Genomic DNA, 57,671 nt, shown 5'->3' on the forward strand with positions numbered 1-57,671 from the left:
GGCGGGGTGTCGATGGAGAAGACCTCGTCCCGCGTCTTCGAGCGGTCGAAGGCGTATACGCCCGACTCGTCCCATCGCCGTGACCACGTGTCTTCGAGCCCGTCGAGGACGGGCCTGTCGGGGACGCCTGTGCGGCGGTGGATGAAGGCCATGCAGGGGGATGCTAGCCAGGGAGGGGGCCCGGGGCCTCCCTGTTTTCCGGCCGCCGCTCCCCCCGCCCGCGCGGCGAGGGGAGCGTGAGGCGCGCGTCAGGCGGTGATGAGGGCGGGGTCGCTGATGCCCGTCGCGCCGGTCTCCACATGGCCCGCGAAGCGCCGCAGGAAGCCCGAGTCGGCGTCGGACCGCACCGTCAGGTCGTACCAGCGCCTGGTGCGGCGCAGGTCGACGGTGTGGCGGACGGTGGCGCCCGCCTTGACCCTGACGGCCTGGGCGGCGCCGCCGTAGGCGTTGGCCAGCTTGAGGTGCACGTCGGTGCTGCCGTCGTTCGTGAAGGTCAGCTCGATGTCGCCCGTGGCGCCGTCGTGGCGGGCGATGACCTCGGGGCCCGCCTTCTTGTTCGGTCCCCTGAAGGTGCGCAGGAACCCGTTGGGCCCGTAGACGGAGAGGTCGTACGAGCCGTTCGAGTACGCCGAGTTCCAGGTGTCGGAGAGCTTCTTGCCCGCCTCCGTGGTGTACGTCCAGGGGCCGTCGGCGCGGTTCCCCGAGCGGACGTGGAAGCAGACGCCCGCCTCGTCGCCACCGGCGAAGGTCAGCGTGTACGTCCTCGCGGCGACGTCGGCGGCCCCGTCCACCAGCGGGACGTACGGCAGGGCGCGGGCGGGCCGCGAGCCGCGCTCCTGCCGGGGCAGCGCCGGATCGGCGGGCGCCTTGGGCACGTAGTCCGGGTGGCGGTCGTTGTCCGGCGGCTCATACGCCGCGGTGTCGGGGAGCCGTGCCGGGTCGGTGTCCCTGCCCGCGAAGTCGAACGCGGAGGTCAGGTCGCCGCAGACGGCGCGGCGCCACGGCGAGATCTGGGGCTCCTCCACGCCGAAGCGGCGCTCCATGAACCGGATGATCGACGTGTGGTCGAAGACCTCGGAGTTCACGAAGCCGCCGGTGCTCCACGGCGAGACGACGATCATCGGCACGCGCTGGCCGAGGCCGTAGTGCCCTGCCGCGTAGGAGGCGTTGCCCGGGAAGTAGTCGAGGGTGGTGTCGACGGTGGACTTGCCCTGGCCGGCGTCCTTCGGGACGTACGGCGGCACGATGTGGTCGAAGTAGCCGTCGTTCTCGTCGTAGGTGACGAACAGCGCCGTCCTCGCCCACACCTCGGGGTCGGCGGTGAGGGCGTCGAGGACCTGGGAGATGTACCAGGCGCCGTAGTTGACGGGCCAGTTGGGGTGCTCGGTGAACGCCTCGGGACAGGCGATGTAGGAGACCTGCGGCAGCGTGCCGGCCTCGACGTCCGCCTTGAGGATGTCGAAGTAGCCGTCGCCCGCCTTGGCATTGGTGCCGGTGCGGGCCTTGTCGTACAGCGGGTCGCCGGGCTCGGCGTCGCGGTACCTGTTGAAGTACAGCAGGGAGTTGTCGCCGTAGTTGCCCCGGTAGGCGTCCTCGATCCAGCCCCAGCGGCCGCCGGCGTCCAGGCCGTCGCCGATGTCCTGGTACACCTTCCAGGAGACGCCCGCCGCCTCCAGGCGCTCGGCGTACGTCGTCCAGTCGTACCCCGCTTCCTGGTTGCCGAGGACGGGGCCGCCGCCTTTGCCGTCGTTGCCGACGTGGCCCGTGAGCATGTAGTAGCGGTTGGGGTCGGTGGCCCCGATGAAGGAGCAGTGGTAGTCGTCGCAGACCGTGAAGGCGTCGGCGAGCGCGTAGTGGAAGGGGATGTCGTCCCGCTCCAGGTACGCCATCGTCCGCTCGGACTTCGCCGGGATCCACTGGTCGTACCTGCCGTCGTTGAACGCCTTGTGGCCGCCCGCCCAGTCGTGGTCGAGGCCCGCGATGAACTGCATCCCGAGGTTCTCGGCGTCCGGGTGGAACGGCAGGACCTCCTTGGCGCCGTTCGGCTGGTTCCACACGGGCCTGCCGTTGGGGAGCGTCACGGGGCGCGGGTCGCCGAAGCCGCGTACGCCCTTCAGCGTCCCGAAGTAGTGGTCGAAGGAACGGTTCTCCTGCATCAGGACCACGACGTGCTCGACGTCCTCGATGGTGCCGGTGACGCGCCTCGCGGGCAGCGAGGCGGCGCGCGCGATGCTCTGGTCGAGCATGGCGTAGACCGCGGTGCCGCCGGCGAACCGCAGGAAGCGGCGCCGATTGAGTTCAGGCATGGATGATCCGACCTCGTGATCTGTGGGGGGACGCGAGCGGGTGAAGTGTGCCAAGAGGAGCAAGCGTTGCGGAAGGGGCGGTGACGGGCGTGTGAAAAGGGGGCCGAGTGCCGCCGCCGTGGGCACAAGGCCCTGGCGCGGGTCGTTCCGGGGCGCCGCGCCGGACGCTTCTTTCACGGCACCCTCACATCCGGGGGTGCGAGGCCGGGCCCCAGGGGTAGGTGCTGGAGGCAACCATGCGGGACGATGCGGTCCGGCCCGGCCCACCGCCAAGGAGCATCCATGTCCGTACGCGTCCACGGCCTCTGCGCCCCCGGCTTCGAACCCGTCCGCGAGGAGTTCGCCAGGAACTTCGCCGAGCGCGGCGACCTGGGGGCGGCCGTCGCCGTCTTTGTCGACGGCGAGTTCGTCGTCGACCTGTGGGGCGGCGACGCGGACCGCGCGGGCACCCGCCCCTGGGAGCGCGACACGCTGGTGAACACCTACTCCATGACGAAGGGCCTGACGGCGCTCTGCGCCCATCTCCTCGTCGAGCGCGGCGACCTCGACCTGGACGCCCCCGTCGCCCGCTACTGGCCGGAGTTCGCCCGGGCGGGCAAGGACGGCATCTTGGTGCGCTGGCTGCTGAGCCACCGCAGCGGGCTGATCGCGCCGGGTGAGCCGATGCCGTCCGACGCCGTGTACGACTGGGAGAAGGTCACCGAGGCGCTGGCGGCCACCGAGCCGTGGTGGCGCCCCGGCGCCGCGCAGGGCTACCACGCGGTGACCTTCGGCTTCCTGGTCGGTGAGGTCGTGCGGCGGGTCAGCGGGCTCTCGCCCGGCGCGTTCCTGCGCGCGGAGGTGACCGGGCCGCTCGGCGCCGACGTCTGGCTCGGCACCCCGGACGACGAGCACGGGCGGTGCGCGGACATGGCCCGCCCCGAGGGGGCGGCGCCGGGCGGCACCGTCTTCGGCGACGCCCCGAAGCCGCCGGTCGGCGGGCTCGACGAGCATCCGATGGCGCCGGTCACGCTGGCCCTGCGGTACCTGCCGCTCGGCGACGTGAACGGCCCCGCCTACCGCCGCGCGGAGATCCCGTCCGCCAACGCCCACGCCACCGCCCGCGGCATGGCCGCCGTCTACGCCGAGCTGGCGTGCGGACGGCTGCTGACCGCCGCGTCGGTGGACCGGCTGCGCACCTCGCAGAGCACCGAGGGGGAACCGGACCTGGTGCTCGCCGCGGGCAGCCCGTTCGGCGCGGCCTGGCCGTGGGGCCTCGGCTACATGCTCAACCCGTACGGGCAGGCCGGCCCCAACCCCCGCGCGTTCGGGCACGGCGGCGCGGGCGGCTCGTACGCCTTCGCCGACCCGGAGAACCGCGTGGCGTACGCGTACGTGATGAACCGCATGGGCGCGGGCACCTCCGGCGAGGACCTGCGCAGCCACCACCTGGTGGACGCGCTCTACAAGGCGCTGCGGGAAGGGAGCGAGGGGGCCGCGGGGTTGTGAGGTGCAGTCGTCCGGTCCGGTCCGGACCGAGTGAGGGAGCCCTCGTATGTACAAGGCCTACGCGTACACGGAGCACGGCGGACCCGAGGTGGAGACCTTCCTCGACCTGCCCGTGCCGGAGCCCGGCCCCGGGCAGTTGCTCGTCGCGGTGCGGGCGGCGGGAGTGAACCCCGTCGACTGGAAGCTGCGGGCGGGCAAGCGCAGGCCGGGGCAGGGGCCGCTGACGGGCCCCGAGGTCCTGGGCAGTGAGGTCGCCGGAGTGGTGGAGCGGGTCGGCGCCGGGGTGACGGGGTTCGCGCCGGGCGACGCGGTGTTCGGCAACCCGATCGCCGGTGCGGGCGGATACGCCGAGTACACGCTGCTCCCCACCGGCACCGCCGCGCACAAGCCCGACGCCGTCCCCTTCACGGACGCGGCCGCGCTGCCGGTCGCGGCGGCCACGGCGTACGACGGGCTGCGCCAGCTCGCGCTGCCCGCCGGGGCGACGCTGCTGATCACGGGGGTGGGCGGCGGGGTCGGCGTGGCGGCGGCGCAGCTCGCGCGCCATTTCGGGCTGCGGGTGGTGGGCACCGCGAGCGCGGCCAAGAAGGAGTTCGTGGAGTCGCTCGGCGCGGTCCATGTGGCGCGCGGGCCCCGGCTGGCCGAGCGGGTCCGCGAGGCGGCGACCGGCGGCCGTGTCGACGCCGTCTTCGACCTGGTGGGCGGCGACACGCTCGCGGAGGTCGCTGACCTGCTCGCCGACCGCCGCGGGCGGCTGATCACGGCCGCCGCCAAGGAGACGGTCGCGGAGCTGGGCGGCGCCCCGGTGGCGCGGGCCAGGAACGCGGCGGTCCTCGCCGAGGTGGCCCGGCTCGCCGAGACCGGCGTCCTGCGCCCGCACGTGACAGCGACGTACCCCCTGGACCGCGCGGACGAGGCGCTGCGCGCGGTGGAGGACGGCCATGCCCGCGGCAAGACCGTCATCGAGGTGACGGGCTGAGGGGAAGGGCGCCACGCCCCCGCCCGCTAGACCTGCCGCGGGTCCACCATCTGGAGCTCCAGCGCCGGGGACGGCTTCGCGAGGCCGGGGCCGCCCGCCTCGGCCCAGGCGAGTATGCCGTCCAGCGACTCCTCGTCCGTGACGAAGCCGATCCAGGCCGCCCGGCCGCCCCTCCTGCGGCCCTCGTGGGACGGCTGGACGACGACGATGTTGGCCTGGCCGCACGGGCCGAGGCAGTCGCTCGTGCGGACCGTGAAGCGGCCCCGCGAGGCCGCCGCAGCCGAGCGCAGCCGCTCCAGCTGCCAGGCGTGGTCGATGCCGGGGTTCTTGCGGGCGTCGCCGCAGCAGCAGCCCCGGCACACGACGAGCGTGCAGGGGCGGCGGGCGGCGGCGCCGATGGAGACGACGGGACTCATCCCGCGATCATCGCAGGCCGCGCCCGCACCCCGTGGACCAGGTGCGCGCCCCTCGGTGCCGGGGTCGTGGCGCCGGCTTCAGCCGCGCAGATAGGCGAGCCCCGGATGCGCCTCCCGGTAGCCCTCGACCAGCCGGCGTGCCACCGCCACCGAGTCCACCAGGGGGTGCAGCGCGAACGCCTTGACGGCCGTGGCGCGTGACCCGCTGTCCGCCGCGGCGAGCACTTCGCGCTCCACCGCCTTGACCGAGCAGACCAGGCCCGTGGCGTGGCCCGGCAGGGGGCCGACCGCCATGGGGTGGGCGCCGTTGGCGTCGACCGAGCAGGGCGCCTCGATGACGGCGTCCGCGTCCAGGGCGGCCAGCGTGGCGCCGTTGCGCACGTTGAGGATCAGCGTGGCCCGCTCGTCGCGCGCGATGGCCCGCATCAGCGCGAGGGCGACCTTCTCGTAGCCGCCGGACTCCAGGTCCTCCTCGGCCCGCTCCCCCGCGCCCGCCGCTTCCCTGTTCTCGGCCATGTACGTCGCCTCGCGCTCGGCGCGGGTGGCGTCCCACGTCTTCAGCGCGGGTGCTCCGGGGTGCCCCAACGCCTCGTAGAAGCGGGCCTGCTGATCGCGGAGGAAGGCGCCGCGGGTCTGCTCGGCCGCCTGGTAGGCGGCGACGGCCTCGCGGTTGAAGTAGTAGTAGTGCAGGTATTCGTTGGGGATCGCGCCGAGCGAGCGGAGCCAGTCGACGCCGAACAGCCTGCCCTCCTCGAAGGAACCGAGGAGTTCCGGGTCGGCGAGCAGCCGCGGCAGTTCGTCACGGCCCGCGATGCGCAGCCCGCGCAGCCAGCCGAGGTGGTTGAGCCCCACGTAGTCGATGAACGCCTCGTCGGGGTCGCCGCCGAGCACCCGCGCGACCCTGCGGCCGAGGCCGACGGGCGAGTCGCAGATGCCGATGACGCGGTTCCCGAGGTGCCGGGACATGGCCTCGGTGACGAGCCCCGCCGGATTGGTGAAGTTGATGACCCACGCGTCGGGCGCGAGCCGGGCCACGCGACGCGCGATGTCCACCGCGACGGGCACGGTCCGCAGCCCGTACGCGATGCCGCCCGCGCCCACCGTCTCCTGCCCGAGGACGCCTTCGGCCAGGGCGACCCGCTCGTCGGCCGCGCGTCCCTCCAGGCCGCCGACGCGGATCGCGGAGAACACGAAGTCGGCGCCGCGCAGCGCCTCGTCGAGGTCGGTGGTCGCGGTGACGGCGGGGGCGCCGGGAACACCCGCGGCCTGCTCGGCGAGGACGCGGGCGACGGCGTCGAGCCGCCCCGCGTCCAGGTCGTGCAGGACGACGTCGGTGACGCGGCCCTCGGCACGGTCGCCCAGGAGCGCCCCGTACACGAGCGGCACGCGGAACCCCCCTCCGCCCAGGATGGTGAGCTGCACGTCTGAACCGCCTTCCGTCGGACCGTTATCGCCGGGGCTCACGTTACGTACGATGGCGCCGCATCGTCCCGACCCCCCACGGAGGTAGCGTCCCGATGACTCTTTGGAAGGCATCAACCGCCCTGTTCGGCGCCGTCACGCTCGCGGTGGTGACGGGCGGCGCCGCGTCCGCCGCCCCCGCGTCCCCCGGTGGCTGGCAGGAGACCGGCGCCGCGCGGGTCAGCTCGCTCACCGGCAGCCAGGGCCTGGCGAGCAGAGCGGACGGCGGGCTCCTCTACAGAGGGCTCGCCTCGATCCCCCTCGACCTGCGCGTCAAGGGCTGGAACCACATAGGCGACCCGGACATCGCCGAGGGCCACACCTTCGACGCCTACCAGGGCGGTGACAACGCGAAGTCGAAGATGTACGCCGTCACCACGCCCGGCGGCGAGCGCCACCTGTACGAGCATCCGCTCGACGCGGGCGAGAAGCTGAACAACTCCTTCGCGGCCGTCTCCCCCGACTCCCAGTGGCTGGTCTCCGGGGAGTGGGGCGACCAGAACCGCCTCCAGGTCTTCCCCGCGCCGCTGCTCAACTCCTCGACCCCGCCCACCGGCGGCGCCCTCGCCCAGGCCGGGCAGATCTCGCTCGACAAGCCGGTGCGGGACATCCAGGGCTGCGACTTCGCCTCGGCGACCCGGCTGGTGTGCGCGTCCAACGACGCCTCGAAACAGCTCTTCCCCGAGGACAGGCCCGTGCTCCAGATCGACCTGGACCGCGCGCTCGACGGCAGGCCCGTGACCGGCCGCGTCTCCAGCCTCTTCGCCTCGCCGCAGCGCAGCGTCTGCTCCGGGTCGTTCGAGACGGAGGGTGTGGACTACGACTCCGCGCGCCGGACGCTGCGCGTGGAAGTGGTGCCGCCCGCGCCCTGCCTGGTGACGACGACGGTCTACTCGTACCGGGCGACGACGGGCTGAGCGACGGCGGTTGACGACGGCCGGACGCCGGGCGGTCCGCCTGGCGGACGGCACGTGTGGGGCGCCGCCGATGCGGGGAAGGTCGTGATCATGACACAGCACGACCAGCAGGTGACCACCGCCGACCCCGCCCCGCGGCGCCCCGTCAGGCAGCTCCTCGCCGCCTCGGTCGGCAACGCGGTGGAGTGGTACGACTGGTACGCGTACACCTTCCTCGCCACGTACATCGCCGACCAGGTCTTCCCCAAAGGCTCGGGGAACTCCCTGGTGCCGCTGCTCTCCACCTTCGCCGTCTTCGCGGTCGGCTTCTTCATGCGGCCCGTCGGCGGCCTGCTCATGGGCGCGGTCGCCGACCGGCGCGGCAGGCGTGCCGCGCTGACCGTCACCATCCTGCTGATGGGCGGCAGCAGCCTGCTGGTCGGCCTGACCCCGACGTACGCCTCCGCGGGCGTGTTCGCCCCGGTGGTGCTCGTCCTCGCGCGGCTGCTGCAAGGGCTCTCCGTGGGCGGGGAGTTCGCCGCCTCGACGACGTTCCTCGTGGAGTCGGCGGGCCCCGGCCGGCGCGGCCTCTTCTCCAGCTTCCAGTACGTCTCCACCACCGCGGGCCAGCTCGCCGCCTCCGGTGTCGCCGCCCTCCTCGTCGCCACGCTCTCCGAGGGGCAGATGGACGGCTGGGGCTGGCGGCTGCCGTTCGTCGCCGGCGCGCTGCTCAGCCTGGTGGGCTTCTGGATCCGGCAGGGCGCCCACGAGACGCACCCGGTGCCCGGCGGCGAGACCGAGCGGCCGGGCCTGTTCGACGCGCTGCGGCACCACCCGCGCCAGTCGCTGCTGATCTGCGGCATCACCGCGGGCGGCACCCTCGCCTACTACACGTGGACCTCGTACCTGCCGACGTACGCCGAGCTGAACACCGGCATCAGCAAGAGCCAGGCGCTGCTCGCGGGCACCCTGTCGCTCGCGTTCTTCGCCCTGCTGCAACCGGTCGGCGGGCTGCTCTCCGACCGGTTCGGGCGGCGTCCGCCGCTGCTGTTCTTCGGCGTCGGCTTCGCGGTCCTGAGCGTGCCGCTGCTCTCGCTCCTGAACGGGTCGTTCGCCTCGCTGCTGCTGGTGCAGTGCGCGGGGATGGTGCTGCTGACCGGCTTCACGTCGATCTCGGCCGCGGTGAACGCCGAGGTCTTCCCCGCGCGGGTGCGGGCCGCCGGGATCGGCTTCCCGTACTCGCTCACCGTCGCGTTGTTCGGCGGCACGGCCCCGTACGTGGGGACCCTGTTCAAGGAGATCGGGTCTCCGGGGCTGTTCCCCTGGTACGTGGCCGTGCTCTGCGTGGTGTCCTCCGCGGTGTATCTGCGGTTGCCGGAGACCGCGCACAAGGGACTTGAGCGGTAGCGCCCCGTCCGCGGGTCCGTCGTGGCTGATCGCGCGGTTCCCCGCGCCCCTCAGCCCGACCGAGGCACCTCGGTGATCGAACGGCCCGCCCACTCCGGCGCCGGTTCCGCGCGGGCCGTCAGGTGGGCGCGGATCTCGTCGGGGAACGGGACCGCGCGGCCCGCGTTCTGGTCGACGTGGAGGGCGAGCAGCTCCGTGGTCGCCACGGGGGCGGCGTCCGGAGCGGGTTCGGCCCCGGCGCCCTCGACCACGTACATCTCGTGCGTGAAGCGCGCCTTCTTCGCGTCCGCGCCCAGGACGCGCGTGCGGACGGCGAGGTGCGCGCCCTCGGGGACGTCGCTGAGGTACCGGACGTGTGCCTCGACCGTGTAGAGCGAGCAGCCCGTGGACTCGCGGTAGCCCGCGTGCAGGCCGGTCTCGATCATCATGGTGTCGGTCGCGTAGCCGAAGACGAGGACGTAGAAGGCCTCACTCATGTGGCCGTTGTAGTCGATCCACTCGGCGCGGACGTCGCGGTGGAGCAGCGGCAGCGGCTGGATCCCGGGGTGCGGCTCGGGGTGGCTCACTTCGCCTCCTCGCGCCGGTGCGGCAGCCGGCCCGTGGCGCGCAGGACGTCGATGACTCCCTGGTCGCGCTCGGCGACCAGGTCCGCGATGGTGCGTCCCGCCGCCTCCTCGTCGCAGCCGGCGACCACGGCGTCGTACAGCTTCTTGTCGAGTTCGGGTGCTTCCAGGCGTGTCCAGGGGGACTTCAGGGACGGGCCGAAGTGGTCGAGCATGTGCGCCATGCCGCCCTCGCCGCCCGCGAGCGCGAAGGTGAGCATGGGGCCCATGAACGCCCAGCGCAGGCCGGGGCCCTCGGTGATGGAGTCGTCGATCTCCTGGACGGTGGCCTCGCCGTTGGCGACCATGTGCAGCGCCTCGCGCCACAGAGCCTCCTGGAGCCGGTTGGCGATGAAGCCCGGCACCTCGCTCTTCATGGTGATCACGGACTTGCCCGCGGCCTCGTAGAAGCGGGACGCCCACGCGACGGCGTCGGCGTCGGTCCGCTCGCCGCCGACGACCTCGACGAGCGGGATGAGGTAGGGCGGGTTGAAGGGGTGGCCGACGACGAGGCGTCCGGGGGTGGCCGCCCCGGTCTGCATGTCGGTCATCGGGTAGCCGGAGGTGGAGGAGGCGATGACGGTCCCGGCCGGGGTGGCGGCGTCCAGCTTCGCGAGCAGGTCGCGCTTGAGCTCCAGCTTCTCGGGGGCGCTCTCCTGCACGAACTCGGCGTCGGCGACAGCCTCTTCGAGCGTGGCGGTGACGGTGAGACGGTCCTGGGAGGCGCCTTCGGCCAGGCCGAGCCGGGTGAGCGCGGGCCAGGCCGCCTCGACGAGCCGGCGAAGGCGCGGTTCGGCGTCGGGCGCGGGGTCCCAGGCGGTGACGTCGTAGCCGCGCGCCAGGAAGTGCGCGACCCAGCCGCCGCCGATGACGCCGGCGCCGACGCAGGCGACGCGGCGGACATCCTGTGGGGTGGTGGTCATGGTGGGGGTCCTGTCCATTCGGTCGATGGGGGCGCGGGAACGTGCGTGGCCGGCCACGGCCGGCCCGCGGGTCAGGGGTCAGGCGCGGGGCTTGAGGCCGAGCTTCGCCCGCGCCTCGTCCGGTGTCGCCACCCGGGAGCCCAGGTTCTCGGTGATCCGCACCGCACGCTCGACGAGCTGCGCGTTGGTGGCCTTGTTGCCCTTGCCGAGGTAGAGGTTGTCCTCGAGGCCGACCCGGACCTGGCCGCCGAGCAGGATGGACTGGGCGACCCACGGCATCTGCATGCGGCCGAGCGCGAAGCTGGCCCACTGGGCGCCCTCGGGGAGCATGTTGACCATGGACTGCAGGACGCCGGGGTCGGCGGGCGCGCCCCACGGGACGCCCATGCAGAGCTGGAAGACGGTGGGGTCGTCGAGCAGTCCCTCGGCGAGGAGCTGCTTGGCGAACCAGAGCTGCCCGGTGTCGAAGATCTCCAACTCGGGCCGGACGCCCAGCTCCTGGATGCGCTTGGCGCCCTGGCGGAGCATGTCGGGGGTGGAGACGTAGAGGTTGCTGCCGTCCCCGAAGTTGAGCGAGCCGCAGTCGAGCGTGCAGATGTCCGGCAGCAGGTCCTCGACGTGCGGGAGCCGGTCGAGTCCGCTGACGAGGTCCGTGCCCGGCAGGTGCTTGAGCGGCTCGTCCGGGTCGATGACGAGGTCGCCGCCCATGCCCGCCGTCAGGTTGATGACGACGTCGGCGCCGGTCTCCTTGATGCGCTCGACGACCTCGCGGTACAGCCGGGGGTCGCGGGACGGGGCGCCGCTCTCGGGGTCGCGGACGTGGATGTGCACGACGGCGGCGCCCGCCTCGGCGGCCTCCACGGCGGAGGTGGCTATCTGCTCGGGTGTGACGGGGACGTGGGGGCTCTTGCGGACGGTGTCACCGGCGCCGGTCAGGGCACAGGTGATGATCACGTTGTCGTTCACGGGCATGCGGAACTCTCCCTGGGGGTGGGGGGTTGGGGGGGACGTGGGCGTACGAGAGTCAGTGCGCGGTGAGCGTGGCGTCGACGTAGGCGGTGAGTGCCGCGTGCATGGCGTCGGGTCCCGTGCCCGGCGCGTCGGGGCCGGAGGCGAGGACCTGGGTGGCGAGGCCGTCGATCAGCGCGGTCAGGCGCAGCGCGGCCGCCTCGGGGTCGGCGGGGCTGAAAACGCCCTCGGCGATGCCGCGCCGCAGGACGTCGGCGACGGTGGCGCGCCACTGCCGGTAGTAGTCGGCGTGCAGCCGGCCCACGGCGGTGGAGCGGGCGGCCTCCGCCCAGAGGTCCAGCCAGACGCTCCACTGCCAGCGCTGCTGCGGGGTGCGGGGGATCTGCAGTTCGATGAGCTGGCGCAGTTCGTCGGCGGTGTCGGCGGCGTCCGCGAGGCGGGCGGCCCGGCGCGCGGTGTCCTCGTCCATGCACCAGCGCACCGCGGCTTCGAGGAGGTCGTCGCGGCCGGGGAAGTGGTAGTGGATGGCGGCGGTGCTGGTGGCGCAGGCCTCGGCGATGTCCTGCACACGTACGGCGTGGAAGCCGTGCTCGGCGATGAGCCGCACCGTCTCGCGCACGATCTGCAGGGGCCTGCCGCCCTCCGGGGAGGGCCCTTGGGCGCGCTGTCGCCGGGCCGGGGGCGCGGCGGCCGGCGTGCCGAGGAGCCAGCCCGCGTCGACCCCGCCGATGGCGGCGACGCGGGACAGCTCGGCCGCGGTGAAGCGGCGGGCGCCGCCCAGCGAGCGGGACAGCTTGGAGGGGTCCATGACGATCCGGCGCGCGAACTCCCGCTGGCTCACGCCGGCGTCGGCGATCACCTTGCGCACGCGCTCGGGGACGGCGTCCCGCTGCTCTGACTGCATGGTGGGCAACCGTACAGACGCGTTGCGGCGAGCACAACATGGCGGTATGTGTTCCTGGTGCGCCATGGGGCCTGACCAGGCCTGTGATGCCGATGTTGCGATACTGACTGACGCCTCAGTCAGTACGTTGTTCGGCGAGGCGGCCGATGAGCGGGGCGGTGGGCGCCGCCGGCACCTGGCCGGCCGCCGTCGGCACCGCGAGGTGGAAGGGGCACTCCGTGCTGCGGGGCGGCGGGGCGTCGCGCAGCACCTCCTCCAGGCGGGCGCGCAGCTCCCGCGCCGACTCCGGGTCGTCCTGCGGGAGCCCGACGAGTCCGCTCAGCGGCAGGATCTCCGCGTAGGCGCGGCCCGAGAGCTTCGCGGCGCGCAGGGCGTGCGCCCAGCGGATGCGGGCGAGCACCGGGTCGCCGCGCTCGGCCGCGAGCCGCCCGAGCAGGGCGAGTTCATGGGCGACGCACTCGGGGCGGTGTCCCTCCTGGTAGGCGGAGACGGCCGTCAGGTGCAGCCGCTCGGCGTTGTCGAGGTCGCCGTGCGCGCCCGCGACGAGGGCCCGCAGCGTCGCCGTCTTGGCCAGGAGGTAGGCCTCGCCGGTGTCCTCGGCGTACGCCTCCATGCTCTGCGCGAAGGCCTCAGCCGCCGCCATGTCCCGGTCGCCGGCGGCCGCGTAGCCGAGCAGGGCCTTGACCCAGGCGGCCTCGTGCTCCGAGCCGATGAGCAGCAGCTCCTGGTGGGCGTCCCGCCAGGAGCGCAGGGCGGCGGCGCGGTGGCCTAGGCGCTCCTCGGCCATGCCCGTCATGATCCGCGCGGTGGCCGCCGAGTGCGGGTCGACGCCGGTCAGGAGTTCCCTGGCGGTGACGGCGGCGGTCAGCGCGGGCTTCGCGCGGCCCTCGGCGACGAGGAGTTCGCTGTGGAAGAGCTGCCAGACGCCGGTCTCCCAGCCGTGCCGGTAGGGGTCGAGGGCGGCCGCGGTGCGGTCGGCCACCGCGCGCGCCTCGGTCAGCCGCTCCTGACGCACGTGCACGGTCAGCGCGAGGGCTCCCACGAACGCCACCACGGCCGCCTCCCCCGCCGCCTCCGCCGCGGGCACCGCGCGGCGCAGCAGCTCCTCGTCGCCGCTGTCCTGCCGGATGTTGACCCCGAGCCAGCCGCACCAGGCGAGGGTCTCGGCGTACCAGGGGGCCTGCGGTCCCGTGGTGTCCAGGGCGCGGGCGAGCCGTTCCCTGCCCTCGGCCTGGCGGCCCGCCGCGGTCCAGTACAGGGCGAGCCTGGTGGCGATGCGGGAGGCGAGCAGGGCGTCGGAGGCGTGGCCGTCGCGGGGGACGACGCCGCCCGCCGGGGACCCGGCCCGCGGGCGGGCATCGATGCCGGGGGCGTCCCCGGCGGCGGTCACGGCTCCGTGCCCGCCGGCCGCCTCCGCGCCCTGGAGCCAGTCGAGGCAGGCGGTGACCTCCGGGGTCGCCGCGCTCATCTCCGTGTAGGCCTCGCGGAAGCCGCCGGTGCGCATGCGGTGGGCGGTGCGCTCGGCGAGGGCGGCGACCCACTCGGCGTGCCGGCGCAGGACCGTGTGTTCCTCGCCGTGCTCGGCGAGGGCGTCGCGGGCGTACTGGCGTACGGAGACGAGCGTCCGGTAGGTGGGGCGGTCCGCCGACGGCGTGAAGACCAGCAGGGACTTGCCGGCGAGGGAGGCGAGCGTCGCGGACGCGCCGGGGCCCGCGACCGCCTCCGCCGCATCGGCGGTGAACCCGGTGGCGAAGACGGACACCGCCCGCAGGACGGCCCGCTCGTCGGGGGTGAGGAGCCGGTAACTCCAGTCGACGGCCGCGCGGAGCGTGGTGTGGCGGGCGTCGGCCGACCACAGGCGGGTGTCCAGCGTCCCGCGCCGGGCGCGGAGCTGGCCCGCGATGGCGCCCAGCGGCGCGGTCGCCGCCTTGGCCGCGACGAGTTCGATGCCGAGCGGCATGTGGTCCACGGCCGCGCAGACCTCGCCGATCTCGTGGTCGAGCGCCGCGTCGGCGGCCCCGGGCGAGAGCCGGCGCAGCCGAGTGCGGAACAGCCGGGCGGCGTCGTCGTGACGCATCGGGAGCAGGGCGTACGGGGTCTCGCCCGCGACGCCCAGGTGCTCCCTGCTGGTCGCGAGGACGCGCAGCCGGGGGCAGCCTGCGAGGAGGCCGGCGGCCACCTCGCCCGCGTCGGCGAGGACGTGCTCGCAGTTGTCGAGCAGCAGCAGGGGGCGTCCCGCCCGCTCGACGGCGTCGCGCACCCGCCGCAGAGCGGCGCGGGGCCCGAGCCCTCCGGCGGCGACCCCGACGGCGTCGGCGACCGCCGCGGTCACGCCGCCCGGGGCGCAGGGCACCAGGTCGACCCGCCACACCTCGGCGCCCGCCCGCTCCTCGCGCGCCGCCACGGCGAGGGCCAGCCTCGTCTTGCCGAGCCCCGCCGCGCCCACGACGGTCACGAGACCGGGCGCGTCCAAGAGGGCGGGCAGCTCCCGCAGTTCCTCGCCTCGGCCGACGAAGTGCTCCTCGGGCGCTGCGTCGGGCACGGTCGCGGGCGCGGAGGACCGCGGGGGCACGGGCCGCGGCTGGGCCACCGCTTCCGGCGCGGCGCGGACGGAGGCGGAGCCGAGGACCTCGCGTTGCGCGGCCCGCAGTTCGGGGCCGGGCTCGATGCCGAGCCGCTCGCGGAGGTCGGCGCGGGCGACCCGGTAGACCTCAAGGGCCTCGGCCTGGCGGCCGCTGGCGTGCAGGGCCCTGATGAGCAGGGCGCGCACCCGCTCCCTGTCGGGCTCCTCGTGCACCGCGGCGCGCAGTTCCTCGACGAGGGCGGGCGGATCGGTCTCGGCGCCGGGCGCGGCCGTGTGCGCGGCGACGTCGAGTTCGGCCTCGGCCCGCTGTTCCAGCGCGGTCAGGCGCAGCGCTTCGAGGCGGGCCCGCTCCTGCTGGACGAAGGGCAGCGCGGGCAGCCCGGCGAGCGGCGGCCCGGGGTGCCTGCGCAGCAGCTCGCGCAGGGCGGCGGCCCGCCGGTCGGGGCCGCCGCTGCCGCGCGCGGCGGCGAGCTCCGCCTCGAAGCGCCGTACGTCGAAGGTGTGCCCCGTCAGGTCGAGGCGGTAGCCGGCGGGGCCGGTGACGATGAGGCCGGGTGCGTGCGGGTGCAGGGCGCGGCGCAGTTTGGCGACGGCGGTGTGCAGGGCCGCCGTGGGGTCCTTGGCGCGTGTCCCGGTCCACAGCTCGGCGAGAATGCGTCCACCGCTCACGGCGGACGGCGCGTACAGCAACAGCAGGGCCAGGAGTGCCCGTTGAAGCGCTCCCGGGATCGGCACGAGCCGCCCGGATTCGTCGCGTACCGCAAGCTCACCCAGTAACTCGAACTCCATGGCCGCCATCGGATCACGCCGTGCGGCGGGGTGCCACCGGTTCTTTGGACAGCCTGTCCGCCGTCCGCGCCGCGGGGACATCGGGCGGACAGGTTTTGGACAGGGCCGCACGTGATCCTTGGGGGCGTGATGAGGAGGCCTTCGTGCTGAGGCTGGCGTTTCAGACCCTGCGCACGCGACGTGCGCTCTTCGCGGGTTCGCTCGCCGCGGTCACGCTCGCCCTCGTCCTGCTGACGGCGTCGGGCGTGCTGCTGGAGTCCGCGCTGCGCGGCGAGGGCGAGGCGAACCGCTTCGACGGCGCCTCGCTCGTGGTCACCGGTGACCGGGACGAGGGCCTGGACGGCAAGGACCACTCCCCCGGCTTCGGCGACGTGGAGGCGCCGCTGGTGCCCAGGCCGCCGCTGCCCGGTTCGCTCCGGGAGCGCGTCGAGAAGGTCGACGGTGTCCGCGAGGCGGTGTCCGACCTGGCCTTCTCCGCTCAGATCAGCGGTGAGGACGGGCGGCTCGTGCGACCCGCCGTCGGGAACCGTTCGCTCGGCCACGGCTGGGACAGCGCACGGCTGACGCCCTTCCGGCTGCGGGAGGGCACGCCCCCGAAGGGCCCGGGGGACGTGGTGGTCGACGCCGCCGCGGCGGCGCGTGGCCGGATTCATGTCGGGGACCGGGTGCGGGTGTACACGAGCGCGGAGGGGCGCGGCGCCTACCGGGTGAGCGGTGTCGCGGCGCCGCCGCGCGCGGCGCTGACGAAGGATCAGGTGGCGCTCTTCTTCGACGCGGCGACGGCGGGGCGGCTCGCGCCGCCGGGCGGTGACGTGCACGCCATCGCCGTGACCACCGACGCCGGGGCGGACCCGGAGGCGGTGGCTTCCCGGGTGCGGAGCGCGGTCGGCGAGGGGCCGGGCGTGCGGGTGCTGACCGACACGGCGCGGGCCGAGATCTCCGCGAGTGACGTCCTCTTCCTCGACACGCTGGTGTTCGTGGTGAGCATGGGCTCCCTCGCCGTCTTCGTGGCGCTGTTCGTCATGGCGAGCGGTTTCGCCTTCGCGGTGCTCCAGCGGCACCGCGAGATCGCGCTGCTCCGGGTGATCGGCGCGACGCCCCGCCAGGTCAAGCGGATGCTGGGCTGGGAGACGCTGTGCGTGGCGGTGGTCGGGGCGGCCGTCGCGGTGCCGCTCGGCGCGCTGCTCGCCGAACCGCTGGCCCGCGGCCTGGTGGACCTCGGCATCGCGCCGGACGAGCTTGAGGTGCGGGTGTCGTGGCCGCCGCTGGCCGGGGCGGCTGCCGTCGGCGTGCTGATCACACGGCTGGCGGTGGTGGCGGCGGCGCGGCGGGCGGCCAGGGTGCGGCCCGAGGAGGCGCTGCGCGAGGCCGAACTGGCCGACCGGCGGTTGCCGTTGTCCCGTGTCCTGACGGGGCTCGCGTTCCTGCTGTTCACCGGGTGCTTCCTGTTCTTCGGCATCGCGATGGGCGGCGTGCAGGGCTCCGGACTGGCCTTCGGCGGGGTCCTGACGCTGCTGATCGCGGCGGCCGTGCTCGGGCCCGCTCTCGTACGCCCTCTGGTGCCGCTCGCGGGCATCCTGCTGCGGCTGGTGTTCCGGCGCACGGGGCGGCTCGCGCTCGCCAACAGCGCGGCGGGGCCGCGCCGGGTCGCCGCCGCCGCGGTGCCGCTGATCCTCATGATCGGCTTTCCGGTGTCGGCGCTGTTCATGCAGACCTCGCAGCAGTCGACGGCCAAGGAGTGGGCGGCCGAGCGGCTGGTGGCCGACGACGTCCTGGTGCCGCACGACGCGACGGGGCTGCCGCCCGCCGTGGCCGAGGACGCCGCCCGGCTGCCCGGGGTCTCGAAGGTGTCGGCGACCAGCAGCGCCTGGGTGCGGGTCCAGGTCCGCACCGACGAGGCGGAGAGCGTCAACGCACGCGCCCTCGCCGCCGATCCGGCCCTGCCCGACCTGCTCGACCTGCATGTGCGCGAGGGCGGTCTGAAGGGCCTGGTGGCGGGGTCCGCCGTCGCGGTGAGCCAGGAGCAGGCCAAGGAGTACGGCTGGCGCGTCGGCGACCGGGTGCGGATGCGGCTGCCCGACGGCACCCTGACGAAGCTGCGGGTCGGGGCGCGCTACGACCGCTCCCTCGGCTTCGCCGACCTGATCGTGCCCAGCCGGGTGCTGCGCGCCCACACCCCCGACCCGCTGCTCGACGCCGTGTACGTCGAGCGGGCGTCCGGCGCCGAAGGGCGGAAGGTCGGCGAGGAGCTGGCCGGGCTGACCCGTGACTGGCCGATGGCGCGCGGCGCCGACCGTGACGCGGTGCGGGCAGCCGGGGCCGAGGACGCCGCGTCGCAGACCTGGCCCGCGTACGTCTTCTCGGCGCTGATCGCGGTGTTCACCGCGCTCGCCCTGGCCAACACCCTGGTGATGGCGACCCTGGTGCGCACCGGTGAGTTCGCGGTGCTGCGGCTCGCGGGCGCCACGCGCAGGGACGTGCTGACGCTGGTCGCCGGGGAGAGCGCGGTGGTGGCGGTCTGCGGGCTGCTGCTGGGCGGTGGCGTCGCCGCCGTCGTGCTCGCCGCCACCAGTGTGGCGCTGAGCGGCGGCGTCGACCTCGCGGGGCCCCCGCTGTTCCTTGCCGGCGCCGGCGCCGGCGCCGTCCTGCTGACGCTGGTGGCCGCGCTGATACCGGCCGCGCGGCTGCTCCGTGACCGAACCCCGTGAACGTACCCACTCCGGAGGACATCCCCATGACCCTGCCCGATCAGGAGGCACGACGGTCCGCGCCGCTCACGCGCTCCGCCCTGCGCCTGAACCAAGTGACCCGGTCCTACGGACACGGCAACGGCACCGTGCACGCGCTGCGCTCGGTCTCCGTCTCCCTGCCCGCCGGGTCCTTCACCTCGGTGATGGGCCCTTCCGGTTCCGGCAAGAGCACCCTGCTGCGGTGTGCGGCCGGGCTCGACCGGCCCACCTCCGGCCAGGTGTTCCTCGGGGACACCGACATCAGCGGGATGCGGGAGCGGAAGCTGACGATCCTGCGCAGGGAGCGGATCGGGTTCGTCTTCCAGTCGTTCAACCTGGTGCCCTCGCTGACCGCGCGGGAGAACATCCTGCTGCCGTTCCGGCTCGCCGGGCGGCGCCCCGACCGCGACTGGATGCGGGACGTGATCGCGCGGACCGGCCTCACCGACCGGTTGCGGCACCGGCCGGCCGAGCTCTCCGGCGGTCAGCAGCAGCGCGTCGCGGTGGCGCGCGCCCTGGTCACCCGGCCCGAAGTGATCTTCGCGGACGAGCCGACCGGCGCCCTCGACCTGAGTTCGGGGCAGGAGGTCCTCAAGCTGCTGCGCGAGGTCGTCGACACCACCGGCCAGACGCTGGTGATGGTCACACACGACCCGCAGGCCGCGTCCTACGCCGACCAGGTCCTCTTCCTCGCCGACGGCACGGTCGTCGACGCCATGGACCGGCCGAGCGCGCAGCGCGTCTCCGAGCGCATGTCGCGGCTGGGGTCCTGACGTGCTCAGGCTCGCCCTCACGGGCATCCGCCAGCACCGGTACGGGTTCATCGGCGCGCTCTGCGCCGCCGCGATGGCCGCCATGCTGATCGCCGCCTGCGGAATCCTGGTGGAATCGGGGCTGCGGTCGACGCCGGAGGAGGACCGGTTCGGCGCCACCACGGCGGTGGTGCGGATGGACCCGGACGTCGTGATCCGCACCGGCTCGGGACAGAACGTCGACCACGAGAGCTACCCCCTCGACCAGCCGCCCCGCCTGACCGAGCGCCAGGTGCGGCAGGTGCGGGAGGTGCCGGGGGTGCGGCGCGTCGTGACGGACACGCCCTTCTACGCCCAGGCCCTCACCAAGGACGGCACCGCCCAGCCCGGGCCCGACGACGGCGTGACCGAGGGGCACGCGTGGGAGGCCGCCGCGCTGACGCCGTTCACCCTGACCTCGGGCAAGGCGCCGGGCCCCGACGAGGTGGTCCTCGACGCGGGCACCGCAGCGCGCGGCGGCCACCGCGTCGGCGGCGAGGTGCGGGTCGTCACCGCCCAGGGCGCCGCGGCCTACCGGATCTCCGGGATCGCCGCGCCGCGCGGGCGCGACGGACTGCCCGACCAGGCCTCGCTGTTCTTCGCCGCCGAGACGGCGCAGCGGCTCGCCGACACCGGAGGGAAGGCCGCCTACGCGGGGGTGTTCGCCGGCGGGATCTCCGCCGACGCGGTGGAACGGCGGGTCCGCGAGGCCCTGGACGTGCCGCATCTGGACGTGCTCACGGGTGACGCGCGCGCCAAGGCGGGGGCGCCCGAGACCACCGAGGAACTCGCCGCGACGACGCTGCTGTTCGGGCCCATGGCGGGCATCGGCGGTTTCCTCGCGGTGTTCGTGCTCGGCGGCACCATCGCGCTCGGGGTGCTGCAACGCACCCAGGAGATCGCCCTGCTGCGCGCAGTCGGCTCGACGTCCTGGCAGGTCAGGCGGATGGTGGCCGCGGAGACCCTGCTCGCGGCGGCGGCCGGTCTGCTGCCCGGCTTCCTGCTCGCCGTACCCCTGTCGGGGCTGATCCTGGACCGCCTGCGCGAGGGCGGCACCGCCCCCGACGCGTACGAGCTCCATCTCGGCCCCCTGCCGTTCCTGCTCGCGGCGGCGGCCACCCTGCTGCTCGCGCTGGTCGCGGCGCTCGCGGCGGCCGGGCGGATCTCGCGGATCAGGCCCGCCGACGCCCTGCGCGAGGCGGTGTCCCCGCGCAGGCCGGTCACCGTCACCCGGGTCCTGCTCGCGCTGCTCCCGCTCGGCGGCGGCATCGCGCTGTTCTTCGCCACGCAACACATCGGCGGCGAGGTCGGGGTCGCCTTCCAGTATCTGATCGTGCTGCTCCTGATGGGCGCCGCCGCGCTCCTCGGGCCGCTCCTCGCCCGGCTGCTCGAACCGCCGCTCGGCGCGCTGGTGTCGGCGCTCGGCGGGGTGACGGGGTGGCTGGCGCACGCCAACTCCCGTTTCTCGGTGCGCCGGGTGGCCTCCATGGCCTCGGCGCTGATGCTCACCGTGGCGATGGCCTGCACGGTGCTGCTGGTCACCGGCTCGCTGAACCGCATCACCGCCGAGCAGACCGAGCGCCGTACGCGGGCCGACCTGGTGCTGCTGCCGCAGGACTCGCCGGGGCTGCCGGGCGACGTGGCCGAGGCGGCGCGCGGCCTGGACGGGGCGGAGGCCGTGGCGGCCACCCGTTCCACCACGGTGATCTCCGACGTCCTCGGCACCCCGGACGTCCTCGGCGCCCAGGCCCTGGACCCCGCGGCGGCCGGCAAGGTGATGGACCTCGGGCTGCGCGAGGGCTCGCTGCGCAGCCTGGAGCGGGACGGCACCGCGGCCGTGAGCCGCACCTATGCCGATCAGCGCGGCTTCGAGGTCGGGGACCGCTTCCGGGGCTGGCTGGGTGACGGCACGAAGGTCACGCTGACCGTCGGCGCCGTCTTCGACCGGCCGCTGGGGCTCGGCGACATCCTGCTGTCCGAGAGCTATCTGCGCCCGCACCTGCACGAGGACCTCGCCGACTCGGTCCTGGTGCGCGCCGCGCCCGGCCAGGACGAGCGGCTGCGCGCCGCGGCCGCCGCCCTGGTGAAGGACCATCCGACGGTCGAGGTGACCGGCGTCGGCGAGTACGCCGACGGTCTGCGCACCTCTCTCGCGCGCAACACCACGGGCACCTATCTCGTGCTGTCCGTCCTGGTGCTCTTCACCGCGGTGTCGATGATCAACGGGCTGCTCATGGGGACGGCCGAGCGCGCCAAGGAGGTCTCGCTGCTGCGGCTGCTCGGCGCGGGCCGCCGGCACATCACCGCCATGCTGTACCTGGAGACGCTGATCGCCGTGCTCATCGGGGCCGCGACCGGGACGGCCATCGCCGTCACGGGGCTCGCGGGGGCGAACGGGGCCCTGACCGGCTCCACCGATTTCAGCATTCCACCGCTCGGTTACTCCCTCATCCTCGCGGGAGTTGCCGCGTTGGCGCTGATTTCCACCGCTCTGCCGGCGGCACTGGCGCTGCGCAATCGCCCCGACGGGGTGCTTCCTTCCGTCTGAATAGCTGGTTGAGAACCGGTAGAACCGGTTCTCAACCAGCTTCAAAGACGAACGAAAGTACGAGACTCCATACTCGAAGCAGAACGGCACGGAAGCCGAAAGAACGTGTCAACGGAGGGGGATTCCGGTGCACCTCATGGAGATCTTGCGATATCGCCCGGTGCCCGCGGCTGCGGTGTTCTTCGGGATCACGCGCAGGTGCCCTCTCCACTGCAAGCACTGTTCGACCAGTTCCCTGCTTGACAGCGAGGAATACCCCGAACAGCTCTTCCGCGGCTTCGCCGAGACCTTCACCGCGGAGAACCGGCCTGAATTCGTCCTCATGTCGGGCGGCGAAGCGCTCCTGCGCCCCCGCCTCGTGCAGGACATCGCGGAACTCTCCCGCGCGGTCGGCGCGCGCAGCCACGTCCTGTCCGGCCTGTACTTCGCCGAGCACGGACGCATTCCGCGGCCGGTCAAGCGGGCCATCGACGCGGTGGACCACTTCTCGGCGAGCCTGGACGTCTTCCACGAGGAGGAGGTTCCGCGGGCCGCGGTCTTCCGTGTCCTGAAAGAACTCATGGACGAAGGCAAGCAGGTCAGCCTCCAGCTGACCGGCACCGGCCCCGGTGATCCCTATCTGGCCGATCTGACCGCCGAGGTCCGCAGGGTCTTCGACGACCGGGTGCCGATGCTGGTCGCCCCCGTCAGCCCGCACGGCCGCGCGGACGCCTGGCTCAAGCAGGCGCCGCTGCCGCGCGGCGAGGTCACGCCGGCGCCCTGCGCCGTCTCCGCCTGGCCGGTGATCGGCTTCAACGGGCAGGTCACCGCCTGCGGCAACCAGGACGTGATGGACGGCAAGGTGCCGCTGCCGCCCCACCTCTACCTCGGCCACATCGCCAAGGACGACTGGCCGACGATCAAGGCACGGGCCATCGGCAACCCCATGGTGCGGGCGATCCGGGCGACCGGACCCGAGTACCTGGCGGAGCGGCACGGCTCGAAGGGCGGCTGCGGCGCCGAGGGCTACTGCCAGACCTGCTGGGTGCTCTCCAAGGACCCGGCGATCCCGCGCCGCGTGCGCGAACTGGCCCTGGAACCCACCACCCGCCTCGTCGAGGAACGCACCGAGGAGATGCTCGTCGGTGCGGGCGCGGTCTCCTTCGCCCAGCAGTACGGCATCACCGAGTACGCCGAACTCGTCACCCTGGGCCTCGAAGAGGCCACCGCGGGCGCCGGTGCCCAGCAGACCGCCGGGAGCACGCCGTGACCGCGCTCACGCACCGGGACATCCTCGCCATCCGCCGGGACCGCGGCTCGTCGGTCCTGCTGTTCCTCACCGACCGCTGCCCCGTGGGCTGCGCCCACTGCTCGGTGGACTCGCGCCCCGACAGCCCCCGCATCACCGACTTCGCCCTGCTCGAATCCCTGGTCGACGAGCTGGCGTCCATGCCGGAGCTCACCATGGTGGGCATCTCCGGGGGCGAGCCGTTCGTCGAGCGGCGCGGGCTCACGCTGGCCGTGCGCCGGCTGTCCGAGGCGGGCAAGCGGGTGGTCATCTACACCAGCGGCTTCTGGGCGGCCTCGCCGCGCGCCCCGGAGTGGATCGACCGCCTGCTGCCCCTGACCACCGCCGTCTATCTGAGCACCGACGCCCACCACGTGAACGGGCAGGGCCCGGAGCGGTTCGTGAACGCCGCGCGGGTCATCGCCGGCACCGGCGTGCCCATCGTCGTGCAGTGCATCGACGAGGGCGACAACCTGGCCGCCACGCGTGCCTCGCTCACCGAGGCGCTGGGCCCCGGCTGGCCCGAGCGGGCCGAGCTGATCCCCACCCACGGGCTGCCGCACGGCAGGGGCTCGGCGCACTACGCCTGGCAGCGGCGCACGGCGGGGCGTGACTTCGGCCCCTGTGACGTGGTGGACGCCACCGTCGTGCGCTACGACGGGCGCGTCACCGCCTGCTGCAACGAGTCCGTGATCATGGGCGCGGGCCCGGCCGCCCTGCGTCGCGACGCCACCGACGGCCCGGCCGTGGGCCGCGCGGTGCGGGAGTTCCACGACGACGACTTCTTCCGCGCCATCGGCTCGGTCGGCCCCGGCGCCCTCACGGCGCTCCCGCTCCACCGCGACCTGGCGGACCGCGAGTTCTCCTCGATCTGCGGGCTCTGCTGGGCGATGACCAAGCGGCGCACCGGCGGGAACAGGCACGACGCGCTGCTCGCCGCCCTCGCCGGCCTCACCGAATGAACCCCTGACACCGGGACCTCGCACGTCCCTCCCGGACCGTCACCACGGACCTCGCGCACCGCGAGACTAGGAGATGTTCCATGACCACCCGGCACAGCCGTGTGCTCCTCGCGAAAATCGGGCTGCTGCTGCCCCGCCTCGCCGCGACCTCGCGGGAGCTGTGGGATTCACCGCGGCTCCGCGACCTTTATCCCGAGTATCTCTGCATGCTGCACACCGCGATCCGTTCGACGGTGCCCCTGATGGAATGCGCTCTCGAAGAGGCCGGAAAGCGGGCGGGCGACCCCGCCGCCGATGCCCTCGCCACCTATCTGACCCGGCACATTCGTGAGGAACAGGGACACGACGAATGGCTGAGGCAGGACCTCGACGCGCTCGGATTCGACCCCCGGGAACCGCTCCAGCGGGTACCGGACGCGGCCGTCGCCAATTTGGTGGGCGCGCAGTACTACTGGATACGCCATTACCACCCGGCCTGCCTGCTCGGGCACGTCGCGGTCCTGGAGGGAAATCCGCCCTCGCCCGGACTCGTCGACGAGCTGATGCGCCGCACCGGATATCCGCGCGCCGGATTCCGCACCCTGGAGCGCCATGCCGCGCTCGACGTGAAACACCGTGACGAACTTCTGCGCACCATCGACGGAATGCCGCTGACGCACGACCTGGCCACCGCCGTCGGCCTCAGCGCGCTGCACTCCGTCGATGCCGCCGACGCCGCCCTGCGTGCGGTGCTGGCCTCCCGCCGGGCTCCGGCCCTGGCGGCCACCCGAGCGTGAGGGGACGCCCATTCCCCTCACAACCGGTGGTCCGCCGACCGACGGACCACCAGTCAACCAAGGAGGAACGCCATGTCGTTCGACGCTCTCAAGGAACTCGCCGCCGCCGGTCACAACTTCAAGGGCGCCAACCCGCAGCAGCTCGACGCGATCGCCTCCCTCAGCCAGGAGGAAGTCGCGCTGCTCAACTCCGTCAAGTCGCGTCTCGACGCCGCGGAGGACGTCGTGTCGCACAGCAACAGCCCGCTGAGCGGCGCCTTCGTCTGGTAGTGCCGCGCCCGACGGACCACCCGCCGTACGCCGGCTGAACACGATGAGGGCCCAGGTGCTTTCCCGCCTGGGCCCTGCGGCGCGACCACGAGAGGTACGCACACAGGGGGGGAAGGATTCAACCGTGTTGCAGTTCAACGTGCTCGGGCCGCTCGCCGCGGTCACGGGGTCGGGGCAGCTCGCGCTGGGGCCGTTCAAGCAGCAGGTGCTGCTCGCGGTGCTGCTGTGCAGGCCGGACTCGGTGGTCCCGGTGGACCGCCTGGTGGACGCCCTGTGGAGCGAGGACCCGCCCCGCAGCGCGGGCAAGAACCTCCAGGTGTACGTGCACCACCTGCGCCGGGCGCTGGCGCACGAGGGGCACGAGGTGGACGCCAGGCTGCTGCACCAGCGGCCCGGCTACCGGCTCGCGGTGGACCCGCGGTCCATCGACATGGTCCGCTTCGAGCAGGGCATCGACATGGCCAGGCGGGCCGCCGCGGAGAGCGACGCGGTCCGCGTCGACCAGCTGATCCGCGAGGCCATGTCGCTCTGGCGCGGCAGGCCGTTCGGCGGCATGGAGGGCGTGGCGCCGCTGGACGCGGAGGCGGCCCGCCTGGACGAGCGGCGCCTGACGGGCCTGGAGGTGTGGTTCACCGCCCGGCTCCGGCTCGGCCTGCACCACGAGGTGCTCGACGAGGTGGAGCCGCTGCTCGCCGAACACCCCTTCCGTGAACAGTTCCGGGCCCAGCACATGAGGGCGCTGTGCGGCGTCGGCCGGCAGAACGACGCCCTGATCGCGTACGACGAGACGCGGCGCCTGTTCTCGCTGGAGCTCGGCCTCGAACCGGGAGCGGTGCTCCAGCAGTTGCAGCGGGAGATCCTGGAGGGTGGTCCCGCGGCGGCCGGCGGCCCCGCGGCCGTCATGGTCCCCCGGCAGGGCGCGACCGCCGTCCGCGAGCCCGAGCCGATGGCCCCGGCCGTGCAACTGCCGCCGGGACTGCCGGACTTCACCGGGCGCACACGCGAACTGGACGCGCTGCTCCCCGAGGTCGAGGCCCACGCGGGGCCGACGGCGTCCTGGCGGGTGACGGTGGTGACGGGACCGCCCGGCGTGGGGAAGTCGACGCTCGCCGTCGCGGCGGGGCACGCGGCGGCCGAGGCGTACCCGGGCGGCGTCCACCACGTCGACCTCCTCGACGGGCGGGGGCTGCCCCGCACCCCGGCCGAGGCGCTGGCCGACCTCCTCCAGCAGCTGGGCGAGCCCGCGGAGCTGCTGCCGCCCGACCTGCCGGGCCTGGTGCGGCGCTACCGGGCGCGGTTCGTGCTGCGGGTGCCCGCCCTGCTGATCCTGGACAACGCTGTCTGCGAGGCCCAGGTGAGACCGCTGCTGCCGAGCGCCCCGCCGGTCCACACCGTGGTGACGAGCTGCTCGCGTCTGGCGGGCCTGGACGGCTCGGAAGTGCTCGAACTGGGGCCGTTCGGCGAGCACGACGCGCTTGAGCTGCTGCGCCGCATCACCGGCGCCGACGTCGTGGACGCCGAGCCCGAGGCGGCCCGGCGCATCGCCCGGTTCTGCGGCGGGCTCCCGCTCGCCCTGCGCATCGCGGGGGCCCGCCTCGCGCCGCGCAGGTTCTGGCCGCTGACCAAGCTCGCCGACCATGTGGAGTCCTCCTGCGGCCTGGACTGGTTCACGGTCGGGGACGTCGACCTCCGCCGCAGTCTGCGGCGCGGCTACGACAGCCTCACCGGCGAGGACTGGAGCAGGCTGCAACTGCTCGACCTGGGACGGGACTTCACCTTCATGGACGCCTGGCTGCGCCTCGGCGGCGAGCCCGCGGACGCCGCGCAGACACTGAACCGGCTGTGCGACGCGCACGCGCTGACCTCGGTGCGGCCCCTGGGCCCGGACGGCACATGCCTGTTCCGGCTCGGAGCCTTCGTGCCCGACCTCGCGCGGGAGCAGGCGCCGCCGCCGCGCGAGGCGGTCCCCCTGGGCTGTCCGGTCACGGCCGTCTGTGCAGGACCTCCGTCAGATCGCTGACGATCCGCAGGGCGATCTCCCGACGGCCGCCGTCCAGCGCGCTGATCTCCCCGGCCAGCGCCTGGGCGGCGGCCTCCGCGGGCCCCGCGGGACCCGCCCCGACAGGCCGGGCGCGGCGGGCACGCTGCACGAGGACCAGGGCGAGGGACGCCTGGTCGGCGAAGAGCGCGAGGAGTTCCATCGCGGCCAGCGGGGTGCGCGGCTCCGTGCTGCGGTCCAGGACTTCGAGGACCCCGAGCGGTTCGTCGCCGCACAGCAGCGGCGCCGCCATGAGCGCCTTCGGCACGTAGCTGGTGGACTCGGCGAAGTCGCGCGCGAAGTGGGCGTCGCTGTCCACGTCGTGCACCTCGACGGGCTGGCGCGACTGCAGGACCCACCCCGCGATCCCCCGCTCCGCCGGGAAGCGGCGGCCCACGAGGGCGCCCTCGCCCTCTCCCGCCACGGCCTCGAAGACCAGCTCCCCGCTGTCCTGGTCGAGCAGGGCGATGGAGCCGGCCCGCGCGTCGAAGATCGCCACCGCCGTGCGCACCACGGATCGCAGCAGCGCGTGGTGGCCCTCGTCCTCCCCCGTGCCGGTGTGTGCCGCCGGCGGCCCGCTGTGGTTCATCTACTGGCTCCTGACGTTGGCCGAGGCGAGAAACAGCGCCTGCTTGACCTGGAACGCGGTCATGCCGCGGTGCTTGCCGACGATGCGGGCGCAGAGCCCCGCCACGTGCGGGGTGGCGAAGCTGTTGCCCGTGCAGCGCCGGGTGCCGCCGCCGGGCCAGGCCGCGGGGACCTGCACGCCGCGCGCGAAGAACTCCACCGGCGGGCGCGGGTTGTAGAGCAGCAGCCCGGGGTCGTCGGCGTCGTGGCTGCCCACGGAGATCACGGAGGAGAACCGCCACGGGAAGCTCTCCACCGGCATGTTGTGCGCGGAGGCGACGAACAGGCTGCGGCCGAAGTAGGCCTGGTCGGCCAGGTCGTGGAGGATCGGCGCGAACGCCCTGCGGGTCGTGGACAGGCTCATGTTGATGACGTCGTAGCCCCGCTCGACGGCCCAGCGCACCCCGGCGATCAGCACGTCGCCCGAGCCGCGGAAGCCGGAGCCGAGGACCTGCACGCTGTCGAGCTCGCACTGCGGCGCGAGGCCGCGGATGATCGACGCGCAGGCCGTGCCGTGGCCGGTGGAGTCACCGCCCGCGACCCGCACGACCTCGTGCCCCGTGCCGCTCTCCCGCTCCCCTTCCGCTCCTTGGCCCGCCGCGGCCTCCCGGACGAGGTACGAGGCGTTGACGGGGCCGACCAGAGGATGGGCGGTCTCCACGCCGGAGTCGATCACGCAGACCCGCACGCCCCGGCCGCTCGCGCCGCCCCACGCCCACTCGGCGCCGTCGTCCCGCTCCCCCGCGGCCCCGGCGCCCGCCCAGTCGGTGCGGACCTCGATGGCGTCGCGGTCGCGGCCCAGCAGATGCCAGGTCAGCCCGTCGGGCGCGGCGGTCACCGCAGGCCGTCCCGGAGTGCGCGGGCCCTGCGGGCCCCCACCAGGTGTCCCTTGGCGGTGAAGTGCCGCTCGGCCTCGCGCGCCGCGAGCCCGGCCTCGGGGCGGCGCCCGAGCAGCAGGGCGCAGTGCGCGCGGTCCAGTTCGGCGGTGGCCCGGCAGGCCGGCGAGTCCGTCTGCGCGGCGGCGCCCAGGGCGGTGGTGAGGTGCGCGTCGGCCGCCGCCGCGTCACCGCCGGCGGCGGCGAGGCGGGCCCGCATGCCGTACACCTCGCAGGCCGCGGCCGGCATGACGGTCACCCCGTCGTGCTCCAGCACGTCGAGCAGGGCGCGCACGGCGTCGGCCGGGGCTCCCCCGGCGAGCAGGACGCGGGCCAGGTCGCGGACGGCGGTGGCGTGCAGCTGGGGGTCGCCGAGGCGCTCCATACCGTCGGCGGCCTCCCGCAGCAGCCGCTCGGCCTCGTTCCAGCGCCCGGCGAGTTCCTCGACGCCGGCCCGGAAGAGCGTGACGGCGGGCACCGCGAAGTGGTGCCCGAGGTCGGTCAGGGTGCGCAGCGCGTCGTCCAGGAGGCCGCGGGCCTCGTCGGACTCGCCGCGCATGGCGAGCAGCACGGCCATCGGGCACCCCACGGTGGCTCGTCCCACGAGGCGTCCGGCGAGGTGGTCGCCGCGGAAGGCCCGGCAGCTGTCCAGCGCCGACTCGACCGGCTCGGGGCCGAGCCAGAGCGAGACGGCGAGGGCGCCGAGGATGCCCGCGCGCTCCAGTTCGGCGCCGGCCCGCACCGATTCGCGCAGCGCCCGCTCCAGGTGGGCCGCAGCCTCCCGGTGGCGGCTTCGGCTCTGCCGCTCCTGGCCCATGGCGAGGAAGGCGCGGGCGAGGCCCAGCGCGTCGTCGGCCTCGGTGAAGACGGGGACCGCGGCGCGCGCCGCGTCCAGGAGTGCCCCGAAGCCCTCCGTGCCCGGTTCCAGATAGCCGAGCTGGAGGCGGACCCTGGCGGCGGTCCTGCCGTCGCCCGCCCGCTCCGCCTCGACGAGCAGCGCGCGCAGCTCGGCCACGGCCTCCTCCGCGTGGCCCGCGGCGAGCCGCGCCTCGGCCAGGGAGGTCCGTACGGCGAGCGCGGCGGGCAGGTCGCCGGTGAGCGCGAGGGCCCTGCGCAGCAGCCCGACCGCCCAGTTGATGTCGCCGTGCGCGAGCGCCTCGGTCCCCGCCCTGCCGAGGTGCGCGGCGGCTGACTCCGCGGTGCGCGCGACCTCCGGGTCGCCGGGGTCGAGTTCGGCGCGCAGCCGCGAGGCGTGTTCGAGGTGGGTGCCGATGGTGTGGTGGTCGTCGGGGCCGCGGCGCTCCACGTGGGCGGCGAAGCGCTCGTGGCCCTGGGCGCGCAGGAGTTTGGACATCCCGGTGTAGACCTCGTCGCGTATCAGCTGGCCCGCCGGACGCCAGCGGGGCTCGCCGGCGGGGCCGGGGTCCGCGGGTTCCAGGAGGCGTCGCCGCGCGAGGTCGCGGACGATCGGCCCCGCGCCCCGTGCGCCGGGTCCCGCGAGCGCCGCGAGGTCGTCGGCGGTGAACTCCCCGCCGATCACCGCGGCGTGTTCGAGCACGGCCCGCTCCTCGGGGGCGAGCCGGTCGAGGCGGGCGGCGATGATGGCGCGTACCGACAGCGGCACGTCGTCGGGGTCGGCGCCCTCGGCGACCATCTCCACGATCTGCTCGACGAAGAGGGGGTTGCCCTCGGAGCGGCTGACGAGCCGGTCCACGGCCGGTCCGGGCAGGGGCGGCGGCGCGAGGTGCGCCAGCACGTCCCCGCCCGCGCGGCCGCGGTCGCTGAGCCGCAGCACCAGCTCCCGGCAGTCGTCGCCGCCGAGCGGGGGCACGACGAGCGCCGTCGCGTTGAGCTTGCCGCTGCCCCAGCTCGGGCGCTGTTCGAGGAGTTCGGGGCGGGCGAGGCCGAGGAGCAGGACGGGGGCGTCCTGGACCCAGTCGGCGATGTGGTCGAGCGCGGCGAGCAGGTCCTCGTGCGCCCACTGGAGGTCGTCGATGATGAGGACGAGCGGGTGTTCGCCGCCGAGGGCGGTGCACAGCCGCTGCAGTGCCCAGCAGGTCTCGTCGAAGGAGGTGCCCGAGCGTCCGGTGCCGGCGAGCCGGGCCAGGGCCGTGGCGGCGGCGGTGTCGGGGCCCGCGGCGCCGAGCAGTTCCGCGAGGCGTTCGGCCGGCGCGTCGCCGAGGAGCCGCCGCAGCAGGTCGGCGAGGGGCGCGAGCGAGCCCTCGCTGCCGTACGGGGGGCAGCCGGTGCGCGCCACCGTCGCTCCGTCGTCCCCCGCCACGGCGGCGAAGTCGCGGGCGAGCCTGCTCTTGCCGACGCCCGGGTCCCCGTACAGCGTCACCAGATGGCAGGCGCGGTCCCGGCGGACGCGGGCGAACGCCAGCGTGAGCTGGGCGAGTTCGTCGTGGCGGTCCACCAGGGCGACGCCGGGGCCGCGGGACGCGCCGTGTTCCAGGGGGCCCGCCGCCAGCAGGCGCCAGGCGGGCACCGGGTCGCGCTTGCCCTTCACGGTCAGCGGCGGCACCGGCACGGTCTCGGCGACCTGGGCGATCAGCCGGTGGGTGTCGGCGCCGATGAGGATCTGCCCGGTGGGCGCGTGCTGTTCCAGCCTGGCCGCCACGTTGACGACCTCGCCGGAGACCAGGGCGTGGCCCGCGTCGGCGGCGCCGGAGGTGACGACCTCGCCGGTGTGGATGCCGATGCGCACGGCGACCGGCACGCCGTGCGCGCCCCGCGCGCCCTCGGCGAACGTCTCGACCGCGGTGAGGATGTCGAGCGCGGCGCGGGCCGCCCGCAGCGCGTCGTCCTCGCGCAGCGCCGGGATGCCGAAGACGGCCATCACGGCGTCGCCGATGTACTTCTCCACGGTGCCGCCGTGGCGTTCCAGGCAGTCGCTGAGCAGGGCGTAGTAGCGGAGCATGAGATGGCGCAGCGCCTCGGCGTCCAGGCGCTCGCTGAGCGCGGTCGAACCGACCATGTCGCAGAAGACGATGGTGACGGTCTTGCGGCTCTGGGCGGTTCGCTCACGCACCCTCGTTCTCCCTCCCCCTTCACGCCCGGCCCTTCCGTCCCCGTGCGGACGGTCAGAACAGGACGCCCCCGATGATCGGTTCCACGCTGTGCGCCTCGACCTCGGGCGCCCGCTCCTGGATCCGGGCCTGTACGTCGATCAGGGTCCGCAGCTCCTCGTCGGACAGCTCCGACAGGGCCTCGCGCCGCTTGTCGGGGAGGTGGTCGACGGGGAAGCCGGCGTCGCGCAGCAGCTCCAGGTTCCTGTCCGGTTCCGTCTCCGGAGCCTTCGCCCTGTCCTTCTCCCTGTCCTTCTCCGGGTCCCCGGCGAGTTCGTCGCGTCCCTCACGCTCGCCACGCTCCACCTTCTGGCCCCTCCCGTAGATCCACACCACCAGGCCCACGACGCAGAGCGCCACTCCCGCCGTGCGGAAGACGAAGCCGACGCTGAACCAGCCCGCGAGCAGCGCGCCCAGGGGCGGTGCCGCGAGCTGGAGCAGGACGGGGAAGGCGTTCGCGGTGGACGTGACGCGGCCGATGAGTTCCTGCGGTGTCTCCCGGTGCAGCACGTAGGGGAAGACGACCATGATCCCGGCCGCCGCGAAGCCGATGCCGAACGCGACGGCCATCCACAGCGGGGCGAGGCCGTCGGTCCCCGCGCCCAGCCCGATCCCGATGCCGCCGACGAGCGCGCCCACGGTGATCTGCGCGAGGCCGAGCAGGACGAAGGGGCGTACCCGCATGCCCCACTGGCTGATGGCCAGCGTGCCGAGCACGGCGCCGAGTCCGACGGCCGCGACCACGTATCCGAGGTCCTGTTCGTCGACGGAGAGTTCGCGCATGGCCAGCGGGGAGAGCGTGTCGAAGGCGAGGACGAGGAAGAGCGTCGCCGCCATGCTGCCGATCACGGCGATCAGCGCGGGCGTACGGACGATGAACGCCACGCCCTCGACGGTCTCGGCCCACAGCCTGCCCCGCCCGCGCCGCTCGGCCGCCCGGCCGGGCTCCTCCTCGTCACCGGTCCGCCGCGGCAGCCGCACGGCGCAGAGCAGCAGGCCGGAGAGGACGAAGGTGGCGGCGTCCGCCACGAAGGCGGCACGCACCCCCCAGACGGCGACGATCAGACCGCTCAGCGCGGGGCCCGCCACCTTCGCCGCCTGGTTGGCGAAGACGGTCAGGGACATCGCGGACAGCATGTCCCGCTCGGGCACCACCGACCGCAGGGTGCTCTGGTAGGCCGGGTTGAACACCGCCGAGAACGCCACCTTGAGCACCACGAGGGTGAGCAGGGCAGGCAGCCCCGGCGCCGCGAGGTAGCCGAGCACCAGGGCGGCGCGCGCCACGTCGCAGCCGATCAGGACGGCCTTGCGGTCGCGCGCCCGGTCCGCGAGCGCGCCGGCGACGGGGGCGAGCAGCACCAGCGGCACGGCCGTCGCGACGCTGACGGCGGCGAGCGCGCCCGCGCCCTGGTCCCAGACGTAGGTCACCAGGACGATCAGGGCGAGGTAGTCGAGCCAGTCGCCCACGCAGGAGACGACCTGGCTGGCGAACAGGGTGCGGAAGCGCCGGTGCCGCAGCGCCGTCGCCATCGCGGGCGGCTTCGCCATCACAGGACCCCTTTCCGGAGGCCGTACGCGTCGACGAGCCCTTCGAAGACCCGCATCACGGACCGCACCGTGTGCAGCGCGGAACTGCTCACGGCGGTCACCAGGCGTTCGCCCAGCGGAAGCGCGTCGAGGAGCGCGCGCAGCTCCGCGCCGTGGCCGACGTCGGCCGCCGCGTGCCGCGCGAGGGTGCGGAACGCGCCGCGCGGGTGGCCGGTGCGCGCGCTGAGCACGGCGGCGACGTCGGGCCGGGGCGGGCTGCCTTCGAGGACCGCCTGGTAGCCGAGGAGGCAGACGGGGTGGAGCCGGTGGATCCAGAAGTACTGCTCCCCGCAGAGCCCGGCGACCGCCGCGGGCGGCACGCCGCGCCAGGCCCGTGCGGGGTCGTGGCCGAGGGCGGCGAGGTCCTCGCAGACCCAGGTGTCGTGCCCCGTCTCCTCCTCGATGTGCCGCTCCCAGTAGGGGATCAGCGCGGCGGCCACCGGGTCGCCGTCCTCGCGCACCAGCTCGCCGCAGCGGGACCTGGCGGTCTCCATGAGCGGTACGGACGCCCTGATGATCTGGTGGGTCAGGACGAGGAACTCCGGGTAGATGCGGGCGGGTTCGGGCACCGCCCAGATCCGTTCGAGCGTGGCGCGCAGGCCGGGCATGAGCAGCCCGACGGCGGTCTCGACGCGCGTCCCCGCCCCGGTCACGCCGCACCTCCGGCGCGGCCGGGCCCGGCCGGGGCGGTGGGCGCCGGGGCGCCGAGGCGGGCCAGTTCGCGGTAGCCGTCGACGCCGTGCCCGGCGAGGAAGCCGTCCGCCCCGCCGTCCTCGACGAGCCTGCCGATCTCGTGCTCGAGGACGCGGGCGCCCGTGCGCCGCAGCCGGGCTCGGGCCGCGCGGGCCGCGTCCGGGCCGCCGAGCGCGCTCACGCAGGTACCGCAGTACCCGGCGTCCCCCTCACCGGAGGGGGCCGCGTTTCGGGGCGCACCGGCCAGGGTGTCGGCGAGGTGGACCGGGCCGAGGGTCCTGATGCCGCGCAGCAGCGGGCGTTCGACGAGGCGGCGGCGGATCGTGGGCCAGTCGTCGTCGGCGACGTGACCGAGGCGCAGATGGCCCGGGAGCCGTCCGCCGAGGCCGTCGACGACGCTCTGGTTGCAGCAGGCGACGACCGTCCCGTCGAAGGCCACCACGGGCCAGGCCGCCATCGCGCAGGGCGCCGCGCCGCGCGGCACGGCGGTGGGCCCCGCCTCCGGCAGCCACGCGGCGGCGCGGCCCGCGGCACGCACCTGGGCCACCAGGACCGGCACCCGGTCGCCGAAGGCGCGGCGGATCTCCCCGGTGGCCTCGGCCAGGTACGGGTCGTCCGGGCCGCGCCCGGTGAGCTGCACGCTCACGTCCTTGCCCGCCTCGTGGAGGGCGCGCAGGACGTCCAGGACGCGGGCGCGTGGCACCTCGGCCTCGTGGAAGACGTCGAGGCTGGCCGAGACGTGGTCGACGGCGGCCAGCGCGGCGGCGATCGGCGGCGGGACACGGCCGCCGCCGTCCGCGTCACGCGCGAAGAACATGCCGGTCTGGAGCTGGCTGCGGACGCCCGCCGCGCGTGCCGTCTCGGCGAGCGTCGTGACCAGGCGCGGCCTGAGCAGCGGTTCACCGCCGGTGAGCAGCAGGAAGTCGGGGCGGTCGGCGGGGCGGAAGGTCTCGGCGAAGGCGGTGAGCGGCGCCGCGTCGAGCTGTTCGGAGTCCGTCGCTGAGGCGGTGGAGCAGTGGGCGCAGGACAGCGGGCACCGCCGGGTCAGCGTCATGAGGAGGGCGGCGGCGGGCCGGGGGCGCGCCGCGAGCAGGTCCAGCAGGTGCATGGGTCCGCCTCCTCCCGGGGCCCGGCCGCCGGGCCGGCGGTCCGGCCGGACGCGGCGTCCTGCCCCGAGCTTCACGGACGCGGCTTGTCCACCGGTATGTCCGCGCTTGCGGAACCCTTGCGCGCGGCCGGACCCACACCACCTGGCGGACGCCCCCGAAAGGCCCGGCCCCGTCGCCGCTACCGCTCCCGCTCCTCCCCTTCGGGCGCCGGCAGGATCTGCCGCAGATGCGGGTCGGGGTGGAAGCCCCTGCGCCACTCGCGGGGGTAGCCGACCGACGCCTCCACGTGGCGCACCCCGTCGTGCCAGGTGGTGCGGGGGATGTGCAGATGGCCGTAGACGACGGCCGCGGCGTCGTACTTCACGGGCCAGTCCGCGCTCAGTTCGGTGCCGCACCACAGGGCGAACTCGGGGTAGCGCAGGATGCGGGTGGGTTCGCGCACCAGCGGCCAGTGGTTGATGAGGATCGTCGGCAGTCCCGGCGTCCGCTCGGCGAGCCGCTCCTCGGTGAGCTTGACCCGCGCGCGGGACCAGTCGTCGCGGGAGGCGTGGGGATCGGGGTGCAGGAAGTACTCGTCGGTGCAGACGACGCCCGCCTCGTGGGCCGCCGCGAGGGCCGCCTCCTTGGTGGTGGTGCCCTGGGGGCGGAAGGAGTAGTCGTAGAGCAGGAACAGCGGCGCGACGGTGACGGGGCCGCCCGCGCCGCGCCACACCGGGTAGGGGTCCTCGGGGGTCAGCACGCCCATGGACCGGCAGAGCGCGACGAGGTGCTCGTACCGTGCCTCGCCGCGCAGTTGGACCGGGTCGTCCTTGGGGGTCCACAGCTCGTGGTTGCCGGGCGCCCACACCACCTTGGCGAACCGCCCGGCGAGCGTGCGCAGCGCCCACTCGATGTCGGCCATGCGCTCGGCGACGTCTCCGGCGACGATCAGCCAGTCCTGGTCGGTCGTCGGCCGGATCGTCTCGACGTACTTCCTGTTCTCCGCGTAGGCCACGTGCAGGTCGCTGACCGCCAACAGCTTCGGAGTGCTCTCGGATGCCATCACCGTGTGAGGCTAACCGAGTCACCGCCTCAGTGGTGATCACCCTCCCCCCGGTGGATCGCCAGGTACTCCCGCGGGGTGGCCTTGGGCACCTGCGCCTTGGGCCCGTACATGGCGCGGGAGAGGCGGGAGCGCAACCGCAGGGAACGGGGGACCTTGCGGACCACTCCGTTGTCGTCGACCAGCGGGCCGATCTCCAGGGGCCGCTGCTGTTCGTGCGCGGTCAGCCGGTACAGCTCGCCCTGCGGCAGCGGCTCGTGCACCTCCACGTACTCGCCGTGCGGCAGCCGCTTGACGGTGCCGCTCTCGCGGCCGTGCAGCACCTTGTCGCGGTCCCTGTGCTGGAGGCCCAGGCAGACGCGGTGGGTGACGAGGTAGGCGACGACGGGGACGACGAAGAAGCCGATCCGCACGAACCAGGTGATGACGTTGATGGAGAGGTGGAAGTGCGTGGCCCACAGGTCGTTGCCGCCGCCGATCATCAGCACGCCGAACAGGGACAGCCAGGCGACGCCGAGCCCGGTGCGCACGGGGGCGTTGCGCGGCCGGTCGAGGATGTGGTGTTCCCGTTTGTCGCCCTTCACCCAAGCCTCGATGAACGGGTAGGCGCCGATCGCGGCGAGGATCAGCGGGAAGAGCGCGAAGGGGATGAACACGCCCGGTTCGAGGGTGTGCCCCCAGGCGTTGATCTCCCAGCCGGGCATCACGCGGATCAGCCCCTCGGAGAAGCCGAGGTACCAGTCGGGCTGGGCGCCGGTCGAGACGTGGTCCGGGCGGTAGGGGCCGATCGCCCAGACCGGGTTGATGGAGGCGACCGCGCCCATGACGGCGAGCACACCGAAGACCAGGAAGAAGAAGCCGCCGGCCTTGGCGATGTAGACGGGCAGGAACGGCGCTCCCACCACGTTCTTCTCGGTCTTGCCGGGTCCGGCGAACTGGGTGTGCTTGTGGTGGAAGACCAGGATCAGGTGGGCGACGACGAGCCCCAGCATGATGCCGGGCAGCAGCAGGATGTGGATCGGGTAGAGCCGCGCGATGATGTCGGTGCCCGGGAACTCCCCGCCGAAGAGGAAGAACGAGAGGTACGTGCCCACGACGGGGAGGGAGAGGATGGCGCCCTGCGCGAAGCGGAGGCCGGTGCCGGACAGCATGTCGTCGGGCAGAGAGTAGCCGGTCAGGCCGGTGATGATGCCGAGGAACAGCAGCGTCCAGCCGAACAGCCAGTTGACCTCGCGGGGCTTGCGGAACGCGCCGGTGAAGAACACCCGCATCATGTGCGCGAGCATGGCGGCGACGAAGACGAGCGCCGCCCAGTGGTGGATCTGCCGGATCAGCAGACCGCCGCGCACCTCCGTGCTGATGTCGACCGTGGACTCGTACGCCCGGGAGACCTGGAGGCCCTTGAGCGGCACGTAGGGGCCGTCGTAGGTGACCTCGGCCATGCTGGGCTCGAAGAAGAGGGTCAGATAGGCGCCGGTGAGGATCAGGATCAGGAAGCTGTAGAGGCAGATCTCGCCGAACATGAACGACCAGTGGTCGGGGAAGATCTTGCGCATCTGGGTCTTGGCGAGGGTGTGGATGCCGAGCCGTCCGTCCGCCCAGTCCGCGACGCGCTCCCCCCGGCCCGGTGGGACGGGCCGTCCACGTGATCCGGCTCGCTCGATGCGTCCGCTCATGCGACTCCCTTTCAGGCGGCTACCAGCGCAGGTCGCATGTATGACGGTTCCAACGGGTCCGGATGTGACATCGGGCGGACGGATCAGGCCACTTCACCCACGGACGAAGCGCTCGCTCCGCTCCCCGCGGAGCCTGCCCGCCGGCACCTTCCGCCCGTACGCGACGAGCAGCAGGTCCTGCGCCGCGCCGCGCACCGGGGTGCCACCGCCGTGGGACCAGTCGAGGTCGTCGGCGCACAGCCGGACGCCGGTGAGGTCGACGCCGAAGAACTTCAGACTCCTGGTGTCGACGGCCGCCAGGAGGACGCGTACGCGGTCGAGCGGGACGGCGCGCTCGACGCCGAGGGCGGCGGTGACGTCGAGGCCGTGCACCACGTCGTGGCCGAGGGCGGCGGTGTGGCCGCCGACCGGGGGCGTCCAGGGGTGGTGCGCGTTGTCCCTGAGCAGGGCGGTGAGTTCGGCGGTGGAGAACCTGGCGGCGTCCGCGCGGGCGCAGCGGTCGGTCATGCGGTGCAGGCTGCCACGGGCCTTGAGGAGTTCGGCGAGCGTCCTGGGCAGGGAGTGGCGGAAGCCGAGGGACATATGGGCGACGACCTCGCGCACGCGCCAGCCCGCGCAGAGCGAGGGGGCGTCCCACTGCTCGGCCGTCAACTCGTCGAAGGTGTCGGCGAGTTCGCGGCGCTCGTCGGCGATCGCGGCCCGGATGTCCGTCTCGTTCTGCGTCGTCTTCCCCATGCCTCCAGGGTGATCAAGGCGCTGCCACAAGTCCAAGAGCGGGTCCTTCTCGCCACTAGCATCGCCGGTTATGGAACTCCGGCAGTTGCGGTACTTCGTCGCCGTGGTCGAGGAGGCCGGCTTCACGCGGGCCGCCGCCCGGCTGCATCTGGCGCAGCCCGGCGTGAGCGCGCAGGTGCGGCAGCTCGAACGCGAACTGGGGCACCGCCTCCTGGACCGCTCGCGCGGGGCGGTGACCCTCACGGAGGTGGGCCGCGCCGTGCTGCCCTACGCGCGGGCCGCGCTCGCGGCGGCCGAGGGCGCGCGGCGGACGGCGGAGGAATTCACGGGGCTGCTGCGCGGGCAGGTCACGCTCGGCCTGGTGTCGGGGGCGGCCACCGAGGAGTTCGACGTGGTGTCCGTCGTCGCCGACTTCCACGACGAGCACCCCCGGGTGGAGATCTCCCTGACCGAGGACACCTCCGACCGGATGCTCGCGGCGCTGCGGCGCGGCGAGCTCGACATCGCGCTGCTCGGCCTGGCGTCGGACGAGGTGCCGGCGGGCGTGAGCCTGGCCGTCGTGGTGGACGAGCCGCTGGTGGCCGCCGTGGCCCCCGGTGATCCGCTGCTCCGTCCCGAGGGCCGCGTCCATGTGCCCCTGGCCGAGCTCGCGGAGCGTCCGCTGATCAGCCTGCCGCGCGGCACGGGGCTGCGCGGGGTGCTCGAACGGGCCTGCGCGGAGGCGGGCTTCAGGCCGCGCGTCGCCTTCGAGGCGGCGGCGCCCGCGCTCCTGACCCGGCTCGCCGTGCGCGGTCTCGGCGTGGCCGTGCTGCCCGCCCTGCCCGACGAGGTGGCCGCCTCGCTCGGCCTGCGGACCCTGGTGATCACCGACCCCCGGCCGCGCGGCCGGATCGCCCTCGCGTGGCGCGCGGACGGGCCCGCGGGACCGGCGGCCCGGGTGCTGCTGGGCCGGTTGCGCGCGGCGTTCACGGGGCCGGCGTGAGCCGGTGCAGCCGGAGGGCGAGCTGGAGCTCCAGGGTGCGGGCCGGGCTGTTCCAGTCGTCGCCGAGGAGCCGCGCCACCCGCTCCAGGCGTTGCACGACGGTGTTGACGTGGACGTGGAGGGCGGTCTTGGCACGGGTGAGGCTGCGGTCCGCGGCGAAGTACGCCTCCAGGGTGCGCGTCAGTTCCGTACCGCGTTCGGCGTCGTAGTCGAGGACGGGGCCGAGCGTCGTGCGGACGTAGCCGCCGAGGTCGGCGCTCTCGCCGATGAGCAGCCCGACGAAGCCGAGGTCGGCGAGGGCCGCGCCGTGCCCGGTGTGGCCGAGGGCGCGCAGCGCGGAGAGGCAGCGCAGGGCCTCCGCGTGGGCGGCGGGCAGCCCGGCGGGCTCGGCGGGGCCCGCCGAGCCGACCGTGACGGGGGCGCCGACGGCCTGCCCCAGCTCGGTGGCGAGCGCCCTGGCCCGGTCGCCCGGGCCCCCGGTGGGCGTCACGACGACCACGTGCTCGTGGTGGAGCCCGGCGAGGCCGCTGTGCGCGCGGGCGGTGCGGTGGGCGGCGGCGAGGAGCCGCTGCCGCGAGGCGCTCTCGGCGTGGGCGACGAACACCGCGTGCGGGGCGGTGAGTGCGACGCCGAGGCGGCGGGCGCGGCTCGCGAGGCTGACCGGGTCGCCGGTGGGTGAGAGCAGGTCGCCCAGGAGTTCGCCGCGCACCCGGTCCTCCGCCTCGGCCACGGAGCGGCGCAGGAGCAGGAGCAGCGCGGTGACGACGCTCGCCCGCTCGAAGAGCCGCCGGTCGGCGTCGGCGAGTTCGGCGCGGCCCGTCAGGGCGATGCTGCCGAGGAGTTCGGGCCCGGCGAGGACCGCGCAGACCCAGGTGCCGTCCTGCGGGACCGCGCGTCCGCTGGCCCGTGACGCGGCGACCGCGGCGGCGGGCGGGGGCAGCGGTCCGGCTCCGGTGCGGGCCAGTTCGGTGCCGTCCGCGTCGTGGATGAGGACGCCGCCGTCGAGGAGGGCGGCGATGCCGTCGGCCACGTCGTCCGCGTCGCCGCCGCGCAGCACGAGGTCGGTCAGCTGGTCGTGGGCCTGCTCGGCGCGGCGCATGGCCCGGCTGTGGGCGCGGATGGTCTCGGTGGCGGCGTTGAGGTCGACGAGCGCGGCCCTGGTCTCCTGGAGGAGGCGGGCCCCGTCGATGGCGATGGCGGCGTGGTCGGCGAGCGAGGAGAGCAGCACGATCTCCTCGGTGGCGAACTCGCGGGCGGCGCGGTCGGCGGCGTAGAGCACGCCGATCACGCGGGCGCCGAGCCGCAGCGGCACGCCGAGGATGGCCCGCAGCCCCTCCTGCGCGACGGCGCTGTCGATGGCGTCGGTGTGGTGGAAGCGGGGGTCCGCCTGGTAGTCGCCCGTGACGTAGGGGCGGGCGGTCTGGGCGACGAGGCCGCCGAGTCCCTCGCCCATGCCGAGCCTGAGCTGCTGGAAGGCGGCGGCCACGCTGCCGTCGGTGACCCGCATGTAGGTGTCGCCGGCCGCCTCGTCGTTCAGCGAGAGATACGTGACGTCCGTGCCGAGGAGCAGTTTGGCGCGGCGCACGATGGCGCGCAGGACGGCGTCGGGGTCGCGCAGCGCGGCCAGGTCGCTCGCGGTGTCGAACAGCGCGGTGAGTTCGGCCTCGCGGCGGCGGTGCGCGCCCAGGGTGCGGTGGATGCGCAGCGCCACGTCGGTGGCCTCGTCGAGTGCGGCGAGGTCCTCGGCGCCTGCGCCCGCCTCGCGGGCCCGTGCGGCGGGGCGGGCGAAGTCCTCGGCGCCCGCGCCCCGGTCGAGCAGGTCGAGCAGGCCGCGCAGCCCTGACCGGAGGTCGGTGTGGTCGGCGTCCTCGGTGGTGGGGAGCATGGGGCGATGGTCTCCCGGCGGGGTGGGCGCGGTCGATGGCCTGCCCCGAAAAGGCGGAGCGGGGGCAGGCCGTGGCGGCGCCGGCGGGTGGGGTCAGCCGCCGAGCGGCACGGAGCCCTCGCGCCGCGGCGCGGGCAGCGGGGCCGGTCCTGCCGTCTCGTCCGCGGCGAGGTCGCGCCCCCTGGTCTCCCGGGCGAACTTCACGGTGACGGCGGTGACGAGGGCCGCGAAGGACATGTAGACGGCGACGGGCAGCGCGGAGTCGTGGTCCTTGAGCAGCTCCACGGCGATGATCGGGGCCAGGGCGCCGCCGATGATGGAGGCGAGCTGGGAGCCCATCGAGGCGCCGGAGTAGCGGACCTTGGTGTCGAACAGCTCGGAGATGAACGCGGCCTGCGGCCCGTACATCGCGCCGTGGAAGAGCAGTCCGACGGTGACCGCGAGCGCGATGACGGGGAACGACTCGGTGTCGAGCAGCGCGAAGAAGGCGAAGGCCCACAGCGCCATCCCGACCGCCCCGATCAGGGTGACCGGCCGGCGGCCGAGCCGGTCGGAGAGGGCGCCCCACAGCGGGATGGTGACGAAGTGCACCGCCGACCCGATGAGCACGGCGTTGAGCGCGTCGCTCTTGGGGAGCTCCAGGTGCACGGTGACGTAGACGAGGACGAAGGCCGTGAGGATGTAGTACGAGATGTTCTCGCCGAACCGGGTGCCGATGGCGGTGAGGACCTCGCGCCAGCTCTTGCGGAACACCTCGACCACCGGCGGCTTCTCCTGCGCCCCGGCCGCGGCGGCGGCCTCCGCCTCCCGCCGTGCCGCGAGGAAGACCGGCGACTCGGTGACGGAGATGCGGATCCACAGGCCGACCATCACCAGGACCCCGGAGAGCAGGAAGGGCACGCGCCAGCCCCAGGCGAGGAATGCCTCGTCGGACTGGACGGCGGCGAGCAGCGCGAGCACGCCGGTGGCGAGGAGGTTGCCGCCGGGCGCCCCGGCCTGCGGCCAGGAGGCCCAGAAGCCGCGGCGCGCGTCGCCGCCGTGCTCGGAGACCAGGAGCACCGCGCCGCCCCACTCGCCGCCGAGGGCGAAGCCTTGCACGAGGCGGAGCACGGTCAGCAGGACGGGGGCGCCGACGCCGATGCTCGCGTGGGTGGGGAGGAGTCCCATCGCGAAGGTGGCGCCGCCCATCATCAGCAGGCTGATCACCAGGAGCTTCTTGCGTCCCACGCGGTCGCCGTAGTGCCCGAAGACGATGCCGCCGAGCGGCCGGGCCGCGAAGCCGACCGCGTAGGTGAGGAAGGAGAGCAGCGTGCCGACCAGGGGGTCGCTGGAGGGGAAGAAGAGGGTGTTGAAGACCAGTGCGGCGGCCGAGCCGTAGAGGAAGAAGTCGTACCACTCGATGGTGGTGCCGACGAGGCTGGCCGCCACGATGCGGCCGATGCCGGCGCGGGCCGGCGGAGCGGTTGCTTGGGAGGCCATGTGCACCACTTCCAGGAGTTCTGCGGGGACGCTTCCGTACCGGCACAAGGTAGGAAACCGCAGATCAGTGGCGTATATGGCGGAGCCCCATGGTTCCGGCGCCCCTGATGTGACCGGCCACCATGCGCGAGGTGGATTCGGACAGAAGTTACCTTTTGGTATGGCGTGACTTCCCGCACGGGCGGCAGTAGAACTCGTTGCGATTCAGCCACGAGCAAGGAAGGGCACATGAACGAAAAAGCCAAGCACACGACCGCTTCTGGCAACTTATCGCGCAGAAGATTTCTTGCAGGAACAGGTTCTGTTCTCGGTGCCGTCGCGCTCTCCGCGCAGGCCTACCCGGCGCGCGCCCTCGACGCCGCCGCCCGCGTCCCCGCGCTGGTGATCGGCACCGGGTACGGCGGCTCCGTCGCCGCCCTGCGGCTCGCCGAGGCGGGCGTCGACGTGCACATGGTCGAGATGGGCATGGCCTGGGACACCCCCGGCCCCGACGGCAAGATCTTCGCCAACACCACCACCCCCGACGCGCGTTCCTACTGGCTGCGGACCAGGACCAAGCAGCCGCTGAGCAACTTCCTCGGCTTCCCGCTCGACAAGGACGTCCCCCGGCACACCGGCATCCTGGACGCCGAGGAGTTCGGCGGCATCACCGTCTACCAGGGGCGGGGCGTGGGCGGCGGCTCACTGGTCAACGGCGGCATGGCCGTGACGCCGAGGCGCGAGAACTTCGCCGCCGTGCTGCCGACGGTCGACGCGGGCGAGATGTACGGGACCTATTACCCGCGGGCCAACGCGGGCCTCGGGGCCGCCACCGTCGACCCGGAATGGTTCGAGACGGCCGACTGCTACCAGTACGCCCGGGTCGGCCGCCGGCACGCCCGGCGCTCGGGCTTCCCCTTCGTCTTCGTGCCCGACGTCTACGACTGGGACTACATGAAGCGGGAGCAGGCGGGCACCGCCACCAGGTCGGCGCTCGCGGGAGAGATCCTCTACGGCAACAACCACGGCAAGAAGTCCCTTCAGCAGACCTACCTCGCCCGCGCGAAGGCGACGGGACGGGTCACCATCACCCCGCTGCACCGGGTCACCTCGGTGGCCCCGGCCGCGGGCGGCGGCTACACCGTCACCATGGACCGGCTCAGCACCAGTGGTGACACCGTCGCCACCAAGGAGCTGACGGCCGACAAGGTGTTCTTCGCGGCGGGCAGCGTCGGCACCAGCAAGCTCCTGGTGAAGCTGCGGGCGAACGGCGCGCTGTCACGGCTCGACGGCGAGGTGGGCGCGGGCTGGGGCGACAACGGCAACGTCATGTGCGGGCGCGCCAACCACCTCTGGGACCCGACCGGCGCCCTCCAGTCGGCCATCCCCACCGCCGGCATCGACAACTGGGCCCAGGGCGGTGCGTTCGCCGAGGTGGCGCCGCTGCCCACCGGGATCGAGACGTACGCCTCGTTCTACCTGTCCATCACGAAGAACCCGCACCGCGCCCGGTTCACCTGGAACGCGGCGGCGGGCAGGGCGGAGCTGAACTGGCGGACCGCCTGGAAGCAGCCGTCGATCGACGCCGCCAAGACGATCTTCGACAAGATCAACGCCAAGGAGGGGACCATCTACCGGACCGACCTCTTCGGCGCCTACAAGATCTGGGGCGACCACCTCACGTACCACCCGCTGGGCGGCGCGGTCCTCGGCAGGGCCACGGACAACTACGGTCGCCTGAAGGGGTACACGGGTCTCTACGTCATCGACGGCGCGCTGATCCCGGGCAACACCAGCGTCAACCCGTTCGTCACCATCACCGCGCTCGCCGAACGCAACATCGAGAAGATCATCGACACCGACCTGTGAGACACCCCCTCACCGCTGGGGCAGGGCGCAGGCGGTGTCGAGGCCGAGCACATGGTTGAGCCGGCCGAACGCCAGCCACGACCCGATGCTCATGCTCAGCTCCACGATCTCCGCCTGGCTGTAGTGCGCGGTCATCCGTGACCAGAACTCCTCGTCGAGGCCGTGGTGGTCCAGGGCGTACCGCTCGGCGTACTCCGCGGCCAGCCTCGTGCGGTCGTCGAAGGCGTCGGTGGTGCGCCACCGGGTGACGGCGTCGGCGAAGCCCTCCTCGACCTTCCGCCCGTCGCGTTCGGTGCGCCAGTCCAGGCAGAAGGCGCAGCCGTTGATCTGCGCCACGCGCAGCCGGGCCGCCTCGAACTCGCGCAGGCCGAGGGTCGTGTGGGCGTACACGGCCAGGGAGAAGTCCGACGCGGCCCGGCCGATGCCGGGGACCATCTCGCCCCACACGTAGGCGATCGTGTCCTGCCCCTCGGGGATGTCGATGTGCATGGCGTCACTTCCTTCCGAGCCTGCCGGCTGCCGGGCGCAGCGGGACGTCGAGCGCGTCGTAGAGGCCGGGGCCGGCGTCCACCAGCCAGTCGACGGCGTTCACCAGGCGGCCGACGGCGGTGGCGTTGCCGCCCGCCGAGCTGTTGCCGTCCTCGTCGGCGGCCTCGACCGTGACCTCGATGCGGGGACGGCCCTCGATGATCACCCGGTGGGCGCCGTCGCCGCCGCCGGGCGGCGTGGGCCAGTCCGGCGCACACGAGGCGTGGACGCGGGTGACGTGTTCGATGACGATGCGGGGTGCGCCGCCCACGAGGCCGCGCACCTCGAAGCGGACGGCTCCCTGGGTGCCCGCGGCGAACTCCCCCATCGCGCGCGTGCGCACCGTCGCGTCGAGGGCGCGCCGGTCGACGCCCTCGTCGATCCCGTCGAGCGTGACGCCGAGCGCTCTGGCCATCAGCCGTATCTGGCCGCCCCACACCATCGTGGGGACCGAGGGCGCGAGCATCGGCGGCTCGTACGCCATCGGCTGCCCCATGCCGATCAGATGGCGTACGGACTCCTCCTGGTCGTACGTGGTGTAGTCGAAGATCTCCTGGCAGCGGACGGCGTCCACGGTCGAGCCGAGGCCGCTGACCAGCAGCGGCAGCACGTCGTTGCCCCACCCCGGGTCCACCCCGGAGGCGAAGAGCGAGCCGCCGCCCTCGGCGACGGCCGCGAGGACCGGGTCGCGGAACTCCGGCGGAGCGCCGCGCCAGTCGTAGAGCGGATACAGCGAGGGCGTCACGACGACGGCGCCCGCCCGTACCGCGCGCACGACGTCGGCGAGCGCGTCGTCGGGGCGCAGGTCGCCGGAGGCCGCGTACACCACCGCGCGCGGCCCGGCGGCGAGCACCGCGTCGACGTCGTCGGTGGCGGCGACGCCCAACGGGCCGGTCAGGTGCGCCAGTTCGGCCGCGTCCCGGCCCACTTTCGCCGGGTCGTGCACGAGTACGGCCGTGAGCCTCAGCGCGGGATGGGCCTCGACGGCACGCACGGCCGCGCGGCCCACGTTTCCGGTACCCCAGACCACCGTGGGAATCATGCGCGGAGGGTAGCGAGGGGCGCGAGCGGTTGACAGAGGCGCGACCCGACGAGTCCCGCGCCTCTTCCGAAGTCGCCCACCGCCGGACAGGGGCGGCGCGGGCGGGCGCTCAGCTCGCTCCCCAGCCGCCGTCGACCGGGATCGAGGCGCCCGTGAGGTAGCCGGTGTGCGGTCCGCAGAGCCAGACGGCGACGGCGGCGACCTCGTCGGGTTCGATGAGCCGCTTGATCGCCGACCGCCCCAGGAGGACGTCGGTCACCACGTCCTTCGGCGCGATGCCGTGCACGGCCGCCTGCCCGGCGATCTGCCCCTCGACCAACGGCGTGCGCACATAGCCGGGGTTGACGCAGTTGCAGGTCACTCCGTGCGGGGCGGCCTCCAGGGCGGCCACCTTGCTCAGCCCCTCCAGGCCGTGCTTGGCGGCGACGTACGCGGACTTGTAGGGGCTGGCCCGCAGTCCGTGGACGCTGGAGATGTTCACCACCCGGCCCCAGCCCCGCCCGTACATGTGCGGCAGGCAGTGCCGCAGCAGCAGGAACGGCGCGGTGACCATCAGGCGCTGGATCAGCTCGAAGCGGGCGGGCGGGAACTCATGGACGGGGGCGACGTACTGCGTGCCCGCGCTGTTGACCAGGACGTCGACGGCCGCGGGCAGGGCGTCGAGGGCGTCGGCGTCGGTGAGGTCCACGGCGTGCGGCACTCCGCCCACCGCGTCGGCGACGGCCTTGGCCGACTCCGCGTCGACGTCGACGACGTGGACCAGGGCGCCCGCCGCGGCGAACGCCTCGGCGCACGCCCGGCCGATGCCGCTGCCGCCCCCGGTCACCAGGGCGGACCGTCCGGTGAGATCCACGCCGTCGGTACGCGGGGGTGCGGGGCGCGCGGCCGGGGGCCCGGGGTGTTCGCTCGTCATGCCAGGAACGCTAGAGAGGCGGTGAGGGGATCTCCCATGGTCCCGGACACCACAGCGGGGGGCGCGGAGGTGTGGGCGGGCACTGCCTCCCCCGGCGCGTGCGCCAGCAGGTGACAACCAGCGGTTGACACTCTCTCAACTGTCAACCTACGGTTGTCAGATGACGCTCCCCGAAGGCTCCACGCCTCCCCAAGAAAGCGCCTCCCAGGGCCCGCGCGCCGTTCAGGCCCAGCCGACCGTCCGGCTCGACGACCTCATCGACGCCATCAAGAAGGTCCACTCCGACGCCCTCGACCAGCTCTCCGACGCGGTCATCGCCGCCGACCACCTCGGCGACGTCGCCGACCACCTCATCGGCCACTTCGTGGACCAGGCACGCCGCTCCGGCGCCTCCTGGACCGACATCGGCCGCAGCATGGGCGTCACCCGGCAGGCCGCCCAGAAGCGGTTCGTGCCGAAGAAGCCCGGCGAGACCTCCGACCTCGACCCCAGCCAGGGTTTCGGCCGCTTCACGCCCCGGGCCAAGAACGTCGTGATGGCCACGCACAACGAGGCGAAGGCCGCGGGGCACGACGAGATCCGCACCGCCCACCTGGTGCTCGGGCTGCTCGCCGAGCCCGAGGCCCTGGCCGTCAAGGCGCTCGCCGCGCAGGGCGTCTCCGTCCAGGACGTCCGCCGGGCCGCCGCGGACGCCCTGCCCGCGCGCTGCGCCGAGGTCCCCGAACTCATCCCGTACGACGCGGACACCCGCAAGGTGCTGGAGCTGACGTTCCGTGAGGCGCTCCGTCTCGGCCACAACCACGTCGGCACGGAGCACATCCTGCTGGCCCTGGTCGAGTACGAGGACGGCGCCGGCCCGCTCACCGCCCTCGGCGTCGACAAGGCGGGCGTCGCGGCCTCGATCGCCGCATCCCTGGCGCAGGCGACCACCCCCTCCGCGTAGGCGCACCTCGCGGCCTTCGCAGGCGACGGCAGCAAGGCGGCGGAAGTGATTCCGCCACCTTGTCACCGCATTGTCCGGACCCGTTGACAGCCCCCGGGGCGCTCCCTAATGTCGCAAGCACCGCTCGAACGACGTCAACGCACATCAATCATGCGTGGGGGGTTCGTGAACAGCACAGCTGGTGCCGGCGACATGGGAATGGCAGCCCCCCGGAATCGAGAAGGTCTCCCGATCGTCAGCCTGGACCAGGCGCACTCGCCGCAGAAGGTCCTGGCGCACGGCGAATTGCTGCGGCGCTTCGTCGCGGACCAGGAGATCAAACCGGTCCACATGCGGATCGGCATCATGGGCGCCTGCAATATGCGCTGCAATTTCTGCAACTTCCACTCCCCCAACGAGGAACAGTTCTACGATCTGTTCTCGTTCAAGGATTCGATCGCCACCGACAAGGCCGTCACACTGCTCCGCGAGTTCGCCGAGAACGACGGCCGTGCCGTGACCTTCTGCGGCAGCGGCGAGTGCACCATCCACCCCGGCTACACGGACATCTGTCACGCCGGGCACGCGGCGGGCCTGCGCATCGGTCTCATCACCAACGGCTCACGCCTCGGCCGTCCGAAGGTGGCCGACTGCGTCGCCGAGACCCACACCTGGGTACGCATCGGCCTGAACGCGGGCACGGAGGCGACCTTCGACGACATCACCCGCGATCGCGAGCAGACGTTCTCGCGGTTCATCGGCTCGGTCGGCAGGCTGCGGGAGAGCGCCGTCGACCCCGACTTCCGCATCGGCTTCAACTACGTCATCACGCTGCAAAATTATCGCGAGATCGTCGAGGCCGCGCACATCGCCCGCGATTCCGGCGCCCATTACGTACGTTTCGAGCCGGAGTTCTACAGCGCCCTCGGCCACGAGACCATCGAAACCGTGATGCCGGAGATCAGCGACTCCCTCACCCGGGCCGCGGCGCTCTCCACGGACGCCTTCGAAGTGTCGGTGCCAAAGCTGGACCGCGGTCCCATGGATCAGGTCGAGGAGGTGGAGGGCGACTTCGAGCGCTGCCACTACAGCCGTTTCGTCACGGCGGTCGGCGCCGACGGAAACCTCTACCCGTGCCCGCAGGTCCACCTCAACAGCCGCTATCTGATCGGCAATGTCGTGGAACAGGGATACGCGGAAGTCCTCGACGGCGGCCCGCGGGCCGAATGGGAGGCCTCCAACCCGCGCAGGACCGATCTCTGCAAATCGTGCTTCTACCGCCCACAGAACGAACTCCTGGAACTCCTCAAACGCGGCCAGATCAAACTCGACGAGGCATTGGACGCCTATGCCCTCGAAGTGCCGAGCACCCTGCACGGCGACTTCGTCTGACCGCGCATGCAGTCACGTCACCTGCGCCGGCTCCTCGCCGCCGAGCCCGCTCTGCGCTCCTCCGCACCCGACGCGAGCGACCGGTCCGCGCGCGCCCGCCGGCTGCGCTCCGTCGTGGAGCGCCTCGCCCGCGTCGAGCGGGCGCCGCTGACCATCACCGAGGCCACTGCGTCGGCCCGCGCGGGCCTGCACCGCGAGAACCTGCTGCTGGCATCGCCGGCACGCGGCTCCCTCCACGGCACGCTCCTCGCCCCGCGCGACGTCGCCCACGGCCCCGCCGTCCTGGTGCTCGGCGGCAGAAACGCCCGCCTGGACCAGCTGACCGGCGACGTCCCGCCGGACCACCCCGACCGCAACGTCGCCGAACGGCTGGCGCACGCGGGCTTCGTCACCCTCTCCATCGACCACGGCATCGGCGGCGGCCTCGACGACGAGCGCCGGGCCGGACGGGACGAGGGGACGCTGCTCGCCCACGCCTTCGCCCTCACCGGGCGGTCCCTGCTCGGCGCCCTCACCGGTGACGCCCTGGCCGCCCTCGCCCTGCTCGCGGAGCATCCGCTCGTCGACGCCGAGCGCGTGGGGCTGTTCGGACACAGCCTCGGCGCGGCGGTCGCCCTGCACACCGCCCTGCTCACCGAGGACAGGACCGTCCCGCTCTGCGCGGCGAGCCACCTCGGCAGCTACGCCGCCCTCTTCGCCCGGCTCCTGACCGGCCACGAGGGCGCCGTGCTCCCCGGCATCCTGGAGTACGCGGACCTGCCCGACCTTTACGCGGCGCTGGCCCCGGCCCCCCTGCAACTGCAGTACGGCACGGCCGACCCCTACCTCGACCCGGCCGACGCGGGCGCCGCCGCCGACCTGGTCCGCCGGGCCTACACGGCGGCCGGGGCCGAGGTCGACGTCCACGCACTGCCCATGGGGCACGGCACCCACGTGGGGCACGCGACAGAGTTCTTCGAGCGCGCCCTGAAGGGCCCGGCAGTCCCGCCGGGCGACGTGCCCGCCCAGCGCGTCCGCTTCGAGGTGGCGCAGCGGCGTGCCGTGCTCGACCGGGTCGACGCGGCGCTCGCCACCGGCCTCCTCACCCAGGGCCCCCAGGTGGCCCGCTTCGAGGAGCTCGCGCGGACCTGGACCGGGACGGAGACAGCCGCCGTGGCGTCCGGTTCGGCGGCCCTGGAGATCGCCCTGCGGATCGTCGGCGTGGCGGGCCGCACGGTGCTCGTGCCGGTCAACACGTTCTTCGCCACGGCGGCGGCCGCCGTGCGCGCGGGGGCCACCGTGCGGTTCGTGGACATCGAACTCGCGGGCCTCGGCATGGACCCGGGCGCCCTGCGCGACGCCCTCGACCGGTATCCCGACACGGCCGCCGTGCTCCCCGTGCACATCGGCGGCATCGTCGCGCCGTCCCTCACCGAGGTCGTCGCGCTCTGCCACGCGCGCTCGGTCCCCGTCGTGGAGGACGCCGCCCATGCCTTCGGCGCCACGCTCGACGGGCGTTTCGCGGGCGGCTTCGGCCGCTTCGGGGCCTTCTCCTTCTTCCCCACCAAGGTCGCCGTCAGCGGCGAGGGCGGGCTGCTCTGCGCCGCGCTCGCGGACGACCTGGAGCAGGTGCGGCGCTGGCGCGACCACGGCAAGCGCGCACCAGGGTCCACGCTGCACGACCGCCCCGGCTCCAACTGGCGGCTGAGCGAGCTGCACGCCGCCGTCGGCACGGTCGACCTGGAGCGCTTCGACCGCACCCTGGCGGCCCGGCGCGAACTGGGCGCCCGTTACGACGCGTTGCTCGCGGGCATACCCGGCGTCCGCCCGCACGCCCTGCCCGCGGAAACGGGCGGCAACTACTACAAGTACCTCGCGTACGTGGACCCGGAGGGCCCGCTGGACCGGGCGGAGCTGAAGAAGCGGCTGCGGGAGCGGCACGGCGTGTCGCTGGCCGGTGAGGTCTACGACCATCTGCTCTGCGACCACCCCTACTTCGCGGCCGGGGCATCGGTGTCCGCCGGGGCGTCGGCGACCGCCGGGGAACCTGTGCCCACCGGGGAACCGTACGAGCGGGGCCGCTGGTTCGCCCGCCACCACATCGCCCTGCCGCTCTACCCGTCCCTCACGGAGGCCGAGCAGGTACGGGTGGTCGACGCGCTGCGCGACGAGCTCTCGTGAGGGCCGACGCCGCGGGCCCCGTCGTCCTGCACGCCTTCCGCGGGGGCGAGTGGCGGACGTCCCTGGACACCGCCGCGCTGCCGGGGCCGCGCGGGGCGCCGTACGGCCTGGCGCTGGTGCCCGAGATCGTCGTCCACGCCGACCGCCGCCGATGGGAGACGGCGCGCGGCGGACTGCCCCCGCTCACCGGCCGCCGCGAGCTGCTGCTCCGGGCGGTCGAGCTGTTCGACCGGGGCACCGTCACGGTCGGCGGGCTCGGCGCGCAGGGCCCGGAGGACTTCCGCGCGGCGCTGTGGGAGACGGCCGGAGTGCCGGGACCGCTGGTGGACCGCTGGTGCGGGATGCTCAGGGACACCCTGCTCAAGCGGGGCGAGGCCGCCGCCGACGACGCGCTCGCCCTCGTCGCGCTGCCGGGCAACACCTTCACCTGCCTGGACTCCGTGCTCGACCAGGCCGAACGCTCGGCGGCCGTCTGGGTGCGCCCGAGCCGCCGCGAGCCGGTCTCCGCCGCCCGACTCGTCGCCGCCCTGCTCGCCGCGGGCTGGCCCCCGCTCCGCATCGGCCTGTACCCGGGCGAACAGCACACCCTGCACGGCTTGGTGAAGCGCACCGACCGGCAGATCGTCTACGGCGGCACGGGCCTCGCCGCGTCCGTCCGCCGCTCCCCCGCCCTCACCCTGCACGGCCCCGGCCGGGGCTGCGCCCTGGTGCCCGGGGCGATGCCGGTCGACGAGGCCGTGGCGTGGCTGCTGCCGCTCGTCGCGGGCGACTCCGGACGGTTCTGCGGCAACGTGCGCACGATCCTGTGCGCGGACGGCACGGACAGCGCAGACGGCACGGCTGGCACGGCTGGCACGGACGGTGCAGATGACGCGGACGGCGCAGACGGCACGGGCGGCACGGGCGGCGCGGACAGCGCGGCCGGTGCGGCCGGTGCGGACGGCGGCGCGGGCTCGGGTGGGGCTCGGTGTGCGGCCCTGGCGTCCGCGCTCGCCGTCGCCCTCGACGCCGTGTCCGCCGATCCGACGGGCCCCGACTGGCCGCTCACCGTCTTCCGCGACCCGGAGGCGGCACACCGGGCCCTGCGCTCGGTCCACGACCGGATGCGCCCCGGCGACCGGCTCCTCACCCGCCGCCCCGCGGTCACCGAGGTCGACGGGGCCCCGTGCGTCCTGCCCCGACTGGTGCTGCTGGACCGGGCGGCGGGCCACCCGCTGCTCGGGCACGAGGTGCCGTTCCCGTTCGCCGCCGTGCTCACCGCCACGCCCGACACCGTGCGGGCCGCCACCGCCGACTCCCTGTTCGTGTACCGCCCAGCGAAGTGAGGCCCGTATGACGACCGCCCTCGGCACGCTGCCCGACCTGCTGCGCGAACGCGTGCCCGAGCTCGCGGTCGACCTCGACACCTGGACGCGCCGCATGATGCGCTGGCACTTCGGACCGGAGACCGCGAGCCCCTTCTGGGCCGCCCGGCGCGCGCGGCTCGGCTTCGACCCCCTCAAGGACGTCGACGGCTTCGCCGCCCTGGAACTCTTCGGCCTGTTCGACAAGGCGGAACTGCGCGCCGCGTCCGCCCGTGACCTGCGCCCCCACGGCTACCGCGACCGTCCCTTCCGCGTCTTCGAGACCGGCGGCACGACCGGCCCTCCGTGCCGGATCGTCAACGTCACGCGCCTCGCGTACGACGTGGAGATCTACCGCACCGTGCTGGAGGCGCGCGGTGTGGCCGGCGGCGACGTGCTCGCCATGACGCCGAGCGGGCCGCACGCCTACGGGCACTTCGTGGAAGGCCTCGCGGACAGCTGGCACGGCGCCGTGCACGCCATCGACTTCGACCCGCGCTGGGTGAAGGCGGCGCTGCGCGCGGACGGCGAGGCGGACGCGTACACCGCGCACCTCGTCGACCAGACGCTCGCCCTGCTCGCCGCCGAGCGCCCCTCCCTGCTCTTCACCACCTCGCGGCTGCTCCTGGAACTGGCGATGCGGCTGCCGCGCCCGCTGCACACGTACGGCATCAGGGCGGTGTGCACGGGCGGCACCTCGTGCACCGCGGCCGAGGCGGAGTTCCTGCGCGCGGAGCATCTGCCGGGCGTGCAGTGGATCGACACCTACGGGAACACCCTGGTCGGGCACGCGCTGCAGGCCGACGCGGTGGCGGGCGCCCCCGACGTGCCCGGCGGCACCGGGCACTCCTACCATCTGCCGCCGCCCTTCGCGGTCCTGAAGGTCGTCGACCCCGCGGACCCCTGGCGCGAGGTGGCCGTCGGTGAGCGCGGCCGGGTGCGCGCCACCACGCTCCTCGAAGACCTCTTCCTGCCCAACCTCCTGGAACGCGACAGCGCCGTCAGGACCGGGCCGCACCCGTGGTTCCCCTGGGACGGCGTGGCCGCGGTACGCCCCTTCCAAAAGGACGGCGGAGCCAACGGCGGGGCCGTGGAAGGCGTCTACTGACGTCCGCCCCGGCCGCCGCCGACGTCTCCTGACCAAAGGACACGCACCGTGAACCTGTCGTCGAACGGCGTACCCATACCCTTCACTCCGGAGCTGTTCGCCCCGCTGCGCCCCAGCGCGGACCTGCTGTCGCCCCGGGACCCGGCCGCGCTGCGCCGACGGCTGCACGGGGACGGCTACTTGTACCTGCCGGGGCTGCTCGACCGGGCGGACGTCCTGCGTCTGCGGGGCCATTACTTCTCGCTGTTCCCGCCGGGCCTGCTCGTCGAGGGCGGCGAGCCCGAGGACGGTGTGTTCTCCGGCCGGGTGCCGGAAGGCGTCCCGGAGTACGGGGTGGCCGGCCACCCCGCGTACGCCTTCGTCCGCTCGGCCGCCTTCGACGACTTCGTGGGCGATCCGGTGCTGGCCGCGCTGGCCTCCCAACTCCTCGACGCCGAAGCGCGCATGCTGCCCCGCCGCATACTCCGCCACTTCCACCGGGGCACGCGGCGGGCCTCCCGCGCGCACGTCGACTTCGACTACATGGACCAGGGCTCGCCCCGGGTCGTCACCTTCTGGATACCGGTGGGCGACTGCCCGCCGCGCACGGGTGCGCTGGTGTACCTGGAGGGTTCGCACCGGCTGCCGCCCGAGGAGTACGAGCCGCTGCGCGACATCACCGACCGCCCGGGGGACCGCCGGCAGATCTGCCATGACCTGGAGCTGACGGCGAAGGCCCTCGGCCGCCGCTGGCTGTGGGCGGACTTCGCGGCGGGCGACGTGATGGTGCACCTCCCCCGCATCATCCACGCGTCCCTGGACACGACGACGGACGCGATGCGCCTCTCCGTCGACGCCCGCTTCGTACGCGCCGGTGACACTCCGGACCCCCGCTGGCTGCGGCCGTGGTCGGCGGACGACGGGGCGTGACGCCCGGAGCCGACGCGGCCGGTCACGGTCGGGTGCACCGGAGCGGCGTCGGCCTTCCCCCGGCCGCGCTGGACCGACCGGCCGCCACGATCACGTCGTCGACGAGGCGGCCCTCGGCGAGCGGGCAGACCGGCGCACGCCCTTCACCGACGGCTTCGGCGAAGTCGGCGAACAGGGGTTGGTGGGGGTTGGCGAAAGGGGGCAGGAGAAGCACCCCCGAGTCCGCTCCCGGCGCCCCCTCCTCACCACGGCCAAGCCCCGCCAACCGCCCCTCGTCCAGCGGATCGAGCGTCACGGTGCGTCCCGCGCCGTGGAGTTCGAGCCGGTCCACCGGAGCGCCCTCGCCCCACGCCATCACGCAGCGTGCCGTCAGTCCGTGCGGCCAGCGCAGCGTGAGGTCGGCCCGGCGTTCCGCGCCTGCCGGGAAGCGGTCCGTGAGGCGGGCGCTCACCTCCAGCGGGCGGCCGAAGAGGTGCAGCAGGAGGTCGACGCGGTGGCTGCCGGCGTCCGCCAGGACGCCGCCGCCGGAGACCGCCGGGTCCGTGCGCCAGCGCATCGGGTCGTCGGGGCCCGGCGCGAACGCGCAGCGGAACCGCACCTCCACCCGCTCCGGCGTCCAGCCCCGCAGCTCCGCGCGCAGGCGTCGCACGGCGGGCGCGAGCCTGCGGTAGTAGGCGACCCCGGCGCACCGCCACGCCGGGCCGCCCCCGCGGCCGAGGCCTCCCCCGCCGAGGCCCGGGCTGCCGAGGCCCCCGGCGAGCGGCTTCTCGACCAGTACCGGAAGGCCCGCGTCCAGGGCGGCGGCGGCGAGCGGCACATGGGCGGCGACGGGCGTGGCCACGTACACGGCGTCGACGCCCCGCAGGAGCACCCCGGGGTCGGCGCCCGACCGCGGCACCCCGTACCGCTCGGCGACGCGCGCCGCCCGGTGCGCGTCGCGGCCCCAGAGGACGGCGGGCTCCTCGCCGAGGGCGCGCAGGGCGGGCAGGGCCCGGCGCGTCACGATGTCGCCGTGGCCCGCGATGCCCCACCTCACGCCGGAACCCCGCTCAGGGGACGATCGCCACCTTCAGCGTCTCGCGCGGCGGGCCGTCGTAGGGGGCGCTCTCCGCGTCCGGGTAGAGCGCGCTGCTCGCGGAGAGCTGCTCCATGGCCTTCGGCAGTTCTTCCAGGGGGTAGGTGTGCGTGAGCAGGTCGGGGAGGCGCAGCGCGTCGGGGCGGCGGTGCGCGAGGCGTTCGGCGACGGCGAGGGCCTCGGCGCGCGCGGTGTCCAGCGGCTCGGCGGAGCTGTGCACGCGCAGCCCCTTGCGCTCCCACGTGACGAGGTCGACGGAGACGCGGGTGTCGATGTGGTGGGTGCCCAGCATCACCACGAGGCCGTTCTGGCGGACGAGGCCCACACAGGCGTTGAGGGTCGTGGGGGTGCCGACTGCGTCGATCGCGACGTCGAAGTCGGCTCCGACGGACGCGAGTTGCCCGCTGCCGCCGTCCACGCGCCGTACGGCGTCCGCGCCCGCCGCGGCCGAGCGTTCGAGCCGCCAGTCGTCGAGGTCGACGGCGACGACCTCGGCGGCCCCGCGGGCCACGGCGACGCGCAGCGCGAGCTGCCCCACGGGCCCCTGTCCGACGATGACGACCCGGTCGCCGAGCCGGACGCCGCGCGTGGCGTGCACGGCGAGAGGCAGGAGCTGGAGGATCGCGCCCTGCTCGAAGGGGACGGAGTCGGGCAGCACGCCCACGGCGATCTCACGGGCCAGCGCGAAGTCGGCGTAGCCGGTGGTGAGCGGCGTGCGCACGAAGACGCGCTGCCCCGGGACGACACGGCTGACGCCGGCTCCCGTGGCCTCGACGACCCCGGCGACCTCGTGCCCGAAACAGCCCTGGGAGCAGTGCTCGCGCAGCCCGTGGTAGTGGAAGTAGGCGAGGTCGCTGCGGTTGCAGACCGTGCAGGCGCGCACCCGGACGAGGACCTCCAGCGGTCCGGGCCCGGGCACCGCCACCTCGGTGCGCAGTCTGATGTCGCGCCTGCCGACGAGCTCGTACCTGCGCATGGCTTACTCCTCATCGGTCGCGGACCGCCGAAGTCACCAGGATCGCGCACGTGTCCGGCCGCCATACGCGATTCGCCCGCCTCGGCCGGTTCGGACTCCTTGACAGCCCCGATCGATGCGAGCCAATATCCACTATCTCCAGATTGGCCTGGACCAATCAGCAGGAGACCCGCCCCCCACACCCGCACCACGAGCCGCCGTCCGCATCCGTCACGTACCGCAACTTCGGAGGTCGCGCCATGGCATCCAGCAGTGACCCGACTCTGGAGCACCTCGCCAACTCCGTGCTGCAGCCCGGCTTCGAGGGCACCACGGCCCCCGACTGGGTGCGCCGCAAGATCTCCGAGGGCCTGGGCTCCGTCGTGCTGTTCGCGCGGAACATCGAGAGCGTCGAGCAGGTCGCGCGGCTCACCGCGGCCCTGCGCGCGGAGAACCCCGATCTGATCGTCGCCATCGACGAGGAGGCGGGTGACGTGACCCGCATGGAGGCCTGGACCGGCTCGTCACGTCCGGGGAACCTCGCCCTCGGCGCGGTCGACGACATCGACCTGACCGAGCGCGTCGCACACGACATCGGCCGCGATCTGCACGC

The 57,671-nt window shown here is 74.0% G+C and carries 46 protein-coding genes (2 of these 46 cut by a window edge); 21 read left to right on the top strand and 25 right to left on the bottom strand.

Going from position 1 to position 57,671, the window contains the following annotated elements:
* Window positions 1-152 carry the 5' end (the start) of a class I tRNA ligase family protein gene (locus DCW30_RS23485; RefSeq protein WP_076683258.1) on the bottom strand. Its footprint begins 436 nt before the window's first position, so 152 of the gene's 588 nt are visible here — the first part of the coding sequence; its start codon is at window positions 150-152; the stop codon falls past the left edge of the window.
* Window positions 153-248: 96 nt separating this feature from the next.
* The gene (locus tag DCW30_RS23490) at window positions 249-2,306 is read right to left on the bottom strand and encodes a phosphocholine-specific phospholipase C (RefSeq protein ID WP_076683260.1); all 2,058 of its coding nucleotides are present in this window, start codon (window positions 2,304-2,306) and stop codon (window positions 249-251) included.
* Between the two features lie 282 nt (window positions 2,307-2,588).
* Between DCW30_RS23490 and DCW30_RS23495 the strand changes: the two genes are divergently transcribed.
* Complete coding sequence (locus DCW30_RS23495) at window positions 2,589-3,794, top strand: serine hydrolase domain-containing protein (RefSeq protein WP_103557358.1); 1,206 nt, start codon at window positions 2,589-2,591, stop codon at window positions 3,792-3,794.
* A gap of 46 nt (window positions 3,795-3,840) precedes the next feature.
* Entirely contained in the window at window positions 3,841-4,773 is a 933-nt protein-coding gene (locus DCW30_RS23500) for an NADP-dependent oxidoreductase (protein WP_076683264.1), read from the top strand.
* A 26-nt stretch (window positions 4,774-4,799) separates the two neighbouring features.
* Here the strand turns inward: DCW30_RS23500 and DCW30_RS23505 are convergent, their stop codons facing one another.
* Together DCW30_RS23505 and DCW30_RS23510 are read right to left on the bottom strand one after the other, a co-directional pair.
* Entirely contained in the window at window positions 4,800-5,189 is a 390-nt protein-coding gene (locus DCW30_RS23505) for a (2Fe-2S) ferredoxin domain-containing protein (protein WP_062783329.1), read from the bottom strand.
* Between the two features lie 78 nt (window positions 5,190-5,267).
* Window positions 5,268-6,611 carry a 6-phospho-beta-glucosidase gene (locus tag DCW30_RS23510; protein WP_076683266.1) on the bottom strand — a complete coding sequence of 448 codons (1,344 nt, stop codon included), beginning with the start codon at window positions 6,609-6,611 and terminating at the stop codon, window positions 5,268-5,270.
* Window positions 6,612-6,706: 95 nt separating this feature from the next.
* Between DCW30_RS23510 and DCW30_RS23515 the strand changes: the two genes are divergently transcribed.
* Both DCW30_RS23515 and DCW30_RS23520 read left to right on the top strand, forming a co-directional pair.
* Window positions 6,707-7,567 carry a hypothetical protein gene (locus tag DCW30_RS23515; protein ID WP_076683268.1) on the top strand — a complete coding sequence of 287 codons (861 nt, stop codon included), beginning with the start codon at window positions 6,707-6,709 and terminating at the stop codon, window positions 7,565-7,567.
* Window positions 7,568-7,657: 90 nt separating this feature from the next.
* Window positions 7,658-8,953: an MFS transporter gene (locus DCW30_RS23520; protein ID WP_076688609.1), complete on the top strand. Its 1,296-nt coding sequence runs from the start codon at window positions 7,658-7,660 to the stop codon at window positions 8,951-8,953.
* Between the two features lie 50 nt (window positions 8,954-9,003).
* Here the strand turns inward: DCW30_RS23520 and DCW30_RS23525 are convergent, their stop codons facing one another.
* The 5 genes from DCW30_RS23525 to DCW30_RS23545 form a co-directional block, all read right to left on the bottom strand.
* Window positions 9,004-9,492, bottom strand: coding sequence for a thioesterase family protein (locus DCW30_RS23525; protein WP_076688611.1), 489 nt, complete (start codon window positions 9,490-9,492; stop codon window positions 9,004-9,006).
* A 23-nt stretch (window positions 9,493-9,515) separates the two neighbouring features.
* A complete protein-coding gene (locus DCW30_RS23530) occupies window positions 9,516-10,496 on the bottom strand; it encodes a 3-hydroxyacyl-CoA dehydrogenase NAD-binding domain-containing protein (RefSeq protein WP_076683270.1) in 981 nt (326 codons plus the stop codon).
* Between the two features lie 60 nt (window positions 10,497-10,556).
* A complete protein-coding gene (locus DCW30_RS23535; RefSeq protein WP_076683272.1) occupies window positions 10,557-11,450 on the bottom strand; it encodes a beta-keto acid cleavage family enzyme in 894 nt (297 codons plus the stop codon).
* A 52-nt stretch (window positions 11,451-11,502) separates the two neighbouring features.
* Entirely contained in the window at window positions 11,503-12,351 is an 849-nt protein-coding gene (locus DCW30_RS23540; protein WP_076683274.1) for a TetR/AcrR family transcriptional regulator, read from the bottom strand.
* A gap of 115 nt (window positions 12,352-12,466) precedes the next feature.
* Window positions 12,467-15,724, bottom strand: a complete 3,258-nt coding sequence (locus tag DCW30_RS23545; RefSeq protein WP_162933549.1) for an AfsR/SARP family transcriptional regulator — start codon at window positions 15,722-15,724, stop codon at window positions 12,467-12,469.
* A 143-nt stretch (window positions 15,725-15,867) separates the two neighbouring features.
* On the opposite strand from DCW30_RS23545, the gene DCW30_RS23550 reads away from it, so the two are divergent.
* From DCW30_RS23550 to DCW30_RS23585, 8 genes are all read left to right on the top strand, one after another.
* The gene (locus DCW30_RS23550) at window positions 15,868-18,432 is read left to right on the top strand and encodes an FtsX-like permease family protein (protein WP_076683276.1); all 2,565 of its coding nucleotides are present in this window, start codon (window positions 15,868-15,870) and stop codon (window positions 18,430-18,432) included.
* 26 nt (window positions 18,433-18,458) lie between these two features.
* Entirely contained in the window at window positions 18,459-19,226 is a 768-nt protein-coding gene (locus DCW30_RS23555; protein ID WP_076683278.1) for an ABC transporter ATP-binding protein, read from the top strand.
* A gap of 1 nt (window position 19,227) precedes the next feature.
* Entirely contained in the window at window positions 19,228-21,792 is a 2,565-nt protein-coding gene (locus DCW30_RS23560; RefSeq protein ID WP_076683280.1) for an FtsX-like permease family protein, read from the top strand.
* Between the two features lie 136 nt (window positions 21,793-21,928).
* The gene (locus DCW30_RS23565; protein WP_123985573.1) at window positions 21,929-23,041 is read left to right on the top strand and encodes a radical SAM protein; all 1,113 of its coding nucleotides are present in this window, start codon (window positions 21,929-21,931) and stop codon (window positions 23,039-23,041) included.
* Window positions 23,038-24,021 carry a radical SAM protein gene (locus tag DCW30_RS36790; RefSeq protein ID WP_062783368.1) on the top strand — a complete coding sequence of 328 codons (984 nt, stop codon included), beginning with the start codon at window positions 23,038-23,040 and terminating at the stop codon, window positions 24,019-24,021. The genes DCW30_RS23565 and DCW30_RS36790 overlap by 4 nt, the downstream gene beginning before the upstream one ends.
* An 80-nt stretch (window positions 24,022-24,101) precedes the next feature.
* The gene (locus tag DCW30_RS23575) at window positions 24,102-24,797 is read left to right on the top strand and encodes an iron-containing redox enzyme family protein (protein ID WP_062783371.1); all 696 of its coding nucleotides are present in this window, start codon (window positions 24,102-24,104) and stop codon (window positions 24,795-24,797) included.
* Window positions 24,798-24,869: 72 nt separating this feature from the next.
* Entirely contained in the window at window positions 24,870-25,067 is a 198-nt protein-coding gene (locus tag DCW30_RS23580) for an aroma-sacti cluster domain-containing protein (protein WP_062783374.1), read from the top strand.
* 124 nt (window positions 25,068-25,191) lie between these two features.
* Entirely contained in the window at window positions 25,192-27,087 is a 1,896-nt protein-coding gene (locus tag DCW30_RS23585; RefSeq protein ID WP_162933550.1) for an AfsR/SARP family transcriptional regulator, read from the top strand.
* On the opposite strand, the gene DCW30_RS23590 is transcribed toward DCW30_RS23585, so the two are convergent.
* The 9 genes from DCW30_RS23590 to DCW30_RS23640 all read right to left on the bottom strand — a co-directional run bounded on the left by DCW30_RS23590 (window position 27,050) and on the right by DCW30_RS23640 (window position 38,517).
* Window positions 27,050-27,694 (bottom strand): GAF domain-containing protein, encoded by a 645-nt coding sequence (locus DCW30_RS23590; RefSeq protein WP_079249908.1) that lies wholly within the window; start codon window positions 27,692-27,694, stop codon window positions 27,050-27,052. The genes DCW30_RS23585 and DCW30_RS23590 overlap by 38 nt on opposite strands.
* On the bottom strand, window positions 27,695-28,570 hold the full coding sequence (locus DCW30_RS23595) for a S8 family peptidase (protein WP_076683286.1): 876 nt from the start codon (window positions 28,568-28,570) through the stop codon (window positions 27,695-27,697).
* On the bottom strand, window positions 28,567-31,638 hold the full coding sequence (locus DCW30_RS36795) for an adenylate/guanylate cyclase domain-containing protein (RefSeq protein WP_076683288.1): 3,072 nt from the start codon (window positions 31,636-31,638) through the stop codon (window positions 28,567-28,569). The genes DCW30_RS23595 and DCW30_RS36795 overlap by 4 nt, the downstream gene beginning before the upstream one ends.
* 52 nt (window positions 31,639-31,690) lie before the next feature.
* Complete coding sequence (locus DCW30_RS23615) at window positions 31,691-33,223, bottom strand: MFS transporter (RefSeq protein ID WP_076683290.1); 1,533 nt, start codon at window positions 33,221-33,223, stop codon at window positions 31,691-31,693.
* Window positions 33,223-33,915 (bottom strand): iron-containing redox enzyme family protein, encoded by a 693-nt coding sequence (locus tag DCW30_RS23620; RefSeq protein ID WP_232626935.1) that lies wholly within the window; start codon window positions 33,913-33,915, stop codon window positions 33,223-33,225. Before DCW30_RS23620 ends, DCW30_RS23615 begins: the two co-directional genes overlap by 1 nt.
* A complete protein-coding gene (locus tag DCW30_RS23625) occupies window positions 33,912-35,063 on the bottom strand; it encodes a radical SAM protein (protein WP_076683292.1) in 1,152 nt (383 codons plus the stop codon). The genes DCW30_RS23620 and DCW30_RS23625 overlap by 4 nt, the downstream gene beginning before the upstream one ends.
* A gap of 179 nt (window positions 35,064-35,242) precedes the next feature.
* On the bottom strand, window positions 35,243-36,106 hold the full coding sequence (locus tag DCW30_RS23630) for a metallophosphoesterase family protein (RefSeq protein ID WP_076683294.1): 864 nt from the start codon (window positions 36,104-36,106) through the stop codon (window positions 35,243-35,245).
* Between the two features lie 29 nt (window positions 36,107-36,135).
* Window positions 36,136-37,782 (bottom strand): cytochrome bc1 complex cytochrome b subunit, encoded by a 1,647-nt coding sequence (qcrB, locus tag DCW30_RS23635; RefSeq protein ID WP_076683296.1) that lies wholly within the window; start codon window positions 37,780-37,782, stop codon window positions 36,136-36,138.
* Window positions 37,783-37,875: 93 nt separating this feature from the next.
* Complete coding sequence (locus DCW30_RS23640; protein ID WP_076683298.1) at window positions 37,876-38,517, bottom strand: maleylpyruvate isomerase family mycothiol-dependent enzyme; 642 nt, start codon at window positions 38,515-38,517, stop codon at window positions 37,876-37,878.
* A gap of 70 nt (window positions 38,518-38,587) precedes the next feature.
* Between DCW30_RS23640 and DCW30_RS23645 the strand changes: the two genes are divergently transcribed.
* Window positions 38,588-39,499 carry a LysR family transcriptional regulator gene (locus DCW30_RS23645; RefSeq protein WP_076683300.1) on the top strand — a complete coding sequence of 304 codons (912 nt, stop codon included), beginning with the start codon at window positions 38,588-38,590 and terminating at the stop codon, window positions 39,497-39,499.
* Here DCW30_RS23645 and DCW30_RS23650 read toward each other — a convergent pair.
* Both DCW30_RS23650 and DCW30_RS23655 read right to left on the bottom strand, forming a co-directional pair.
* A complete protein-coding gene (locus tag DCW30_RS23650; RefSeq protein WP_076683302.1) occupies window positions 39,483-41,384 on the bottom strand; it encodes a helix-turn-helix domain-containing protein in 1,902 nt (633 codons plus the stop codon). The genes DCW30_RS23645 and DCW30_RS23650 overlap by 17 nt on opposite strands.
* 93 nt (window positions 41,385-41,477) lie before the next feature.
* Complete coding sequence (locus DCW30_RS23655) at window positions 41,478-42,863, bottom strand: MFS transporter (RefSeq protein WP_076683304.1); 1,386 nt, start codon at window positions 42,861-42,863, stop codon at window positions 41,478-41,480.
* A 228-nt stretch (window positions 42,864-43,091) separates the two neighbouring features.
* Here DCW30_RS23655 and DCW30_RS23660 point away from each other — a divergent pair, with 228 nt between their 5' ends.
* On the top strand, window positions 43,092-44,711 hold the full coding sequence (locus tag DCW30_RS23660; protein WP_076683306.1) for a GMC oxidoreductase: 1,620 nt from the start codon (window positions 43,092-43,094) through the stop codon (window positions 44,709-44,711).
* A gap of 9 nt (window positions 44,712-44,720) precedes the next feature.
* Here DCW30_RS23660 and DCW30_RS23665 read toward each other — a convergent pair whose 3' ends face one another.
* The 3 genes from DCW30_RS23665 to DCW30_RS23675 form a co-directional block, all read right to left on the bottom strand.
* Window positions 44,721-45,200 (bottom strand): carboxymuconolactone decarboxylase family protein, encoded by a 480-nt coding sequence (locus tag DCW30_RS23665; RefSeq protein WP_076683308.1) that lies wholly within the window; start codon window positions 45,198-45,200, stop codon window positions 44,721-44,723.
* 4 nt (window positions 45,201-45,204) lie between these two features.
* On the bottom strand, window positions 45,205-46,281 hold the full coding sequence (locus DCW30_RS23670; RefSeq protein WP_076683310.1) for an NAD(P)H-dependent amine dehydrogenase family protein: 1,077 nt from the start codon (window positions 46,279-46,281) through the stop codon (window positions 45,205-45,207).
* Window positions 46,282-46,390: 109 nt separating this feature from the next.
* Window positions 46,391-47,194: a 3-hydroxybutyrate dehydrogenase gene (locus tag DCW30_RS23675; RefSeq protein WP_076683311.1), complete on the bottom strand. Its 804-nt coding sequence runs from the start codon at window positions 47,192-47,194 to the stop codon at window positions 46,391-46,393.
* Between the two features lie 160 nt (window positions 47,195-47,354).
* On the opposite strand from DCW30_RS23675, the gene DCW30_RS23680 reads away from it, so the two are divergent.
* The 6 genes from DCW30_RS23680 to DCW30_RS23705 all read left to right on the top strand — a co-directional run bounded on the left by DCW30_RS23680 (window position 47,355) and on the right by DCW30_RS23705 (window position 55,028).
* Complete coding sequence (locus DCW30_RS23680; RefSeq protein ID WP_079249909.1) at window positions 47,355-48,137, top strand: Clp protease N-terminal domain-containing protein; 783 nt, start codon at window positions 47,355-47,357, stop codon at window positions 48,135-48,137.
* Between the two features lie 192 nt (window positions 48,138-48,329).
* Window positions 48,330-49,508 (top strand): radical SAM protein, encoded by a 1,179-nt coding sequence (locus DCW30_RS23685; protein ID WP_232626933.1) that lies wholly within the window; start codon window positions 48,330-48,332, stop codon window positions 49,506-49,508.
* Between the two features lie 6 nt (window positions 49,509-49,514).
* Complete coding sequence (locus DCW30_RS23690; protein WP_076683313.1) at window positions 49,515-51,668, top strand: DegT/DnrJ/EryC1/StrS family aminotransferase; 2,154 nt, start codon at window positions 49,515-49,517, stop codon at window positions 51,666-51,668.
* Entirely contained in the window at window positions 51,665-52,993 is a 1,329-nt protein-coding gene (locus tag DCW30_RS23695; RefSeq protein ID WP_076683315.1) for a hypothetical protein, read from the top strand. Before DCW30_RS23690 ends, DCW30_RS23695 begins: the two co-directional genes overlap by 4 nt.
* 7 nt (window positions 52,994-53,000) lie before the next feature.
* Window positions 53,001-54,119, top strand: a complete 1,119-nt coding sequence (locus tag DCW30_RS23700) for an acyl-CoA synthetase family protein (RefSeq protein ID WP_076683317.1) — start codon at window positions 53,001-53,003, stop codon at window positions 54,117-54,119.
* A 48-nt stretch (window positions 54,120-54,167) separates the two neighbouring features.
* A complete protein-coding gene (locus DCW30_RS23705; protein WP_076683319.1) occupies window positions 54,168-55,028 on the top strand; it encodes a phytanoyl-CoA dioxygenase family protein in 861 nt (286 codons plus the stop codon).
* A 22-nt stretch (window positions 55,029-55,050) separates the two neighbouring features.
* Here the strand turns inward: DCW30_RS23705 and DCW30_RS23710 are convergent, their stop codons facing one another.
* Entirely contained in the window at window positions 55,051-56,064 is a 1,014-nt protein-coding gene (locus DCW30_RS23710) for a Gfo/Idh/MocA family protein (protein WP_076683321.1), read from the bottom strand.
* Between the two features lie 13 nt (window positions 56,065-56,077).
* Window positions 56,078-57,079 carry a zinc-dependent alcohol dehydrogenase gene (locus tag DCW30_RS23715; RefSeq protein ID WP_076683323.1) on the bottom strand — a complete coding sequence of 334 codons (1,002 nt, stop codon included), beginning with the start codon at window positions 57,077-57,079 and terminating at the stop codon, window positions 56,078-56,080.
* Window positions 57,080-57,318: 239 nt separating this feature from the next.
* Here DCW30_RS23715 and DCW30_RS23720 point away from each other — a divergent pair, with 239 nt between their 5' ends.
* On the top strand, window positions 57,319-57,671 hold the 5' end (the start) of the coding sequence (locus DCW30_RS23720; protein WP_076683325.1) for a glycoside hydrolase family 3 protein. It continues 1,159 nt past the right edge of the window; the window shows 353 of its 1,512 coding nt (coding positions 1-353); its start codon is at window positions 57,319-57,321; its stop codon lies off the right edge, out of view.

This window comes from Streptomyces alfalfae (assembly GCF_004127445.1).
GTDB classification, from domain to species: Bacteria; Actinomycetota; Actinomycetes; order Streptomycetales; family Streptomycetaceae; genus Streptomyces; species Streptomyces alfalfae.

Excerpts from the sequence above, each read along its gene's own strand:
- DCW30_RS23545 (WP_162933549.1), bottom strand. The coding sequence starts at position 15,724 with ATGGAGTTCGAGTTACTGGGTGAGCTTGCGGTACGCGACGAATCCGGG.
- DCW30_RS23670 (WP_076683310.1), bottom strand. The coding sequence starts at position 46,281 with ATGATTCCCACGGTGGTCTGGGGTACCGGAAACGTGGGCCGCGCGGCC.
- DCW30_RS23630 (WP_076683294.1), bottom strand. The coding sequence starts at position 36,106 with ATGGCATCCGAGAGCACTCCGAAGCTGTTGGCGGTCAGCGACCTGCAC.
- DCW30_RS23505 (WP_062783329.1), bottom strand. The coding sequence starts at position 5,189 with ATGAGTCCCGTCGTCTCCATCGGCGCCGCCGCCCGCCGCCCCTGCACG.
- DCW30_RS23700 (WP_076683317.1), top strand. The coding sequence starts at position 53,001 with ATGACGACCGCCCTCGGCACGCTGCCCGACCTGCTGCGCGAACGCGTG.
- DCW30_RS23675 (WP_076683311.1), bottom strand. The coding sequence starts at position 47,194 with ATGACGAGCGAACACCCCGGGCCCCCGGCCGCGCGCCCCGCACCCCCG.
- DCW30_RS23555 (WP_076683278.1), top strand. The coding sequence starts at position 18,459 with ATGACCCTGCCCGATCAGGAGGCACGACGGTCCGCGCCGCTCACGCGC.
- DCW30_RS23640 (WP_076683298.1), bottom strand. The coding sequence starts at position 38,517 with ATGGGGAAGACGACGCAGAACGAGACGGACATCCGGGCCGCGATCGCC.
- qcrB (WP_076683296.1), bottom strand. The coding sequence starts at position 37,782 with ATGAGCGGACGCATCGAGCGAGCCGGATCACGTGGACGGCCCGTCCCA.
- DCW30_RS23520 (WP_076688609.1), top strand. The coding sequence starts at position 7,658 with ATGACACAGCACGACCAGCAGGTGACCACCGCCGACCCCGCCCCGCGG.
- DCW30_RS23685 (WP_232626933.1), top strand. The coding sequence starts at position 48,330 with ATGGGAATGGCAGCCCCCCGGAATCGAGAAGGTCTCCCGATCGTCAGC.
- DCW30_RS23490 (WP_076683260.1), bottom strand. The coding sequence starts at position 2,306 with ATGCCTGAACTCAATCGGCGCCGCTTCCTGCGGTTCGCCGGCGGCACC.
- DCW30_RS23495 (WP_103557358.1), top strand. The coding sequence starts at position 2,589 with ATGTCCGTACGCGTCCACGGCCTCTGCGCCCCCGGCTTCGAACCCGTC.
- DCW30_RS23645 (WP_076683300.1), top strand. The coding sequence starts at position 38,588 with ATGGAACTCCGGCAGTTGCGGTACTTCGTCGCCGTGGTCGAGGAGGCC.
- DCW30_RS23535 (WP_076683272.1), bottom strand. The coding sequence starts at position 11,450 with ATGCCCGTGAACGACAACGTGATCATCACCTGTGCCCTGACCGGCGCC.
- DCW30_RS23530 (WP_076683270.1), bottom strand. The coding sequence starts at position 10,496 with ATGGACAGGACCCCCACCATGACCACCACCCCACAGGATGTCCGCCGC.
- DCW30_RS23500 (WP_076683264.1), top strand. The coding sequence starts at position 3,841 with ATGTACAAGGCCTACGCGTACACGGAGCACGGCGGACCCGAGGTGGAG.
- DCW30_RS23690 (WP_076683313.1), top strand. The coding sequence starts at position 49,515 with ATGCAGTCACGTCACCTGCGCCGGCTCCTCGCCGCCGAGCCCGCTCTG.
- DCW30_RS23665 (WP_076683308.1), bottom strand. The coding sequence starts at position 45,200 with ATGCACATCGACATCCCCGAGGGGCAGGACACGATCGCCTACGTGTGG.
- DCW30_RS23615 (WP_076683290.1), bottom strand. The coding sequence starts at position 33,223 with ATGGCGAAGCCGCCCGCGATGGCGACGGCGCTGCGGCACCGGCGCTTC.
- DCW30_RS23580 (WP_062783374.1), top strand. The coding sequence starts at position 24,870 with ATGTCGTTCGACGCTCTCAAGGAACTCGCCGCCGCCGGTCACAACTTC.
- DCW30_RS23660 (WP_076683306.1), top strand. The coding sequence starts at position 43,092 with ATGAACGAAAAAGCCAAGCACACGACCGCTTCTGGCAACTTATCGCGC.
- DCW30_RS23715 (WP_076683323.1), bottom strand. The coding sequence starts at position 57,079 with ATGCGCAGGTACGAGCTCGTCGGCAGGCGCGACATCAGACTGCGCACC.
- DCW30_RS23655 (WP_076683304.1), bottom strand. The coding sequence starts at position 42,863 with ATGGCCTCCCAAGCAACCGCTCCGCCGGCCCGCGCCGGCATCGGCCGC.
- DCW30_RS23515 (WP_076683268.1), top strand. The coding sequence starts at position 6,707 with ATGACTCTTTGGAAGGCATCAACCGCCCTGTTCGGCGCCGTCACGCTC.
- DCW30_RS23565 (WP_123985573.1), top strand. The coding sequence starts at position 21,929 with ATGGAGATCTTGCGATATCGCCCGGTGCCCGCGGCTGCGGTGTTCTTC.
- DCW30_RS23680 (WP_079249909.1), top strand. The coding sequence starts at position 47,355 with ATGACGCTCCCCGAAGGCTCCACGCCTCCCCAAGAAAGCGCCTCCCAG.
- DCW30_RS23625 (WP_076683292.1), bottom strand. The coding sequence starts at position 35,063 with ATGCACCTGCTGGACCTGCTCGCGGCGCGCCCCCGGCCCGCCGCCGCC.
- DCW30_RS23575 (WP_062783371.1), top strand. The coding sequence starts at position 24,102 with ATGACCACCCGGCACAGCCGTGTGCTCCTCGCGAAAATCGGGCTGCTG.
- DCW30_RS23540 (WP_076683274.1), bottom strand. The coding sequence starts at position 12,351 with ATGCAGTCAGAGCAGCGGGACGCCGTCCCCGAGCGCGTGCGCAAGGTG.
- DCW30_RS23590 (WP_079249908.1), bottom strand. The coding sequence starts at position 27,694 with ATGAACCACAGCGGGCCGCCGGCGGCACACACCGGCACGGGGGAGGAC.
- DCW30_RS23650 (WP_076683302.1), bottom strand. The coding sequence starts at position 41,384 with ATGCTCCCCACCACCGAGGACGCCGACCACACCGACCTCCGGTCAGGG.